The organism is Planctomycetota bacterium, from assembly GCA_018242585.1.
In the GTDB taxonomy this organism is placed as follows: Bacteria; Planctomycetota; Planctomycetia; order Pirellulales; family PNKZ01; genus JAFEBQ01.
The window spans coordinates 57,672-115,342 of the sequence record JAFEBQ010000005.1; the positions used below are offsets into that span (position 1 = coordinate 57,672).

Consider the following 57,671-nt stretch of genomic DNA (forward strand, 5'->3'; position numbering starts at 1 on the left):
AATCCAGTGAATCATTCGTGCTATCGAGGGCGACTGTCGTGCGACCTGCTTCGCGGTGCGCAAGAACAATCCCTCGCCGAAGACGCATCGTACTTGTCAGGGCCACGGAGACCACAAGCCTCGAAGCCGAAACGGCTGGCAAGAACCGTTTCGGCGAGAGAGCCATAGCTGGCAATAGGATCCGTTGCTCGCACAAAACATATCACGGGCCATCAATGTGCGGGAGTCGGAAAGGTTAAAGAGTCGGTACAGGAGCTCGCCACAACGATGGGCCATGCGACGCAACGGTGGCCAATCGCCTAAAAACCGCGACAACGAGGCCGTTGGCAGGCAGGGCGAAGTAAAGGCTTGATAACGGTCGCCCAACGAGCAGCCCTGCCGCGTTGCAAAAGGGCTGCGGCCAGGGACAAGGTGGAGCCCGAGATGCCCGCTGCACGCTCCTAAGGAACACCTCACGCCTGCTGCAACTGCTAGCACCGCGGGTGGCCCAGGTGCTTGCACCTGGGTGGCCGAAGGCCACAAGAAACCTCGAACGCCGTCCCGCACGGGTGGCAAGTTTCCATTCGGTTAACGCGTGCCCATCGAGTTTCTTGTTGCTGCGCAACACCGATGGCAAGCCATCGGTGCCACCCACGATGTTCTCGATTCAAGGTAGCATCGGCGTAGCTGCCAAGCCGGTGGCTTTGCCACCGAGTTCGGCGGCTGAGCCGCCGGCTTGGATGGCCAAGCGATAAGCACGCGACGGAATGCCTAACGTGTGCTGCAACTGCTAGCACCGCCCCCCTCGCCCCGCGCCAATCGCGCTATCGTCAATTCCGCTAGCGTGTTACATTTGTCGCCACTCGCTGGGCCTTTGGTGTCACAAGGAGGTGCACATGGCAGAACGTCCTTTCCGCGCCTTGGTGGCGGGCGATCTGCGTCTGGAACGACCCGTCGCTGGCTTGTCACAAGTGCCCGACGCACTCGCCGGCCGGCTGATCGATGCGCCGTACGATGCGGCGCGGCGCGTCTTCGATGCGGCCCTCGCGTCGCCGCTCGACTGCCTGCTGCTCGTCGGCCAACAAGTCGACGTCAACCTGGCCGGGCCGCGCGGCTGTCTGTTCCTGCTCGATCAATTCGAGCGGCTCGAAGCCAAACAAATCACCGTCTATTGGGTCGTCGCACCGTCGTCGGCGCCGTGGCCCACGAACGTGCCGCTGCCGACGAATGTCGTGCGCCTGGTGGCGACCGATCCGCAGTGGCTCACCATCACACGCGATCAGCGAACCGTGGCGGCGTTGTACCTGGCCGGCGTCGATCGCCACGCGCCGTTCAACGAGCGCGCGGCTGCGGAACTGGCGCCGGCGCTACCCACGCTGGCCGTTGCGGCCGCCGAAATGAACAGCGCCCCCGAGCGCCCCAACGTGCCGTGTTGGATTCTCGCCGGGCGTCATGCCCGCACCACCCAGCCGCGCGGCGCGGGCCTGGTTTACTGGCCCGGCTGCACGCAAAGCGCCGGCCCCGACGAGCCGGGCATGCATGGCTGTGCCCTGGTCGAATGGGAGACCGGCGCGCTGTTGCCGCGGATCATTCCGATCGACGTCGACTCGGTACGCTGGGCCGAAGCAACCGTCAACGTCGATCGCAACGCCACGCTGATGACCCTCGAATCGCTGCTGAACGACCAGACTCGTTCGCTGGTCACCCAGCATGGCGAGCGGACCGTCCTGGCGCGCTGGCGGTTGCAAGGCGCGGGCGAGGTGATGCAGTCGCTGCGCCGCGAAGCCGAGGCGACCGCGCTGGTCGATCGACTGCGCGAACGGGCTGCCAAGCAATTTGAAACTGTCTATCACGTTTCGCTCGATGTCGCCCCGGTGGCCCCTGCGCCGGTGCGCGACGACACGTTGTTGGATCATTATCTGCAACGCTTCACCGGCACGGCCAGCGGCGCGACGCCCGCGCGCGAGTCGCTGCTGCATCTGGCCGACGGAGCGCCGATCGGTTGGACCGAGGCCGACAGCCAACGCTGGACCGAGTCACCTACGGACCGCGAGGCGCAAGCCCGGCTGGTGAACGAGGCCGCCTGGTTGGGGGTCGAGCTGCTCGGCGCTGCCGCGCCGCGCGGTCGCGAGGAGGTTCGCACATGAACATTCGCACGTTACACGTCGACGGGTTTGGCATCTGGAGCAACCTGCGGATCGAGCAGATTCCGCCGGGCATCACGGTCTTCTACGGCCAGAACGAAGCTGGCAAGACGACGCTGATGCAGTTTCTCAGGACGATGTTCTATGGGCTGCCCCCCGAGCGGCGCGCCCGTTACTTGCCGCCGGTCCACGGCGGCGCGCCGGGGGGCTGGCTCGAGGTGCTCGATCGCCGGCAATCGTTGTCGCTGGCCTGGCACGACGACGGCCGACCCGATCAGACCACGCGGCCGCTGTTGCACAACGCGGCGGGGAATGTTCTGCCGGCGGCGCAACTCGACGAGCTGTTGGCCGGCGTCGACCAGGCGATGTATCGCAATGTCTTCGCGTTCGGCCTGCGCGAGATTCAGGAACTTGACTCGTTGGGCGATGCGGCGGCGGCCGACCTGTTGTACAAACTGGCCACCGGCATCGATCGGGTCTCGCTGGTCGACGTGCGGCGCGAACTGACGGCCGCCCGCGAACGGCTGATCGCGCCGGCCGGGCAGGCTTCGCGCGTGGCGCAACTTGTTTCACAGCGCGACCGCTTGCACGAGCAGCAGGCGCAACTGCAACACACCGTGCGCGAAAGCGGCCAGTGGATTGCCGAGCGCCGCCGATTGGCCGACGAGCAATCGCGCGGCGAGCGCGACGCGGCCGAACTCGATCGCCAGACCGAGTGGCTGGAACAGGCCGAATCCCTCCGCTCGGCTTGGGATCATCGCCACGAAATCGATGTCGAGCTGCGCAAGCTCGGCGACCTGCCCAAGGTGCAACCAGCCGACGTCGAACAACTCGACGCCCTGGTCGCCAAGCTCGAACATTACCAGCAGCGGCAGTCGACCCTGCGCAAGCAATGGGGGGGCATGCGCAGCGACGCGGCCCGCTTGTCGATTCGTCGCAAGCTGTGGAAACAAAGCGCGCGGATCACCGCCCTGGCCGAGCAGACCGCCTGGTTGCGCGGGCTAGTCGACGAGATCAACTCGCGCAGTGACGAAGTGAAGGATCTCTCGCAACGCCTGGCCAGTCAGCGCGAGGCGTTGGGCATGGACCCGCGGACCGATCACATCGAACCGATCGAGCAGGCGGCGCTGGCCAAGCTGGCCCCCGTGCGTCGTGGACTCCGTGCGGCGCGGCAACGCCTGCGCGAAGCGCGCGAGAAAGTCGAACACGCCGACCACCATCACAAGCGGTCGACCGAATCGCTGGCCGCAGGCTTGAAAGGTCGCGACACCAAGGACCTGACCGGGGCCATCGAGCGGGCCGGGCAGAATGTCTCGCTGTTGCGTCAACGCACGCAGCTTGACGAGCGAATCGACCAGATGACCCGCAAGCACGACGACATCACCGAAGACATCAAGCACCTGGCCAGCGAACATGTCCTGTCGCCGCAAACCCTCGTCGGCCTGGGCGTGGCCGTGGTGGTGGGTATCACGCTGGTCCTCAGCGGCTTGATCCTGCCCACGTCGTTCCTCGGTTCGGCTTCGTGGGGGTTGATTGCGGTGGGACTCATGGCCGGCGGTGGCGGCGCGGCGGGCAAGGTGTTGCTCGAACGAACCGCGAGTTTTCAGTGGGAAGAAGCGGAACGCCAGGCCGAGTTGCTGGCCACGCAAATCGAACAAGCCCAGCAGCAGCGCACCGCGCTCGACGCCCAGTTGCCCAAGGGGGCCGGGCCGATGCTGCAACGCCTGGCCACGGCCGAGAAGGAACACGCCAGCCTCGAAGAGCTGATGCCGCACGAAGCGCGCCGGCAGTCGTCGCAACAAGACTCGACGGCCGCGCGCGAACAGTTGGAACGAGCCAAGGTCGCGTACGCCGCGGCCCAGAAGCGCTGGCGACATGCGCTCGAAGAAGCCGGCCTGCCCGCCGACTCCGAGCCGCGCCATGCTCCACGCTTGGCCGCCCAGCGCGAGGCGCTGGCCGAGTTGACCGAGCGCCTGACGCGCCGGCGTCGCGACCTGGATGATCGCCGCCGCGACTTGGCCGCGATCACGGCCCGCGTGACGCAAGCCGCAGTCGACGCCGACATTCAAACCCCCAGCAGCGATCCGGTGGCGAACATCGATCTGTTGCGCCGGGCGTTGGTCGAAGTGGAAGGGCGCGTCGCAGAGCGGCGGCAGTTGCGCCGCAAGCTGCTCCATTTGCGCCACCGCTTGCGACACGTCGCCAAGCGTACTGAGCAGGTCCGCGTGGAACGCCGCCGGCTGTGGGACCGTGTGGGAGTGATCGACGATGCCGCGTTGCGTGCCCAGGCCGAGCTGCGCAAGAAGATCTTGGCGCTGCAAACCGACCGAGCCGAAGTCGAGCGGCTGTTGATTGCGGCGCTCCCCGCCGACACGGATTTGACGCGACTAGACCGCTGGTTCGAGCAGAACTCAGCCGACGCGGTTCGCAAGCGCCTGGCCCAGCAGCGTACTCAACGCCAGCAGTTGCGCGAACAGTTGCAACAACTGGCCGAGCAGCGTGGTCGACTGGCCGAGCGGATCGCCGCCGTGCAGACCGATCGCACCGCGGGCCGGTTGGCCCTGGACATTGCCGCCATCGAACAGCAACTCGACGAGACCATCGAGCGTTGGCAGGTGCTGACCGTCGCGGCCCGCGAGTTGGACAATGTGCGCCGGCAATACGAGACCGAGCGGCAGCCCGAGGCTTTGCGCGTGGCGTCGCGTTGGCTGGCCAGCCTGACCGAAGGGCACTATCGCCGCGTGTGGACGATGCTCGATCGGGACGAGCTGCGTGTTGATGACGCCAGCGGACAGTCGTTGTCGGTCGAATCGCTCAGTTCGGGCACGCGCGAACAAGTGTTCCTCAGCTTGCGACTGGCGTTGGTCACGGCGCTGGCCGAGCGGGGGGCGAGCTTGCCGCTGGTGCTCGATGACATCCTGGTGAACTTCGACGCCCCCCGCGCCCGCGCGGCGGCCGCCGCCTTGGTCGAGTTCTCGGCGATGGGGCATCAGGTGCTGATGTTCACCTGTCACGAGCACCTGGCCGAGATGTTCCGACAGCTTGAGGCGCCGGTCGTGGCGCTGCCGGATCGCGAGTCACGCGTCGGCGGCTGTCGAATCGTGATCGGCGAAGTGAAGACCATTGAGCCGGTGCTTCCAGCGCCGGTCATCATGCCCGAGGTACGCATCGAGCCCAAGCCGCGTCAGGCTCCGCCCCGCCGCCGGCGCTTGCCGCGCGCCGAGCCGGAACCGATTCAAACCGTGGCCGAGGTGATTCCGCTCGAGTTGGAACCCGAGCCGGTCTTTGTGCGGGCCGAGCCGATCGAGCCGGAGCCGGTGGTGATTCCTCCGGCGCCGGTCGCGCATGCCGAGCCGTTCCAGATTCGCCGGCCGTTCGATCTGTTCACCGGCACGACTTGGCACGAGCCGGTGCAGGGTGATGTCGAAGAGCCGGCAGAGTTGCAACATCGTCCGGCGGCGCCGGCCTCGCACGGCAGCAACGCGCCGTTCTACAAAGTCTGCAACGGCTGGCCCGACTGGTATTAAGTCGAGGATGACCCAGGGGGTGAAACCCCTGGGCTGGGTGCGGGAGTGTCCGCCTGTTGCGGCGCGCTAGTTCCGGTTGGCGCGTTGCGTGCGACTGGCGGACGGTGTGGACCGCGGGGTTGCGATTCGGCCGCGTCGACCTTGGCCGCGTCGCCGGTGCGCAACTCGCGCCGCGGTGACGGCTCGCGCGGCGCGCCGCTTCCCGAAGTCGTGCCGTGAGGCACCGCGACGAATTCTTCCTCAAAGTCCTCGTAGCTCGACACGTAACCGGCCTGCTTCGAGCGTTCGACCTCGGCGTGAAACGCCTCGATGATCCGGGCCTGAACCGCCTCGCGACAACTCGAATTGATCGGATGGGCGATGTCGGCGTAGAGGCGCACCCGGCCGTCGTCGCTCTTGGGAATCCGATCGGGATTCAGCCGCAGGCCGCACTGGTTGCAATAGCTGGCCCGCAGGTGATTCTTGCAGCGACACTGGGGGCAATGGGCCGCGAGCTTGCGGCTGGGCATGGCGACAAAGGCGCCGTTTGGCCCCTCGATGATTTTCAGATCGCGAATCACGAAACAGTTGTCGAGCGTGATCGAGCAGAAGGCTTGCAATCGCTCGCCCGAGTCTTCCATCAGTTTGATGCGAACTTCCGTCACTTCCACGGCCGGCCTCCTTGTGCTGGGTCCGCGGCGGCGGCGATTGACTCGCGCCGTCGTGGGCCATGCTGCTTGCCCACGGGCAAGCGTCCCACGCGCGCTGGCCGACAAATTGCAGGCCCTGGCCGGCGCGCTGTTGTTGTTAACTCACACGATGCACTCCACCTGGAACACTTGCCACGCAGCGAGCGAGCGCAGCAGCGAAGCTGCGCGGCGGGCTTGCGCGGCGCTACGGAACAGACCAAAGTAACTCGTGCCGCTGCCGCTCATCTGGTGAGCGACGCAGTTCAGTTGCGCGAAGCGCGACTTGAGCTGTGACACCGCGTCGCACAACTGCTCGGCCGGGGCTTGCAGCCGATTGAACAGCGACCGTGCCGTGCCGGCCCAGTTGCCGGCGCGCAGCGTGCTGACCAACTCGGTGGCTCGGCGCGGCTCCTCGGCGGGGCGGCAGCTCTTGTAGACCGCCGCGGTGCTCAGCCCGACCGGCGGCTTGACGATCACGGCGTGCAGGCCGGCCAGGCCGGCGACCGACTCGATCTGTTCGCCGCGACCGCGACAGATGGCCGCCCCGTGGCCAAAGAAAAACGGGATGTCGCTCCCCAACTCAGCGGCCACTTGGACCAGTCGCTCGCGCGACCAGCCCAGTTGCCAACCTTCGTTGGCCAAGAGCAGCGCCGCCGCGGCGTTGGACGAACCGCCGGCCAGCCCAGCTTCCCAGGGAATCGACTTCGACAGGGTAACGTCAGCGCCGGCGGCGTGGCCGGCGCGCTCGCGCAGTCGTTCGAGCGCCCGGAGGACGAGATTGTCGGGTCCGACGGGCAAGGCGGCTTGCCCAGGCTGGGTCAAATACGGCGCCAGCCGACAGGTGAGCGTCAGCCGCACATCCGCGCGCGGCCGGAACGTCAGGTGATCGTAGAGCGAGACCGGGGCCATGAGGGTTTCGATCTCATGGTAGCCGTCGGCGCGGCGAGCCAGGACTTCGAGGAACAAGTTCAGCTTGGCCGGCGCGAAGATCGCCAAGCCATCACCGCAGCGGTGAGTGAACATGGGCACCTCGGAACGAAGAGCGGAGCAACTGCCCAACGCCGCATTGTAGCGCTCGGGTGAAAAAGCGTCAACGCAAGTGGCGCGATAGCAAGGAAATCGACCACGACGGCACAATGCGAAAGGCGGCAGACAGTTTGAACCGCAAAGACGCAAAGATCGCAAAGCAGAAAGGAGTGCGTTTGGAGTTGGAGAAGATCGCAGCGAGGTTTTCCTAGAGCGCTCTCTCCGCGCAGCTCGGCGTCCTCCGCGATTCAACTCTTTTGCATTTCTTTGCGCCCTTCGCGCCTTCGCGGTTCAAATCCGCGGCTTTCCCAGTCCTGTGGCAGTTTCGCAACGTGGACGTCGAGGGAATCTTTGATGTTCAGGAGCGCGCGGGTGCGAAGGGAGCATCTCCCTGCCGCCAACCGAAAGTATCTCGGCAGCGGTTTCGTTGCGCGCGGAGATTCGCCGTTATTGGCGAATCGAGATTTCGCCGACAAACGCCGCGACAGCTAAAAACACCACACCGAGCGTCGTCTGCAACACTTCCAAGGAGAGCAACATCGACAGAGCCTTCAAGCAAGATTGAGGGCGGGTCGAATCGCGTCCGTGATTCATCCGTGAGCACTCCATGCCCAGGGATGTCATCGGCGGTTGACGGCGGAAGTTTGAGAAGGTTGCGGCGAGCGTGCTCTCAGCCGCAGACGTGGTGTGTTCGCTGTAGCCGGTTTTTACGCCCAGCGCGACGGTAGCGAGAATACCGACAGCGCGTGCCTCTGGGCACAGCGGGGCTACGATCGCCGCGGCTTGGCCCGTGGCGCCGTGGTCGTGGCTGACCGCTCGGCCAGTTCAGCGCCGCGTTGCTCGTGAACGGCGGTGTTTACCTGACCCTCGGCCCGATGCAGCCACAGCTCGATCTGCGTGAGCCATTCTTCGAGCTTACCCCGGTGGAGCTTCAAGCTGGTGAGCCGCTTCTCCTGGGCCAGGCGCGAGACGGCCCGCATCTGGGCGGCGGCGTCCAGCAGCCGCAGCGTCAGCTCGTCGAGCTCGCGGGGCTGACAAATGATTAGCGTCATGTGGGACTCTCGACATTCAGGATTTCGACAGGTGAAACGCGCTGGCCGCGCGCGGCCTGCGCCGTTCCCCAGACCCGATCGTAACTTGCGCCGACCGCCTCGTCGACAGAAAACGAACATAATTTAGATCATTTTTAAGAGCGGATTTTAATTTGAAAAGTGGCCAGTCGAGCGATAAGATGCGGGCGTTAAATGTACAAATGTACAGTATCTGAAAAGAGGCGGAAAATGCGAGGGACCACGACGCCTGCCGGCATGCGCGCCGCCGACGCGCGATGCGAATTCGAGCGTGACGAGCCCGGCGATGACGATAACGGCGACGATGTTGACGAGCGTGAACCGTCGGACGAAGAACTGGCCGGCGAAGGGGAAGGCGTCAGCGAGTTCAACCCCGATGACGATCAGCTCGACGACGAGCCCGATCGGGACGACGACTTCGACCTGGAACCCGACGACGACTGGCCTTGTACCGACCGATTAGGCGCCGCTGACGAGGGCTGAACCATGCGCATCACCGCCGAGATCATGCACGACGTCCTCCGGCTGTTGCGGCAGTCCGAGCAATCGCAGCGAAGCGTGGCCCGAGCCACGGGAGTAAGCCGCGCCACGGTCGCCAAGATCGCCAGCGGCCACTTCCGTCCGTTCGTGCCGCGGGAAGGGAACGATCACGATTCATGGCGGCCGACCGGGCCGATTGGCCGGTGTCCCACGTGCGGCGGTCGAGTGTACTTGCCCTGTCGGCTCTGCAAGGTGCGCACGCTCAAGTCCCAGGAAGCCGAGCGCCGCCGGCGGCCCCACGCCCCGCCTGCTAGCCCGCGCCAGCCGAGTCGTCCCTGGGGGGTTAGAAAGGAGAATGTTGAAAGGAGAAAGTAGAAATGCGTTCACGCGTCTCCGCCGCGGCGGTGGATTTGTGTCCACGCATTGCGGATCACCTGCTCGGCGGCGCTTTGAATCAGGCTGGGGCTGATCGTGGCGATCAGGCCTTTCAACTCGGTGACGCGGGCTTCCCAATCGAGCTGTGAACCGGTATCAGTCGGTGTGATCCGAATGTGCGATTCGACGACTACCCGCATGCCGATCCCCTGGCCGTCAATCGATGTGCGAGCTGCGCTGGGAAATGTCTTGTCGAGCACACGGATCGTCAACGTCAGCTTGCCGCGCAGGAACGAGAATCCCGGCCGCACGATCGCCTTGAGCGTCTGCTCGTCAACGCGCTCGGTCGACTCGGCGTCGGGAATTGTAGACGCGACGTTGTCCAAGTTGGTGACAATGTCGAACAACTCGCCTGGCGGCAGCTTGAACGTCTCGGTTCCACCGAACTGGTACTTGGCTGTGCTCATGGATGGTTCTGCTGGCTACCGCTGGTCGAGACGATATGAACTAATCTAAAAGGTTGATGTCGGGTAGCCCGGACAGCTCGACTGTCCGGGTCGCGTCAGCGACAAGAGGGTTCGTGAAAACGTCTGAATGCTAATCGGCTTTGCCTCGTGGTCCTCTTGTTGCTGCGCAACCCCGACAACAAGTTGTCGGGGCCACCCGATTGAACTTGAGAATCACACACGCTTCGCACTGGTGGGCTAGCCACCAGTGGCACCCGAAGTATGACTCGCTGCTTCCAGTATTACGAGTTCATCCCGCGAATGGTTTCAGCGCCGCCAGCGCGGCATCGCACAGTTGCTGGGCGGCGGCGGCGGTTTGCGCCTCGGCAATCGCGCGGACGATCGGTTCGGTGTTGCTGCCGCGGACCAGCAACCAGCGGCCGGGCCAGTCGAACCGCAGGCCGTCGAGCTTATCGACCGTGGCGTCGGCAAAGTGTCTTTCGAGCGCCGCTAGCGCGGCTGGCAACTTACCATCGGCCACGCTGGCTTTGGTCTTGTGGATTTCATAGCGCGGCAATTCGTCGGCCAACTGGGCGATGGTCGCCTCGCGAGCCGCCATCGCGTCGAGCAGCAAGGCCATGCCGACAAAGCTGTCGCGCACCAGCACCACGCGCGGGTCGATAACGCCGCCGTTCCCCTCGCCGCCGAGCACGGCCTCGTGCTCGCACATCAGATCGACGACGTTCGCCTCGCCGACGGCCGACCGGAAGAACGGCACGCCATACTTCGTGGCCAGATCCTCGGCCATCCGGCTGGTCGAGCAATTGGTGACGATTGGCCCCGGTGTTTGGCCCAGCACATGATCGACGCACATCGCCAGCGTCTTTTCCTCGCCCAGGTAACGCCCGGCCGCGTCGATCACCGCCAGCCGGTCGGCGTCGGGGTCTTGGCAAAAGCCGACCTCGGCTTTCGCCGTGCGAACCGATTGCAGCACCCCCGCCAGATTCTCTTCGGTCGGTTCGGCAGGGTGCTCGAACTGGCCATCGGCCGGTTCCCCCAAGACGGTCAACTCGCAATCGAGCGCCTCGAGCAGCGCGCGGCCGAGCAAGCTGCCCGAGCCGCGGTTCGCGTCCAGCAGCACGCGGAACTTCCGGCGCTTGATGCGCTCGACGTCGACCGTGGCCAGAATGGTGTGCAAGTGAGCGTCGGCGGCGGCCACCACGGTGGCGGCGCGGCCGACTTGTTGCCAAGGAACCCAAGCCGGTGAGCCTGAGCGGTAGCGATCGATGACCTGCATTCCCTCGGGTTTTGGGATCACGCGCCCTTCGCCGTTGAACAATTTCAGGCCGTTGTACTCCGCCGGGTTGTGGCTGGCCGAAACTTGAATGCCCCCGGCCGCGCCGACGTGCCGCACCAGCACGCCGACGGTGGGCGTGGCGGCGATGTCGGCGTCGATCACGTGGCGCCCCACGGCGCGAAGCCCGGCGCTGACCGCGTCGAGGAGCATCCGCCCCGTGGTGCGGCCATCGCGTCCCAGGACGACGCCGCCCGGCGGCAGCAAGCTGGCGAACGCGGCACAGTAGCGAGTGGCGTTCTCGGGCGTAAGCGATTCGCCGACGATGCCGCGCAGGCCCGAGACGCTGATGATCGGTTCTTTCATGCGGCCAATATAGGGCGCGCGCGGGTGATCCGACAACACGAGCTTCGTCATCCGCCACTGCTTCAGGAAAACAGATTTAACCACGGAGCGGAAACTGCAAGCTTCAGTGCATGCTGTTTACCTTGCTTTGGCAACATACAAGCCGCTCCGTGGCGATCTTGAGCTGCCGAAATGATGCGTCGTTACGCCTCGATCCGCATCCAGTACCGCGCCGACTCGCCGGCGGCCAGCGTGCGCAGCCCGGCGTTCACCCCTTCGGCCAATAGCTCGTAAGCGTCAGGCGCGCAGGTGTACGGCTCGACGCAAATTGCCTCCCGATGCGCCGGCGTGAACACGACGCAGTGCGAGAAGTTGTCGCTGAACGTGATGTCGACGCGCCGCGACTGGTCGGCCGAGACCAGACTAGTCCGCACCAGGCCGGCGCTGGTCAGCCCCGTGTAGACGTCGTCGAGTTTCAAATCGCCGAACCGCGGCCCGTGCTGCAAATCGAAGCTCCCTTTGGCTGGCAACAACCGACCGGTCGGCAACATGTTCGATTGCTCGTACCGCTGGCTGGCCGGCACCGTCACGCGGGCGTCGTCAGCCGGTGAGTTCGGCGTCGCGGGCAGCCGGAACCAGGGATGCAGCCCCAGGCCGAATGGTAACTGCTTGTCATCGGGATTCTTGACGTCAATGGTGCAACGCAGCGCGCGGCCGTGAACTTCGTACGCCACCGTCAATTCAAAGGCCGCCGGCCAGCGCTTCGACCATTCCGGATCATTCGGCGGGACGGCGAATCGTCCGACCAGGCGCGCGTTCGACTGCTCGATCACCTGCCACGGACGGCCGAGCACATAGCCGTGAATGGCGTTTCCTCGGCCGTCGTCCCCGTCGAGCGCGTAAGTCCGATCGGCGTAGTTGAGCTGCTTGCCGTGCAACCGGCCCGGGTAAGGAAACAAGATCGGCGTGCCCGACCGCGAGGGTCGCTGCTGACCTAGCGTGAACTCGGGCAGCGACCAGAGGACTTCGTCCTGTTCGCGCCCGCCGGGTCGGAAGCTCACGCAGTTGAAGCCGAGCCCGGGCATGATCGTGGCCTGGGAACCGGTTGCGGCGTCGGTGATCTGAACCAGCGGCTGGGTCATGATATTGCTCTTGGGGGTTCTCGCAAGGCGTCACCAATTACCCTTCTCCCCCCGGGAGAAGGTGGCGGCGCTAGCCGACGGATGAGGGTTCCGTGTCAATCTTGTCCGGTACTGTGCGAAGTGAGTCGAACACCACTCGATCATCAAAACAGCGAACAACGGTGACCCTCATCCGCCCTTCGGGCACCTTCTCCCGGAGGGAGAAGGGTTTGCGCAGGCTCTGTGATGATGGATGTATACCATCACTCACTCCACTGCGCGGACCTGCTCGGGGGCGGCTGCTGGTTCGACCGCGGCGGGGACGGGCTCGCCGCGCGCGTCATTGTACTGATGATGCCGCATCAGTTGTTGCACGGCGCACATCATCCAGACCGTGGCGATCAGCGCCGACCAGGCGTTGCGCACGACGTTCGGCTTTTGCCGCCCCAGGGCCAACGTCGCCAGCCGGTGCATCAGCATCAACGCCGCCACCGTCGCCATCAGAAAGATCGCCGTGGCCCGCATGTCGCGCCCCATGATCAGCTTCCGCGCCGGTTCGGCCGTCTCCATCACCAACCACAGCCCGGCGCCAATCTGCAGCACCGTCGGCACCACCGCGATCAGGCCGCCGACGCGGCCGTACCGGCGTTCGGCGTCCCCCGGCGGTTGCTGGCGGCTTTGCAAGGCAAACGTCGTCAACACCAGCCCCGCCACGGCGGCGGCCGCGAACAGAAAGTGAATCGCCAGCGCCATCACTTCGCCGTCGGCCAGGCCGCTCGTGACTTTGATCGGCCCCTGGTCCCACATCTCGGGCCGCGTGCTCATCACGTTCAACAACGCGAACAACGTGGGAAAGTGCCAGGCCGTGTTCAACGCGCCCAACAGGGCCAGCAGCCCGGCACCGATCCGCTTGCCGTTGCCGGCCGTGGCCAACCCAGGACCGACCAGCGCGAAGTAGACACCGTAGCAGAGGATCGAGAAGACCAACTCGCCGGCGCTAGCGTAGTAGCGCGACGGCGCGATCAGCGCCACCGTCGCGTAGAAAACCTGCGGATAGACTTTGGCGACCAGCAGCATCTGCATTAGCCCCGTGGCCGCCGCCAGGATCAACGCCCCCAAGGACCAGCCGGCCATCTGTCGCACCAGCCGACCGGCCACGACGTCGCCGCCACTGGCCCGGCGTTGCAGCCACAGACAAACGAACGGCCCGCCGGTCGCCAGATTGGCCAACAGCAAGTGACCGGCCAACACGGTGATCAGCAACAGCAGCAAAAATGTTCCCAAGATCGGTTCCTTCTGGCGTGGTGCGACGACAATGACGTTCGAGCAAATCCAGCGGAGGCTGGCCGCGTGAGGCTCGATTCTAAACCGCCGCCTGTCGGAAATGAAAGGGAATCGACCGTGGGCGTGAATACCGCGCGCTTTCACGGCGAAGTTTCGGCAAGAATGCTAGCGCGATCGTGCGTGCAAAAGGACATGGACTCGCAATTAACGAAGTCGCAAGCCCGCGATCAAATCTACGTAGCGCGGCGCGCGATTCGCTTCGCGCGCCGCGCGGGTCTACGAGCTGCCGCCTGACGCGTCGAGCAAGCCTGGGCCCGCGAGCAAGTGACGGGCGCGTCCGTGGTCGGTTGTCAGTGGTCCGTGGTGGGAGGAATCGCAGGGAATCACGCGGTTCCGCCAGGCAGTCAGTTTTGAGTTCACTTTTGCCGAGCCACGGTTTAGCATGCCGACTGGCAGCCTGCCGCAGCAGCAACCGCGCTTCGCACAACTGACCACTGACCACGGACAACTGACCCACCATGCTCCTTGCCGAAATGACCTGGCCGGCCGTCAAGGCCCGCGCGCCCGACACGCCCGTCATCATCCCCGTGGCCGCGCTCGAACAGCACGGCCACCACATGCCCCTGTTCACCGATAGCCTGCTATTGGGCGAAGTCGTCCGCCGCGCGCACGAGCCGCTGGCCGAGCGGGCGATCTTCGCCCCACTGCAATGGCTGGGCAATTCGGATCATCACCTCGACTATGCGGGCACATTGTCGGCCCCGCCGCGGTTGTACCTGGACTTGCTCAATGGCCTGCTCGAGAACCTGATCCATCACGGCTTTCGTCGGCTGCTGATCGTCAACGGCCACGGCGGCAACACCATCCCTGGGCAACAAGCGGTCTTTGAAACGCGCCAGCGGCACCGCGGGCGGAGCGACTTGCTGCTGCTGTTCGCCACCTATTGGTCGCTGGGCGGCAAGCCGGCCGAAGTGAACCCCAACCTTCAACAGCAGAGCATGGGTCACGCCTGTGAATGGGAAACGTCGATGATGCTGCGGATTCGTCCCGACCTGGTCGGGCCGCTCGATCGGCTGGAAGCCGTCTCGCGCGACTTCTCGTTCGAGCCGGCCTATCACGGCTGGGTCACGCAAGACCGGAGCGTGCCGGGGCACATGGGTGACCCGCGCCACGCCACGGCTGAGAAAGGTGAGACGCTGTTCCAGGTGTTCGCCGCCGACCTGGTGAAGATGGTCGAACGGATGCTGGCCTGGGACGGCCGGAGCTGGCGCGAATGAGCGAGCGCATCGACGAGCAGACTGACGCAGCGGCGGCGGATGCGCGCGAGGCCAATCCCTACGCGCCTCCGCGCGCGCAAGCATCGTCGGGCGAACCGGTCGCAACGCCCCTGTCCGAGCGTTCGACCGCTTGGCGCTATTACGTCTGCGGCCTGCTACTGTTGGCCACGACGATCAACTATCTCGATCGCCAGGCCTTGGCCAACACCGGCTTTTTAATCAAGGCCGAACTAGGGCTCAGCAACGAACAGTATGGCGATCTCGAGTTCTGCTTCGGCGTCGCCTTCGCCGTGGGTGCGCTGTTTTTCGGGTGGCTGGCCGATCGCACCGGCGTGCGCTGGCTCTATCCGGCCGTGCTGCTCCTCTGGTCGGTGATGGGCTATTGCACCGGGCTGGTCTCGACGTTCGCCGGCCTGCTCTGGTGCCGCACGCTGCTGGGGCTGTTCGAGGCCGGACATTGGCCCTGCGCGCTCAAGACGACGCAACGGTTCCTCACCCGCCGCGAACGGACGCTGGGCAATAGCATCCTGCAAAGCGGCTCGTCGGTCGGCGCGATCATCACACCGATCCTCGCCTGGGCCTTGGTGACCGACGAACCCGGCTCGTGGACCAAACTCTTCAAAGTGGTCGGCCTGACCGGCATGGTCTGGATCTTCTTTTGGCTGACCGCGTTTCGTAAGCGCGATTTCGAAGGTCCGCCGATCGAGCCCATCGCCGAGTCGAATGACACCACGGCCGAACGTCCGCGTCAGTCGTTCTGGTCGGTGATCTTCAGCGCTCGCTTCGTGGCCTTGCTCGTGATGGTCTTCGCCATCAACACCTGCTGGCACGTCTTTCGCGTCTGGATGCCGATCTTCCTCTACGAAGGACGCGGCTACGAGAAAGAGTCGAACTTCATCTTCAATTCGGCGTTCTATTTCGCGACCGACGTGGGCTGCATCGCGGCCGGCATTGCCACCGTCTGGCTGACCAAGCGAAACTGGGGCGTGAATGGCGCGCGGTTGTTGGTCTATACCTGCTGCGCCCTCTGCACCGCGACCAGCGTGGCTATCTACTGGCTGCCGGCGGGCTGGGCGCTGACCGCGGTGTTGCTGACCGTGGCGGCGGGCAGCCTGGGCTTGTTCCCGTGCTATTACTCGTTCAGCCAGGAGCTGTCGATCGAGCATCAAGGCAAGATTTCCGGCGTGCTCGGCAGCTTTGCCTGGGTCACGGTCGCGGTACTGCACAAGTACAACGGCCGCTTCATCGACGCGGCCCTCAAGCTCGACCCAGCCCACGCGTACGATCTGGGGATGATGCTCTCGGGCCTGTGCCCGCTGCTGGGGACCGTGGGGATGCTGCTCCTCTGGAACCGCGGCGGCTCAAAGGAGGATCGCCACGGAGACACCGAGACACGGAGTTAAGCACGGAGGGGGAAGAGGGCGAGGAGGGGAGTGCCGAGAAATGAACCAATTGGGCAGAAGCGTAGGTCAGGCCTTGGCCTGACAACATTGTGGCCACAACAACGTCAGGCCAAGGCCTGACCTACGCCTTAACTGAGGCACGGAGTTAAGCACGGAGAGTTTGCCTTATCTTGTAAGGTTTTTTCATGCGCGGTCAAATAGGGTTATGGATATGAGTGACGAGAAGGCAATTGAGTTCACGCCGGAAGAGCTTGCGAAGATGCAGGCGTCTTACACTCGCAGAATGCGATTCTACCGCCTCTGTTGGGTGCTGTGGATTTTTGGGGCGATTCTGATCGTGCTTAACTGGGGTAATATCGTATCGCCAACAATCGGATGGATTGGGTTTGGCGTAGCGATGACGGGCACAGTGCTCTCTTTCTTGACGCACTTGCCATCGGGCAAGCGCGATCTATTCTCATGACTTCAGACGCGTAGCTAGTTTGCGCTTGAAAGGCATTCAAGCAGTGATCGTTCTTTTGCTGATTCTGCCTTCGTTGACATTTACAGTCGTTGCACTTGTGGCACATGCGCAGGTACGGCAATTTTGGCTCGGCTGTTTTCGAGCCACTTCAATCGCCACCATGATTTCAGTTCCCTGGGCGATTTTTTTAGTTCGCCCTTTTAATCTTCTGTCTTTTTGTTCTGTCATCGCGTTTCTCGCGCTGGAAGCCTTTCTGGTCTCAGTAATTATTGGATTGGCATATGCAGCGAGTCGACGATTAAGGCTCTGAGAAAGAGAACCATGTAGGGTACGCACCCCGTGCGTACCGCGCGCCAGCACACGCTACCTGGTACGCACAGGTGCGTACCCTACCTTTGCCGCAAGACAGCCCAACGCCTAATCCACCAGCACCCCCTGATCCCCTTCGCAATTCCTCCGTGCTTAACTCCGTGCCTCAGTGTCTCCGTGGCGGGGTATTGGCGGCATTTGCGTGCAAAACCGTCCGGCGTGCGTTAGGCTAGAGGCTCCGCATTTGCTCCCTCCCGCCTTGCTCGCCCGGGCCTATGTTCCTGCCACGACTCAACTCGTTTGGCGATCCGCTGCGCTGCCGATTTGTTGTCGGCGTGATGGCCGTCTTGTTCGGCATGGCGACGTCGGCATTGATCGCCGCCGAGCCCGAGCGGGTGCAGTTCAATCGGGACATTCGGTCGATTCTTTCGGACAAGTGCTTTGCCTGTCATGGCCCGGACAGTGCCGCGCGCAAGGCCGATCTACGGCTCGATCAGCGCGAAGCCGCCCTGGCCGACCGGGATGGCGACCGGCCGATTGTGCCGGGCCAAAAGGCCGCCAGCGAGGTCTTCCGCCGGCTGACCGCGACGGACGACGACGAGCGCATGCCGCCGGCCAAGTCAGGCTTGCGCTTGACGCCGCGCGAGATCGAACTGCTCGGCCGCTGGATCGACGAGGGGGCCGAGTATCAGGCCCACTGGTCGTTCATCGCGCCAAAGCGCCCTAGCGTGCCTGCGCCCAAGCAAGCCGAAGGACTCGTTAACCCAATCGACGCCTTCATTCGCGAGCGGCTCGCAGCCGAAAAGCTTGCCCCCGCCCCCGAGGCTGACCGGACGACGCTGATTCGCCGCGTGACTTTCGACCTGACCGGACTGCCGCCGACGCCGGCCGAGGTCGACAACTTTCTGGCCGACGCCGAGTCGGGCGCGTACGAACGGCTGGTCGATCGCCTGCTCGCCTCGCCCCACTATGGCGAGCGAATGGCCACCCAATGGCTCGACGCGGCCCGCTTTGCCGACACCAACGGCTACCAGAGCGACGAGCAGCGGTTCATGTGGCGGTGGCGCGATTGGGTGATCGACGCCTTCAACCGAAACCAGCCCTTCGACCAGTTCACCATCGAGCAACTGGCCGGCGACTTGCTGCCCAAGGCGACGCTCGAACAGCAGATCGCCACTGGCTTTAACCGGAACCATCGCGCGAACTCCGAAGGGGGGATCATCCCCGAAGAGTTCCTGGTCGAGTACGCGGTCGATCGGCTCGACACGACGGCCACGGTCTGGCTGGGGCTGACCGTGGGCTGTGCCCGCTGCCACGATCACAAGTACGACCCGGTGACTCAGAAAGAGTTCTATCGGTTGATGGCGTTCTTTAATAACGTGCCCGAGGAGGGCAAAGTCTCGCGCACCGGCAACGCGGTGCCCATGATCAAAGCCCCCACGCCCGAGCTGTCGGCCGAAGCCACGAAGCTCGACGCCGCGGTGGCCGAGGCGCAAACGACTTGGAACAAACTCGCGCCCGAGCTGGCCAAGGCCCAAGCCGCGTGGGAACAATCCGACGCGGCCGATGGCGACGCCGACAGCATCGACGGCCTGGCCGGACACTACGAGCTCGACGGCTCGATCGTCGACGCGACCGACGGCAAGCTCGTCGGCAAAGCGATCGGCGGCGAGCCAAACTATTCTAAGGGCCAATTCGGCCAGGCGCTGCAACTCAAAGGCGACCGCTACGTCGAAGTGCCGGGCATCCACTGGTTCACGACCGAAAAGTTCTCGTATGGCGCTTGGGTGTACGCCGAGTCGAACGACCCGATGGGCGTGATGGCAGTGATGAACGAGGACGAATCGTACCGGGGCTACGATCTTTACCTGGACGGGGGCAAAGTCCAGGCCGACATGTGCAGCCGGCTATTGGACGACTCGATCCGCGTCGAAACAATCCAGCCGATCACCCTCAAGGCCTGGCATCATTTGCTGGTCACGTACGACGGCTCGCGGCAAGCCAAAGGGGTGAAGATTTACGTCGACGGCGTGCTGCAACCCTTGAAGGTGTTGAGCAACACGCTGAGCAACGTCATCAAGCTCGAAGACGAGCCGCTGACCATCGGCGCTCGCGGCACGGGGAGCAAGTTCCGCGGCCTGATCGACGACGTGCGGTACTTCGACCACGAGTTGACGACCGACGAGATCGCCACGTTGTCGAGCGCCGAGCCGATCGGCCAACTGGTCGAAATCGCTCCCGACAAGCGAACCGCGCCGCAGGCGCAAAAGATTCAGACCTATTTCGTCAAGCACGACGCGCCGGCCCCGCTGCGCGCGGCGCACGCTCGGCTGCTGAAAGCCCAGGCCGATCGCACGGCTCTCGAACAGCGCATCCCCACGACGATGGTGATGCAAGAAAAGCCCATGCGCGATGACACGTTCGTCCTGATCCGCGGCGAGTACGACAAGCCCGGCGAAAAGGTCGCCCCGGGCGGGCCGGCCAGCTTGCCGCCGATCGTCGGCCAACCGCTCGATCGCTTGGCGCTCGCGCGCTGGCTGGTCGATCGGCAAAATCCGTTGACGGCCCGCGTGACGGTCAATCGCTTCTGGCAGCTTTACTTTGGCAACGGGCTGGTGAAAACGACCGAAGACTTCGGCTCGCAAGGCGAGTTGCCCAAGCATCCCGAGTTGCTCGACTGGCTGGCCGTCGAGTTCATCGACACCGGCTGGGATGTAAAGCGCTTGCAAAAGTTGATCGTCACCAGCGCGACGTATCGTCAATCGTCGCGCGTAACACCGGCGCTCGTGGCGCGCGACCCTGAAAATCGCCTGCTGGCTCGCGGCCCGCGCTATCGATTGTCGGCCGAGATGATCCGCGACGCGGCTTTGTTCAACGCCGGACTGCTGGTCGATCGAGTCGGCGGCCCATCGGTCAAGCCGTATCAGCCACCGGGACTGTGGGAAGAACTGGGCGCGACGGCCGGCAAGTATCCGCAAGATCACGGCGAGGCGTTGTACCGGCGGAGCATGTACACGTTCTGGAAGCGGACGATCCCGCCGCCGAACATGATGATCTTCGACGCCCCCGGCCGCGAGATGTGCTCGGTTCGCCCTGTGCGAACCAACACGCCGCTGCAAGCGCTCGCGCTGTTGAACGAGACGGCCTTTGTCGAGGCGGCCGGCGCGCTGGCCGAACGGGCCATAAAATCGGCGGGCAGCGACCCGAACGAGCGAATCGCGCTGATGTTCCACCTTTGCACGGCGCGAGCGCCGCGACCGCGCGAGTTGGAAATCTTGCGCGCTGGCTATGAGCGTCACCTGGCCGATTACCGCGCCCGGGCTGGCGAGGCCGAGAAGCTGCTCGGCGTCGGTGAGTCAAAGCGCGACCCCAAGCTCGACCGCCCGGAGCTCGCCGCCACGACCGTGATCGCAAGCTTGATTCTGAACCTGGACGAGACGATTACCAAGGAATAGTCCCGTGATTCCTCTCAGCACGAACGATCCTCGCGCCGCGGCTGCGCTGCAAGAAACTCGCCGCTACTTTCTCGGTCAAGGCGCCTGCGGGCTGGGCGCGGCGGCGTTGGCGATGCTGCTGGGACGCGATCAACTGCTGGCCGCCAACAACACGGCCAGTGCGCACGGTGGCTTGCCCGAGCTGCCTCATTTTGCGCCGAAAGCCAAACGAGTGATCTACCTGGTCCAGTCGGGCGCGCCGTCGCAGATGGACCTGTTCGACTATAAGCCCGAGTTGAAAAAGTTCCGCGGCCAGGAGCTTCCCGATTCGATTCGCCAGGGACAGCGACTGACCGGCATGACCTCGGGGCAAAAGAACTTCCCCATCGCGCCGTCGATGTTCAAGTTCGCCCAACACGGCCAGAGCGGCGCCTGGGTCAGCGAGCTGATGCCGCACATTGCGAAGGCAGCCGACGAGCTGTGTTTCATCAAGTCGATGCACACCGAGGCGATCAACCATGACCCGGCCATCACGTTTTTGAACACGGGCGCGCAGTTGGCCGGACGACCCAGCATCGGCGCGTGGGTGTCGTATGGTCTGGGGAGCGAAAACGACGACCTGCCCGCGTTCGTCAGCATGATCTCGCGCGGCACTGGCCGCGTGAATGATCAGCCGTTGTATGACCGCCTGTGGGGGAGTGGCTTCCTGCCGTCGCGTCATCAGGGGGTCAAGTTCCGCAGCGTCGGCGATCCGGTGTTGTACATCTCGAACCCGCCGGGGCTCAGCGACGCCACGCGACGCCGCATGCTCGACGATCTGGGCGAACTGAACCAGTTGAAGCTTGCCGAGCAAGGCGACCCGGAAATCGCCACGCGGATTGCGCAGTACGAGCTGGCCTACCGGATGCAAACCTCGGTCCCCGAGTTGACCGACGTGTCCAAGGAACCCGACGCGGTGTTCGAGAGCTACGGGCCCAACTCGCGCAAGCCGGGCACGTTCGCGGCGAACTGTTTGCTGGCCCGGCGGTTGGTCGAGCGCGGCGTGCGGTTCGTCCAGTTGTTTCACATGGGCTGGGACCAACACACCAACCTGCCGCTGCAAATCCGCGGCCAGTGCAGCGACACCGACCAGGCCTCGGCCGCGCTGGTCAACGACCTGAAGCAGCGCGGACTGCTGGACGACACGCTGGTTGTGTGGGGTGGCGAGTTCGGCCGCACGGTTTATTGCCAGGGGAACTTCACGGCCACGAACTATGGCCGCGATCATCACCCGCGCTGCTTCACGGTCTGGCTGACCGGAGCCGGCATCAAGCGGGGCATGTCGTACGGCGCGACCGACGATCACAGCTACAACATCGTCAAGGATCCGGTCCACGTACACGACCTGAACGCGACGATCCTGCACACGCTGGGCATCGACCACAAGCGGCTGACCTACAAGTTCCAAGGCCGCAACCACCGCCTGACCGACGTCCACGGCGAAGTGGTCAAAGCGGTACTGGCCTGAGGCCGGCGACGACGATCGCCATCCGGCGCAACAGCCCTTCTCCCCGAGGGAGAGAAGAGCAATCGCACACCCGGTGACAGTTGCAACGTCATGAGCCTCTACACGCGCCTGGTGCGGCCTCTGTTGTTTCGCTGCGATCCCGAGTGGGCGCATCACGCCACGGTCGAAGCGTGTCGCTGGGCCGCGCGCGTGCCAGGCGTGCCTGCCATGGCGCGACGCTGCTTTGAGTTTCGCGACCCGATGCTCGAAACGACGGTCGCCGGCCTGCGTTTCCACAACCCGATGGGGCTGGCCGCCGGCTGGGATAAGAGCGGCCGCGCGCTGGGCATGCTCGGCCACCTGGGCTTTGGCTTCGCGGAAATTGGCTCCATCTCGGCGGACCCTTCGCCGGGGAACGCGCGGCCGCGGTTGTTCCGCCTGCCCGCTGATCGCGCGATCGTCGTCAACTATGGCCTGCCGAACGACGGCGCGGCCACGGTGGCGCGCCGCTTGCACGTGCGACAACTCTCCACTGATGTGCCGCTGGGCGTCAACCTGGTCAAAACCAATCGCGGCCCACGCGACGTCGACGACACGCCCGAGTCGATCATCGCCGACTACGTGACGAGCGCGCGAACTATGCACGCCGCGGCTGATTATCTGATGCTCAACCTCAGTTGCCCAAACGCGGCCGGCGGCATCGATTTCTTTGCCACTCCGGCGAACATCGGCCGCTTGCTCGACGCGCTCGCGCCGCTGGGCATTCGATGTCCGGTCTGGCTCAAGCTGGCCCCAAGCGCGGACGAGGCGTTCCTCGATGGCGCGCTCGCTGCCGCCGATCCTCATCGCTTCATCACCGGCTTCAGCTTCAACCTGCCGCCGGGCAAACCCGCCGGGCTGACGTTACAGACGCCGCGGCGCGTCTGGGCCGATTGGCCCGGCGCGGTCGCGGGGCGTCCGGTGGCCGAAACGATTAATCGCTGCGTGGCGGCGCTCTATCGGCGAATGCCGCGGGAGCGCTACGCGATCATCGCCGCCGGCGGCGTCTTCACGGCCGACGACGCCTATGAAAAGATTCGTCTCGGCGCGTCGCTGGTACAACTCTATACGGCCCTCGTCCACGAAGGCCCGTCCATCGTTCGTCGCATTAACCAGGGGCTGTGCCAGCTTGCCGCTCGCGACGGTTTTCACAAAGTCAGCGACGCCATCGGCACGGCTCACTAATTGGTTTTCCTGACTCGTGGCGAACCTTCCGCGCGTGCGAGCGCTCCTACTCAACCAGCCGCCGAGGGTACGGCTTGTTTCGAACTGCGCGCGACCGCTCGTTCGGTCGCCTAGCTTGAAAAACGATGATGTCCTTTGAAAAACAACAAGCAGAATTCGATTATCTGGTGCGCCGAGCCGCTGAGTTGCTCGACGGTCCCGGTCGCGGTCTGGCGCTCGATTGGGCGCTGGTCAACGTGATCGAACAGTGCGGCAAGCTGGAACTGCGCACCGGCGTCGATCGGCAACCGCCAATCCACCAGGTTCAATCGGGGCGAGTCGGGCACGAGCTGATCATCGGCTGCGAATGTTACCGGCTGGAACATGGCGGCGAAGTGGTTCGCGTCGTGCGGGTCCACAACGGCTTCATGAGCCCGCTGCCCGGCAATCTGGAAACCCCCTGGGTCGTGGCCGCCGCGGACTATCGCCGCTTCTACCGCGTGGTCCAGCGGCTGTCGCGTGAGATGTTCCGCGACAAGAACGTCGCGCCGATCATGTCGGCCACGGATCAGCAACGACTGTTTCAGAACACCATCGGCTTCCTCGAACAGGGGCACGAAGTCCTGGCGCACTTCGGCGTGCCGCAAAAGCGTGGCGTCCTGCTGTACGGCTCGCCAGGCAACGGCAAGACGATGGCTTGCCGCTGGCTGATGTCCGAATGTCACCGCCGGGGCTATCTGTGGAAGCACGTGGCGATGGACCATCTGGCCGTAGCCCAGGAGCGGCACACGGTGCAGAACCTGTTTCGATTGTCCGAGCCGGGCATCATCCTGTTCGACGACTTTGACCTGGGCATGCGCGACCGCAACACGGTCGGCCCCTCGTCGTTGCACAGCATTCTGCTGGCGGCGCTTGACGGCGTCGAGCAGAAGCAAGGAATCATTTACCTGTTCACGACCAACATGCAGCTCAAGGAGCTGGACAGCGCTTTCTTGCGCCGCGGTCGGATGGACCAGGTAATCCACTTCCAGCCCCCCACGGCCGAGCAGCGCCGCCGGCTGGTGCTCGAGTTCTGGCATGCCGACATCCTGGGCGCGCTCGATGTCGAAACCGTCGTGACCCAGACCGAGGGGCGCAGCTTTGCCGAACTCGACGAGCTGAAGAAGCTGCTGGTGCTGCAGTTTCTCGAAACCGACCGTTGGGACTGGCCGCGCGCTTGGGAAACCTTTAACGCCAGCGAACAAAGCCCTGGCCCGCGCCGGCCGATCGGCTTTGGCAACTATCGCCGGCAATCGCTGGCGCCCGAGTGGGCGCTCGACGGCGGCGTGGACGACATCGAATGAACGGCCCTGTTCCGCGCTGCTGGCGCGGTTGTTACGAGCTGTTTACACCTGGGGCTCGCTGGCGGCCGTAGAATCGCGCTCGACGAGCCCTTCGCTCACACTCGCTCGATCGGCCCCCGAGGGCCGGTCGCTCTTCGCCGCCAACGAATCTTCATAGAAAGGTACGTACCTGTGCGTACCAAAATGGTGAGCTGCACACGCTGTCGGTACGCACGGGGTGCGTACCCTACAAGTCTGACCTACTAGCTCGCACAATATCGTCAAGCTAAAGCCTGACCTACGGGCTGCTGGTGCCATGCTCAAATCAGCAGGCTTGAGCATGCGAAGCGTGTACCGACATGATCAAGGCCTTGAGCATGGCACCCCCGCATTCGAGTATCGAGCGTCATTCCCGCGCAGGCGGGAATCTAGACGTCAACCGCCACCACTAGATTCCCGCCTGCGCGGGAATGACGGCAAGCGCGAGGGGTCAGGATAAACCCAGTGCTGTAGCTGTAGGTCAGGCCTTGGCCTGACAAGATAGTGCGCACCACTTCGTCAGGCCAAGGCCTGACCTACACCCTGGGGCAGTAGCGTCGCGACGCACTTCTTTAGCCCCCGGTCAATGACCGGGGGTCTTGTGGTCGCGCTTGGGCAAACTCTTTGCCGGTGGCGAGTGGACCCTCATCCGTCGGCTACCGCCGCCACCTTCTCCCGATGGGAGAAGGGTTCCATTTGAACTCGCGCGAGTCTGACGCGAACCACCCTCAGCCCGCAAGAGGCGAGGGTTGTAAAAGCGCTACTTCGTTTCCGCCGCCGCGGCGGCGCTGGGCGCGGCGGCCCCCTCGGGCAGCGGCACTTGCGTGCGCGTCATCAGGTATGCCACCAGGTTCGCGACTTGCTCGTCACTCAATGGTTGCAACTGCCCCTCGGGCATCAGCGACAGTTGCGACTGCTCCATCGTGTCGATGTCCTCGCGATCAACCGTCACGCGCTCCTTGGCCGTCTGCAAGGTGATCGTGCGCTCGTTCTGGGCGCGGATGATTCCGTTCAACACGCGGCCGTCGTTCATCAGGACGACCGACATCCGGAAATCGGCGGTCACCACGGCGCTGGGGTCGACGATGTTCGTGATCACGTATTCCAGGTTCTGCCGCCCCGCGCCGGTCAGGTCGGGACCAATCTCGCCCCCGTGACCATACAACCGGTGACAGTTCGCGCAGAGCGCGTTGAACACGACGCGTCCCTGGCCAGCGTCAGCCTTCGCCAGCCGCTCGTCGGTCAGCGTCTCGCGCAGCTTGCTCATCAGGGCCTGCTTGTCGGCCGAGCTGTCGCGAATCTCCCCCCAGACCTCGACCAGCCGCTTACCGAGCTTCGCGTCGTTGAAGCTGCGAATCTGCCGAGCCTGGAACGCCGAGAGATCGGCCGGGGCGATCTTGCCGGCGGCCATCTCGTCGAGCATGGCGGCCGCGAACGTGGGCCGCGAGACGAGCGTTTCCATCACCGCGCCGCGCTCCGACTGGTGGAACGAGCGATAGCTCTTGGCCAGCTTGACGCCGATCTTCGGGTCGTTGAACAGGGCGAGCCCGCGCGCCGCCACGCTGTTCAAGAACCGGACGCCGAGCAGTTGCTCGCAAATCTCGCGCAACTCGGGCGGCTTGCTTTGGATCAGAGTTTCGAGGGCCACACGGCGTTGATTCAAGTCGGCCTTGCCGTCCAGAGCGATCTTGCGGACTTCGTCGAGCGCGCGGCCGTCGCCGAACAGCACGCTTAAGTCGCGCAGCAACTCGCGCTGGTGTTCGTCACCGGTTTTCTCGACGGCGGCTTGTACCTTTTCCCACGACGCGGGCTTCGGCGCTTTGTGCAGGCCCGCCAGCCCGTCGGTCATGCCGGCCAGCGCGTCGGCCAGAAAGTCGGGATGGATGTCGACGGCAGCACTCAGCAATAGATTCAGCGGCTCTGGACGTTTTGACTGATCCTCCGACAGGCGGCGAGCGATCCACTGTCGCAACTTGGGCCACTTGGCGAAGGCAGCGACCGTTACGACTTGCTCGGGGTGAGCGTCGGCTACCGGGATCAGACCGAACCAGACCATGGCTGGCAGGTTGTGATCTTCGGCAAAAGCAGAGTCCTTCGCCAAGGTGAGCGCTAGTTGCCAACGATAGTTCACCGGCAGCCGTTGCAGGGCGCTGGCCAGCGCCAACTTGACCAACCCTGAATCGTCAGCGCTGGCGAGTTCGACTAATGGGACGAGTGGCTTCAATTCGATGTTCTTGGCCACGTTTGGCCCGGGGCCGAAGATCGTATCGATGGGCATGGTGTCGAGCGCCAGCCGCACGCCCCAGGTTCGCACGTGTTCATCCTTGTCACGGAGCAGCGTTTCGAGTGGCAGGCCCCGATCGAGCGCGTGCAACGTGCAGACCGCGCGCACCCGGTTCGCCGAGTCCGTGTCTTCGCGGGCGATCTTTTCGAGCGCAGCCATCGCCCCGCCCAGGTCCAATTCATCGCCAGACGCGGCGCGAGCCCGCAGCTCCAAGCGCGCCTGCCGCGCGAACCACTCGTTCTTGTGCTTGTGCAGCGCGACCAGCTCTGCGGCGTCGCGCTTCGACACGTCCATCGGCGGCTTGGCTGCGGGCGTGCCATAGGTCACGCGGAAGATGCGTCCCGACGTGCGATGCACGCCGTCGGCGTCGTGGCATTCGCCGGCGTCGCTCCAGTCGAGGATGAACACGCTGCCGTCGGGGCCATAGGTCAAGTCGATCCCTCGGAAAAACGGATCGGCCGAGAAGATCATGTCGGGGTTATGGTGGGCGACGTAGCCGCTCCCCTTGCGTTCGAGTTGCTCGTCGTTCACCCGCCGGCCGTGCTGGTTCAACGTGAACAACCGCCCGCGATATTCAGCGGGCCACTGGTCCCCCAGGTAAACCATCGCGCCGATGTGCGAGTGGCCGCCCCCCAGCCGGTCGTGCTCGCCCGTGGCGCTGCGCGAGTCGGCCCAGGTCTTGCCCGTGTCCCAGTGCCAATGGTCGGCGTGCATGTCGATGGCTTCGTAGACCCGCGGGTTCGGGTCGATGGTATGGGGTCGAACGAAGTGCGCCCCGGGGATTAGGTGCCACAAGTGGCCGTTCACCGTATTGATGAAGAACCCTTCGCCGTGCGCGTTCCAGTCGTGCCCCCAAGGATTGGTCGTGCCGTGGCACAGGGGCTCGAATGCCTTGCGCGTGGGATGATAGCGCCAGACGCCGCCGTTCAACGGCACGCGCTGTTCGACCGGCGTGCCGGGCGCGCCGATCTTGCCCGGCGCCGACGCGCCGCAGCGACCGTACAGCCAGCCATCGGGTCCCCACCGCAGGCCGTTGGCAAAGTTGTGAAAGCTTTCGGCCGGAATCGTGAAGCCGTCCAGGATCACCTGGGCCGGCCCGTCGGGCCGATCGTCCCGGTTGCGATCGGGAATGAACATCAACTGGGGCGGGCACATGGCCCAGACCCCTTCGGCGCTCCACTCGATGCTGGTCAGCGCCTGAATATCGTCGGCAAAGACGATCGGCTGCTCGGCGCGGCCGTCGCCATCGGCGTCGGGCAGAATGACAATTCGATCGCGCAGGGCCAACTCGAACTTCTTGGGCCGCTCGGCATAGGTGAAGTTCTCGGCAATCCACAGTCGGCCGCGCGGATCCCAACTGAGCGCGATCGGGTTGCGCACGTTCGGCTCGGCCGCAAAGACGTTGACCTGGAAGCCGGCGGGAACGCGCATCGTCGCGGCGGCCTTTTCCGGCGGCAGCGGCTCGCCGAACTTGGCCGGCTCGCTGTTGTAAGGCTGGGGGAACTCATCAGCCCAGGCCGTGACGGCCACGAACAGTGCAGAGAACACGATCGACAGAGAACTCAATCGGAACATAGCAACCAACTCGTGACGAGGTAGAACAACTGGCTGGATACAATAGGCAGGGAGACGTGCCATTGTCGCAGCCAAAACCGCGATTTGCTAGATTCCGGAAGGTCGCATTTGCGGCGTGAATTGAATACACTTCCAGCGAAAACTGGCCATCCCATGCCGCCAGGAGCAAACTGTTAACATGACGCCAAAGATCACTTCTGAACAACGCGAAGCCTTGGGGCGCAGTCCGGGCCCGGTTCTCGTCGAGGACGATCAGACGCAACGCGTCTATTTCCTGGTTGACCCTGCCACAATGGAAATCTTGCAAGCGCGTGAAGACTTGGCCGCCTTGCGCGAAGGAATTGCTGACATGGAGGCAGGCCGCGTCAGCCCCGTTGATGAAGTCATGGCGCGGATTCGCGCGCAAATCGCCCAGTCGCGTGCAGTGGTTCAAAGTGTCGATTGAACGCGGGCTGCGCGCGGGCCTTTGGCCCTGCGGCTAAACGGTCGGATTCCCCGCTCGTCTCCCTCTCCGCCGGCTCCGTGTCTTCCTCCGCGCCCTCTGTGTCTCCGTGGCAAATCCCCCCGCGGATTTTTTCCTTGACTAGAACATAATTCTAGAATAATGTTCTAGCCATGAGCACCGACCTGAAACGACGGAAACAGACCAGCAAGCGGCGGCGGTCGATCCTCGACGCCTCATTGCGCTGCTTTTTGCGGCACGGCGTCGAGGCCGCCACCATCGAGCAGATTCGCGATGCCTCGGGGGCCAGCTCGGGGAGCATCTATCACCACTTCGGCAGCAAGCAGGCCATCGCCGTCGCCTTGTACGTCGAGGGGATGGAGGAGCTCGCCGAGTTGTACCGGGCCGCGATGCAGGGCCAGACGTCCCTCGAAGCCGGCCTGCGCGCGATCGTGCGGAGCTACTTCCAGTGGGTCGTCAAGAATCGCGATTGGGCGATGTACCTGTTGCGGGTGGCCACGGCCGATCTGTCGGCCGACGACGCGGCCCACGTCGACGAGTTGAACCGCCGCACGCGGCAAGCCCTGAGCGCGTGGCTCTGCCCGTTCGCCGAGCGGGGCGAGCTGATCGACGTGCCCGACGATTTGTACACGTCGCTGGTCTTTGGCCCGCTGACGCACTTTGCCCGGCACTGGCTGGCGGGGCGTTTGAAGATCGACCCCGCGGTGGCCGCGCGGCACTTTGCCACCACCGTCTGGCTGTCGCTGACCGGTGGCACGTCAGAACGGACGTCGACGCGAGCCAAGGCCGCGACTCTGCCGCGCGGCTTACGAACCAAGAAAGATTCACGCCGGAGTAAAGATCATGCAAACGCCGGCTAAGCAAACCCTCTCGCGCCGCGCTATGATCAAAGCCGCCACGGCCGGCGCGGTGGCCGCCGCCTTGCCGGCTCGTTCGTGGGCCGCGTCCGACGGTGCGACCGCCGACGATACACGGCGGGCGATCAAAACGCTGTACGATTCGTTCACGCCCGAGCAGCGGCGCGAAGTCTGCTTCGACTGGGACTTTCGCGTCAACATCCAGTACAAGCGCAAGCCGCTGTGGCAGGCGGACCCGAACGGCATCTTGCTGCGGACCCATTTGGCCAACGCCTGGCTGATCACGCCGCACCGACTGGGAAGCGAGTTTTACACGGACGAGCAACGCGAGTTGGTGCTCAATGTCATGGGCACGACGTTTCGCCCCGCCTGGGTCAGGGCGTTGCAACGGCAGGCCCGCGACGACAGCGGCTTGCCGTGGGGAGGGGATCAGGCGCTGGCAATCTTTGGTGACCCGGCCAGTGGCACGTGCCAATGCGCGATCACCGGCTTTCACCTGACGTCGCGCGCGACGGTCCAGGATGAATCGTTGGCGGCGTTTGGCGGCGGCATTTCCCACGGGCATCAGCCGACGGGCTTCTATGAACAGTTCGGTCACCCGGGCAACATTTTTTGGCCCCAGGGCGAGACGGCCAACCAGGTTTACCAGTTTCTCGACAAGCGGCAACAGCGCGAGGCGCTGGTCGACGAGAACTTGCCGCTGTTCCAGTACGTGGGGGAAATTGATCGCACGACGGTCGCCGACGACACGCCTTGGGACGAGCCGCGCCGCGAGTCCGACATTCGCTTTCGCCGCCCTGGCGAGAAGTCGCCAGGCTTGTCGTTGGCGAAGCTGGGGCGCGAGCAGGTGTTCACGCTCGAAGGGTTGGTCGAGGCCTTGATCGCGCCGTACCAGCCACGCTATGCCAACCAGGTGCGCGATTGCTTGCGCGAGCAAGGGGGCCTGCCGGCTTGTTCGCTGGCGTTTTATCGCGAACGCGATCTGGGGCGTGACGGCGTGTGGGACAACTGGCGGCTCGAAGGGCCGGCGCTGACCTGGTTCTTCCGCGGCGCGCCGCATGTGCATATTTGGATTCACGTGGCCCGCGACCGCCGCGCGCCGATTTCGACGTACTTTGGTTGAGGACTTTAGCCATTGAACCCTTCTCCCACCGGGAGAAGGTGGCGGCGCTAACCGACGGATGAGGGTCCCGCGTCAGGCTGGTCTGGTACTCGATGCTGAGTTGACCCTCATCCGGCCTTCGGCCACCTTCTCCCGGAGGGAGAAGGGTTGCTGCGCGCCGCGTGATGGTTGAGACGTTCAAGGATCCTTGAGGGCGATGAGATGAAGAAACAATCGTCGATCAGTCGGCGCGCGTTCGTCGGGCGCACGGCGGTTAGCGCCGCACTGTTCGTTCGACCGGCACTGCTGGCCGCGCCGACGATCATTGCCTCGAGCAGCCTGAGCCGCGCGGCCGCGCCGGCGCCGAGCGATCGCACCGTCGTCGGGCTGGTCGGCTGTGGCGACTTTGGCCGCCGACAGCACTTGCGCAAGTTGCTGCTCACCAATCCCCGGGTGCGCGTGGGGGCGGTCTGCGACGTTGACGAGACCCATCGGGCCCTGGCCGCGCAAGATGTCGTCGCCTCGGGCGCAAAGGCCCCGGCGATGTATCACGATTTTCGCGATCTGGTGGCGCGTCCCGATCTGGACGCGGTGGTCGTGACGACGCCGGACCATTGGCACGCGCTGGTGGCTATCGCGGCCATGGAAGCCGGCAAGGACGTCTATTGTGAAAAGCCGTTGTCGCTGACCGTGGCCGAGGGACGCGCCATGGTGGCGGCCGCACGCCGCTACGGCGCAATCTTTCAGACCGGCAGCCAGCAGCGTTCCGACAAGTATTATTTCCAGCAGGCCTACGACCTGGTCCGCCGTGGCGCGATCGGCAAGCTGGAGCGAATTGCGCTGCACATCGGCTCGTCACCGACCGGCACCTGGCAAAAGCCCGCCACGCCGCCGGAGGGGCTCGACTGGGACTTTTGGCTGGGGCCGGCCCCGTACACCGACTACACGCCGAACGGTTGTCATTACTTGTTCCGCTGGCGCTCCGACTACTCGGGGGGCATGATGACCGACCACGGGGCGCACCAATGCGACATCGCCCAGTGGCTGATCGGCGCCGACGACTCGGGCCCCACGCACGTCGCGGGGAGGGGCGTCTTTCGCCCCGACCTGCCCAACGACGTGGCCATCAACTTCAACGTCGAGTTCACCTACGGGCAGCACCAGAACCTGAAAGTGTTGATGACCTCCGAGAAGTCACCGCGGTCGAACATTGTGGAAATCTATGGCAGCAGCGGCTGGTTGTCGGTCTCGCGGCGGCGGTTGCAAGCCGAGCATCCTGAAATCCTGAACGCCGACGCCGAGGCGGTCGACTATCAGAACCGACTGACCCAGAGCTATCAGCGGCATTACGAGAACTGGCTCGATTGCCTGCGCTCGCGCGAGCGACCGCGCTGCGACGTCGAGATCGGCCATCGCGCGGTTACGCTGTGCCATCTGGCCAACATTGCCGTGCGGCTCGACCGACCGTTGCATTGGAACCCTCAGCGCGAGCAGTTTGTCGGCGACGACGCGGCCAGTCGATTGCTGTCGCGGCCGATGCGCGGAACCTGGCATCTGTGAGCGGGAACAAATGATGAGCGCAGTCATGATCGAAAACGTGGCCGAACTGGTAACGCAGCTCGACAGCGACGATCCAGTGGTCGTGTCGCAGGCCCGGCGCGCGCTGCGGCAGGCGGCCGACGCGCTGATCGACCCCAAGAAAGCCGCCGAGCGCGGCGCGCTGGCTGATGCGCTGGTCGCTGAGCTGAATGCCAAGGTCGACCCGCCGGCGGGACCGCGAATGACCAATGTGCCCGATGGCGCGCCGCCGCCACAGATTCCCCAGCACGCGGCTGCGACGCGGCGCTACCTGTGCCAGATTCTGGCCACGATCGCCGACGACGCCCAAGTGCCCGAGCTGGCCCGTGCGTTGCAAGACCTTGATGTGCGCGACGCGGTGCGCGGCGTGCTGGGCTCGATCCCCACAATTGTCTCGGTGTTCGCGTTGACTCGCGAGTTGAATCGGGCCGTCGGCCCCGAGTTCCGCGCCGGCGTGCTCGGCGCGCTGGGACAAGGCCGCTGGCGCGACGCGATGGCAGCCACGGCCAACGCGCTCAAGGACTCGGACCCGACGGTACGATTGGCGGCGCTCGAAGCGTTGGCCAGCTTTCCCGAAGCGGGCAATGACAAGCTGTTCGCCGCGGCGACCCAGTCGGGGACGCCGCGCGAGCAAGCCCGGGCCTGGGCCGCGCGGGTGCGGCTGGCCGAGACGTTGTACTGGGCCGGCGAAACACGCGACGCCATGACGATCTACCAGCGAATCGCCGACGACCCAGCCGAAGGCCCCTGGCGCAAGGCAGCCCGCGTGGCGCTCGAGCGCGAGAAGGCCTAGCGCGCGAGTCAGTCTCAACCCTTCTCCCCCCGTGAGAAGGTGGCGGCGCTAGCCGACGGATGAGGGTTCCGCGTCAGGCTGGATTTGCACTGAACTCAGAGTTGACCCTCATCCGGCCTTCGGCCACCTTCTCCCCGGGGGAGAAGGGTTTGCGCGGGCCGCGTGATGATGGGTGCGTCGGCTTCTACGCCAACTTCGCCAGCGACGTGCGGACGTACTGGAGCGATTGCTTCATGCCCGGCAACGGGCTGTCGGCGTCGATCTCGTATTCCAGGCCCAGGTGCCCGGCGAACTTGGCGTCGAGCAGCGCCTTGAGCACGGCCGGAATGTTGATGACGCCGGTGCCGATGACGACGGGCTTCCCCTCGGCCGCGGCGGCGGTGACGTCCTTCAGATGGAAATCGTACAGCCGCTTGGCGCAGCGCTGGATGGCCGCCACGGGATCTTCGTTGATGCGAACCGTGTGGCCAACGTCGATGCAGATGCCCAGCCGCTCGTCACGATCCTCGACGGCTCGCAGCGCGTCGAGCGGCGACGGCCAACGCTTGTCGCCGGGGCCGTGATTGTGGATCGCGATGCGAATGTCGTATTCCTTGGCCAGCTTCTCGATCGTGTTCATCCCCTCGGGGTCGGGGCTGCAAACGATCGTCGGCATGCCGGCTTCCTTGGCGTATTCAAAGACACTGCGAATCTCTTCGTCTTCCTTCTTCATGTTCACCACGCCACAGCCCATCATCACCAGACCCGCCGCGGCGACTTTGTCATAGGCTTCGCGCCGCTCGGCCGCGGTCGACTTCATCGGCAGATGCATATCCTTCAGACAGATATAGCGCAGGCCCAGTTCCTTGGTCATGGCAATGGCCTGGTCCAGCGTGAACTTGCGCAGCGAGTAGGACGCCACGCCCACCTTCAGCCCCAGGTAAGGATCGGCCGCCGAGTCGGCCGCGCGGGCGGCGAGTTGTGGCAGCGCCAGCGCTGTCGCGCCGGCCAGAGTGGTTTGCAGGAATTGTCGACGTTGCATGATGGGTGACCTTGGTTGAGGTGGTTCCACAGAGCTTACTTAGCCGCGGCGCTCGACTCAATCGTGGTCGCGCGTTGATTCTCGCGCCAGACGCGCAGCACGTTCTCGCCCAGCACTTTGCGGATGGTGTCGTCGCCGTGGCCGCGCATCACCAGCCCGACGGTAAACAGGGGCCAATTGGTCCAAGCCAGGCTTTCAACCGCATGTTCCGCGGGTTTGAAGTGATCGGCCGGCCAGAGGTGCTCCCAGCGCGGGCCTTGCACTGACAGGGCTGACCGCCCATCGCCGCGCTTGCCCACCTTGTCGCGCTCGGCTTTGTCGAACCGCGAAACGTACGAAATGTCGGTGCCGATCGCCACGTGCTCGGCGCCGAATGTTTTGATGGCATAGTCCAGATGATCGAGCAGCGCGACCAAGTCACCCTTGGCCCCCAGGAACTTCGGAATGCAGCAGATGCCGATCAGCCCGCCGGTGTCGCAAATGGCGCGGATGGTGTCGTCGGGCTTGCCGCGATAATGCTTATGCAGCGCGGCACAGGTGGTGTGGCTGGCGACCATCGGCCGGCGCGACGCCAGGGCGGCTTCGCGGCTGGTGCGCCAGCCGCTGTGGGCGACGTCGACAATTACCCCCAGTCGATTCAACTCGGCGACCGCTTCGTGGCCAAAGTCGCTCAGCCCGCCATCGTTGGCCTCGCCGCAGCCGTCGCCGAGTGGATTGCGGCGGTTGTAGGTCAGGTGCATCATCTGCACGCCCAGCTCGTGGAACAACCGCACGTGGCGCAGCTCGTCGCGCGTGCTCTCCCAATGCAGTCGCAGCGGCACGCCATTGGTCGTGAAGGCCAGGCAGTGCCGACCGGCCTGTTTGGCCGCCGCGACCTGGGCGGGGCTGATCGCCTTGGCACAGTCCGGCGCCAGGTGATCGGTCGCGAACGTGAATCGCGACAGCCGCCTGATGAGCCGGAGCGGGTCGTTTCCTTCCTCGCCGGCGTTCTGAAAGATGCACGTCACGCCGGCCGCGCGCAGGGCGTCGAAGAACTCGCGCCGCTCGAGTTCGTTGGTCGCGGCCCGAGTCATCGACATCTCTTCGCGCAGATCGTTCAACTCGTCGTTCGTCGCGCCGCTGTCGACCGCCTGTTGATAGGCGGCGCCGTCGATGGCCGCGCGGGGGGCGAAACCATAGCTGTCAAAGACCAGCGACGCGGCATGCAGCTCGAGACCGTGCTGCAACTGGGCATCGCTCGGCGACAACAGGGACAGGCCGACCTGGCGCGCCCGCTGAATCGTCGGGTTGTCGCTGGCCAGCGGGCCGGCCTGCAAGCGCGCCGCGCCAAACAGGTGGCCGGCCGCCGCGGTGGCAGCCACGGTTTTGAGAAACTGTCGCCGAGGAAAGGGCATGGTGCGGACTTTCAAGGGGAGGAGCGGATGTGAGGGGACACTGAAACGCAGGCGGGGTGAAAGCCAGCATAGCCGGGGGGGAGGCGCGCCGCCACGAGCCGGCCGCCGAAATGGGTGTGACGGAACGGCGCAGGCGGCAACCCGGCGCGATAGAATGAGCGAATCGGCGAAACCAGCGAGCCACCGACGGGGTATCCATCGACGACTGCTCGCCGATCTTTGCCGCCCGACGTTTCTCCTTTGCCTATTCTCAGGTTCATCATGCCGCGTTGCTCGACGTTTGCTTTCGTAGCCGCTTCGTTCGCGTTCGCCGCTTGGTCCACGGCACAAGCCGCCGACGGCGCCAAGCAAGAGCCGCCGGCCCAGACGGCCGCGGCGCTGGCCGGGGCGCTCGACAAGCTGAACGCGCTGGTGCCGATGTTCGACAAGAACAAGGACCAGGTGCTGACCACGGCCGAGCAACTGGACATGGGCAAATACGTGGTGATGAATTACGGGCAAGACTGGGGGGACCGGCTCGACTATTTCCTCCGCAACGCCGACACGAACAAGGACGAAAAAGTCGACAAGGCCGAGTGGACCACGGCGATCGAAGGGCTGCGCAAATCGAAGCAGCTCGAACCGGTTCGCCAGACGGTGATGGTGCCGATGCGCGACGGCGTGCGGTTGGCGACCGACGTGTTTCTGCCCGGCGGCGCCGGGCCGTTCCCTGTCATCCTGATGCGCACTCCTTACAACCGCGCCAAGGGGGAAGGGTTTGCCAAGAGTCAGACCGCGCGCGGCTTGGCCGTCGTGTCGCAGGACATGCGGGGCCGCTTCGGTTCCGAGGGTGAGAACCTGCCGTTCATTGGTTGTGGCTGGGGCGAGCACCAGGACGGGGCCGACACCGTGGCCTGGATCCACCAGCAGCCTTGGTCCAACGGCCGGCTAGTGACGATCGGCGGTTCGGCCGGAGGTATTACGCAGAATTTCCTGGCGGCGAACGGCGCGCCGGGCGTCACGGCGCAACACATCTCGGTGGCCGCCGCCAGCATGTACCACCACGCCACCTATGTCGGCGGAGCGCTTCGGCTGGAACAGACCGACAACTGGACGCGGACCAATCGCTTTGACCCACGGGCTGGGCTGATCATCCGCGCGCATCCCAACTATGACGACTATTGGCGGACCCAGGACACGACACTGCGATTTGCCGAGATGAACACGCCGGCCGTCCACGTTGGCGGCTGGTTCGACACGTTTGCTCAAGGGACGATCGATTCGTTCGTCGGCCGGCAACACCACGGCGGGCCAAACGCCCAAGGCAAGCAGAAGCTGGTGATGGGCCCTTGGACGCACGCCGTCGGCAAGAACGAAGACGGCGCCGACCTGAGCTTTCCGAAGGTCGAGTTTCCCCAGGCCTACGACGTGGGGCGGTGGCTCGATTATCACCTGCTCAACGTCGACAACGGCGCCATGCGCGAGCCGGCCGTGGCCTATTACGTGATGGGGGACGTGCGCAACCCGGACGCGCCGGGGAACGAGTGGCGCTACGCCGACGATTGGCCCGTCGCGAGCCAGGCGACGCCGTTCTACTTCCGCAAAGGGGGGAGCCTGACCACCGACAAGTCGAGCGACGCGGATGACTCGCTGGCCTATCGCTTCGAGCCGGACAATCCTTGCCCGACGCTCGGCGGCTGCAACCTGACGATCCAGCGCGGGCCGCGGTTGCAGAACCCGATTGAACAGCGAACCGATGTGTTGACGTTCACCACCAACCCGCTGACGTATCCGATGGAAGTCACCGGCCGCGTGCGGTCCAAGGTGTTCATCAGCTCGTCGGCGGTCGACACCGACTTGTCGATTCGGCTCTGCGACGTGTATCCCGACGGCAAGAGCTACAACATGGCCGAGGGGATGCTTCGGCTCAGGCATCGCAACTCGTTCGAGAAGCCGGAACTGCTGACGCCCGATCAGCCCGTCGAAGTCGAGGTCGACTGCTGGTCGACCAGCGTGGTGTTCAACCGCGGGCACAGCATTCGCGTGACGGTCACGTCGAGCAATTCGCCGCGGTTCGACGTGAACCCCGGCACCGGCCGGCCGATGGCGCCGGGCGAGGCGGCAGTGGTCCAGGTGAATCGAATCTACTGTGGCGCCGATCGTCCGTCGCACATTGTCTTGCCCGTGGTCGAGCCACCCGCGGCAGGGAAGTAAGCGACGGTGTTGTTTAACTGCGGAGAAGAGTGAGCGCAGAGAGTTGTTTCGTCTTTAACCCTTCTCCCCCGGGGAGAAGGTGGTGAGCGCAGCGAACCGGATGAGGGTCCACGTGGCCTAATGTCACGCCTTCCACTCAGTCGACGCTGACCCTCATCCGGCCTTCGGCCACCTTCTCCCGGGGGGAGAAGGGTTTTGTTCACCCGTATGCTGATGGGTCACATGGTACGTTTCGCCACACTTTCGCTTCTCCTGCTGGTCGGCAGCGCATCGTTCGCCGCCGAGCCGACGCCAAAACAAGTCCCTTGGCTGGCCGAGGTGCAGCCGCGCGGTGTCGCGAGCAGCGAGCCGGCGCTTAGCCCGCTCTGGCCGGCCGGGCAGACGCTGACGCGTGAAAGCTGGCAGCCGCAGCGCGAGAAGCTGCGCAAGGCCTGGCTCGCTTTCCTGGGCCCCATGCCGGCCGCGCCGACCGCGACGTCGTTCAAAGTCCTGCGAACCGAATCACTCGACAAGGTCGATCGGCAGTTGATCGAGTACGAGAACGAACCGGGGCAGCACATCACAGCCTATCTGCTGCGGCCGCGCGGCGCCTTCTTTCGCCATTCACAGCCGGCACTGGTCGCGCTGCATCCCACGACCAAGGAAACGATCGACCCGATCGCCGGCGTCACGGGTGAGCCGAACAAGCACCTCGGGCTGTTCCTGGCCGAGCGAGGTTTTGTGGTCCTCTGCCCGCGCTGCTTCCTCTGGCAGGACGGGGCAACCTTGAACGACGCCGTGGCCGTGTTGAAGGCCCGGCATCCCGCGGCGCTTGGCATGCGGAAGATGTTGTACGACGCCCAGCGCGCCGTCGACATCGTCAGCAACGTCCCCGAGGTCGATCCGCTGCGCGTCGGCGCGGTCGGTCACTCGCTGGGGGCGAAAGAGACGCTGTACCTGGCGGCTTTCGACGACCGGATTCGCGCCGCCGTGGCCAGCGAAGGGGGGCTTGGCTTGCGTTCGACCAACTGGGACGCGCCGTGGTACTTGGGCACGGCCATCCACGAGCCCGGCTTCCCGCGCAACCATCACGAGCTGGCGGCGCTGATCGCGCCGCGGCCGTTCCTGGTGATTGGGGGCGAGCAAGGACGCGGCGCGGCCGACGGCCAGCGGAGTTGGCCCTATCTGCACGCGGCGTTGCCGATCTACCGCCTTTACGATGACGTCGCGCCGGCCGGGCTGTTGAACCACGGTCAGGGGCATCCGCTGCCGATCGCGCTGTTCGATCGGGTGGCCGAGTGGCTGACCGTTTACTTGCGATCGCCCGGCGACGGAAACTGACCCGGCGTCGGGCCGCCGGCCTGCGACAGCTTGAGCCCGATCAATTGGCCGATGAAAACCGCCACGTAGAACTGGCCGAACAACGACTCGAACCAGGCCAGCGTCTGGACGAAAGGAACCGCCGGCTCGATGTCGCCGGTGCCGATGGTGGTCAGGGTCGAGAAGCTCAGATGGTTGAACAGAAAGTGGCGCATCTGTTCGTCTTGCAACCGCCAGGCCACTTCATCGCGGACGTGAAAGCAGCCAGGGGCGACCATCTCGATGAGCAGATACAAGTTTCCCCACGCCACGCCGGCCAGGACCAGCCCCGAGAACGCGCCGATCACATGATCGCGGCGAATCCGCTTCAGGTTGAAGATCGTCCCCAAGATGGTGGTGACGCCGAACACCATGAACACGATTACCAGCGCCAGATTCCCCGCCCGGGCCCACGACCGGTAGGGCTCGTCGGCAAGATAGCTGATCGCCTCGCACACCACGGCGGGCACACCGGCCAACAAGGCGACAACGCGCTGCCAGCGCCGCTCGAGGATCACCATGAACACGGCCAGAAAGACCATGTAGCTGTACAGCTCGCTGCGAAAGTGCAACAGCGGCTGGACCAGCAACCCCACGCACAGCAGCGTGAGCAGCAGCGAGTGTTTGTGCTGGTCGATCCAATGGAACAGCGGTCCCAAGCTCACCGGTGGTGTGCCCCGTGGTTGGCGATGGACGGCGGAACGATTGTTACTGGCCGATACAGTACAAATGTTCCAGGCCGCGAATCAGAATCTGGTGATCGACCAGCACCGGCGTGGCCACGACCATCTCTTCGTTCAGCTCGTTGGCCGCCAGGATTTTGAACTCGTCACCCGCGGCCAGCACGAACGTCTTGCCGTCTTCGCGCGTGACGTACAGCTTGCTGTCGGCCAGGACTGGCGACGCGCTGTACGCGCGGCGGTGCTTCTCGGTCAGACCGGTCCAAATGGTCTTGCCCGTCGCCACGTCCAGACAGGAGACTTCCCCCTTGTCGTTGCAGTTGTAGAACCGCTTGCCCTCCGCGACCGGCGTCGGCACATCGGCGCCGACTCCTTTTTCTTCGCGCGTCCAAGCCACGTGGGTCTTGGTCACGTCGCCGCTGCCACCCAGGCGAACCCCGGTGATCGAGTCGGCCCGAGCGTACGGCGCGACGACCATCCCCTCGGCAATGACCGGCGAAGCGATCGAGCGGAAGAACTTGTGCTGAGTCGGGTTCAACCCGCCGACACGCCATAATTCGACGCCGGTCTCGGCGGCATGGCAGGTGACATAGTCGGCGCCCAACACAATCAGGGCTTCCTGGCCGTGCTCCTGGGTAACGATCGGCGTCGAGTAGCTTTGCGCCGCTTCGCTCGGCGCGTCGACGTTGCGATCTTGCTTCCAAGCCAACGCGCCCGACTGCTTATCGAACGCCACCAGGTACGACGGCCCGGTTTGCATGACCGCCACCACGACATAGTTCTTGGTCAGCACCGGCGACGTTCCTAGATCCCACCAGAGGGTGTCCTCGCCGTACTCCGCTTGCAGGTTGTGCTGCCACTTGACCTGCCCCTTCATATCGAGACATGCCAGGTTGCCCGATTTGAAATAGGCGTAGATTAGCTCGCCGTCGGTCACGGCCGAGGGGTTGCAGCCGGTCGCCTTCTTGTGCTTGCCCGAGCGCTCGTCGTCGAGCTTCGCCAGCCAGCGCTGCTTGCCCGCGCGATCAAGCCCCAGCACCGCGTTCTTGCCATCGACAGCGCAGGTCAGGACGATCTGATCGCCCCAGACCACGGGCGTCGACGCGCCGGCGCCGGGGAGCTTGACCTTCCAGGCGACATTCTTGGTGTCGCTCCACTCGGTCGGAAAGTTGTGACCGGCCACGACGCCGTTCTGGGTCGGCCCGCGCCAGTTGGACCAGTTCTCCGCGCGCAAGGCGCTCGCCACCAGGCAGCAGATCAAACCCGACAGAATCCAGCGCGTCATCGCTCGTGTCTCCCGAGTGATTCACGCCGCGCGGGCGTGAGAAAATGGTGTGGCTATTGCTCGATCGCCAAATTGTAACCTTGAACGCCCCGGGCTCGCCATCCCCGCAGCTTGATACGCGACAAACATGGTTCGCGACGCTGGGATTGATGGCGCTGGTGGCCTACGATGGTCCGCATGACCGACGCATTGGCCGCCAAACATCGCGCCCTGGCCGAACTCTATCGGCAAAGTCGCCGTGCCGCCGTCGGCGGCGCGGTCGTGACGCTCGCCTTGGGCGTGGCCAAGGCCATCGGCGGCTGGGCTGGGCATTCGCTGGCGTTACTCTCGGATTCGGTTCATTCGTTCGGCGACTCGCTGGCTTCGCTCAGCATCCTGGGCGCGCTCGTCTGGGCCCAGCGCCCCGCCGATCGCGAGCACCCGTATGGCCACATGCGGATCGAAGCCATCTCCGCGCTGGTCGTGGCATTGCTCTTGCTGTGTTCGGGCGTCTGGCTGCTGGTCGAGGCCTGTCATCACTGGAACGTCGATCGACCCGAGCCGCATGGTTACGGCGTGGTGATCGCGGCGGCCAGCGTGCTATTGAACGAAGGGTTGTTTCGCTACTCGCGGCGTGTGGCCCGAGCGACCGGGTCGCAGGCGGTCCTGGCGGCGGCTTGGGACCAGCGACTCGACGCCTTTGGGTCGTTGATCGTGTTGTGGGGTTTGTGCCTGACCAAGTGGGGCGGGCCGGGGCTCGCGCACGCCGACGGGCTGGCCGTGTTCGTCGTGGTGGCGATCATCTTCTGGGCGGCGGGGCACCTGGGCTGGGAAAGCCTGCAAGAACTGATGGACCGGCAGGCCGACGAAACGCTGCTCGCGCAGATTCGCCACGCGGCCAGCGCCGTGCCCGGCGTACGCGCGATCGAAAAGCTGCACGTCCGCAAGTCCGGGCTCGAACACCTGGTTGACATCCACGTGCAGGTTGACCCGCAGATCAGTGTCAAGGAAGGACACTCGATCGGCCACCGGGTCAAGGAAACGCTGGTGACCGACATCGTCACCATCCGCGACGTGCTGGTCCATATCGAACCGAGTGGAGGATAGTACGAACGCGCCGAGCGTAACTTCTCAGCCGCGTGCGACAAACACCCCTCCCTCTCAGGGAGGGGCAGGGGGAGGGTCGAGACGTCGCAGGCCAATAACCACTTGAGTCTCGAACGCCCCCGGTCATTGACCGAGGGCTAAAGAATGCGTGCGAACTTCGTTACTCATCGTGTCGCCTTATTCCCCCTGCGTGCCGAGGCTCATCAGCAGCTCGGACATCTCGCTGGCGGCGTGGGTGTTTCCCTGTTGCCGGGCGGCGTTGATCCCGTCGCGCAGAAACGTCCGCGCCTCGGCCACGCGCGCCAGCCGCGCCAATTGCTGGGCCGCCATGAAGAACGCCGGCACGTGGGGCGGTGTGTCGCGCGTCAGCCCGCCCAGCAACTCCAAGCTCCGGTCGTGCGCCCCCTCTTTGTCGAACTCCATCGCCAGCGCGTAGCGCAAGAACGAATCGTTCGGCTGCTCGGCCAGCATGGCTTCCACTTTTTCGCGTCGGGTCGGCACGGCACTTCTCACCGAGGGTTCACGGGAGGTCATCACACGTCCCACGACGTGGAAGCGGCACTATAACACACCGCTGGCGTTGGCGCGACGCCACCACCCGGCGGATAACGAGCAATAGCGTGACTCGCACTGCCGGGGGAGCTATCCTGAGGGGTGCCTGCCCGATGCTCGCCGGCCCTTGCGCCCCCCTGCCCCGCCCCCAGCAGATCACTCCGTCGACCTTTTGGAGTTGTATATGCGCGTCTGCCTTTCGCTCGCTTTATTGTTCGTCGCATCGCTGACATTTGCCGCCGAAGAAGCGGCCCCCTGGCGCGCCGGCGTGGCCCGGACCATCGTGACGCCGACCGAACCGATGTACCTGGCCGGCTTTGGCAGCCGGGTGGTGCCCTCCGAAGGAACGGCGATGGAACTAGGGGCCAAGGCGCTGGCGCTGCAAGACACCGGCGGCCGGCGGTTCGTCCTGGTCACGATGGACTTGCTGGACGTGCCGCGTCAACTGCGCGACGCCCTGGAACAATACGTGGCCGAGAAGCACAAGCTGCCACGCGAGGCGCTGCTGATCAATTGCTCGCACACGCACTGCGGCCCCGAGATGTGTTACACCGAGGTCGAGTTCGCCGAGCGCGATCCCGAGCGCGTCGCGCGCTGCCGGCGCTTCAACCAGACCCTGCACGACAAACTGGCGGCCATCATCGACGAGTCGCTGGCCAATCTCGCGCCGGCGCGGTTGGCCTATGGTCACGCGCGGTGTGGCTTTGCCATGAACCGGCGGCTGAAGAGCGACTCGCCGCAGGGTGATCCTTACCTGAACCGGCCGAATCCCGATGGACCGGTCGACCATGATGTGCCGGTGCTGAAGCTTGAGCGGCCCGATGGCTCGCTGCTGGCCGTCGCGTTGGGCTATGCCTGTCACAACACCACGCTCAACCTCAAGCAGTACCACGGCGATTACGCCGGCCATGCCCAGGCCATGATCGAAGCGGCCCACCCGGGCACGACGGCGCTGTTTGTCACCGGTTGCGGCGCCGACCAGAACGGCTATCCGCGCAGCAAGCCCGAGTTCAGCGAGTATCACGGTCGAGCGTTGGCCACGGCGCTCGAGGCCAAGTCGCGACCCATCAACGGGCCACTGCGAATGGCGTACGACACAGCGCCGATTGCCTATCAAGCGCCGCCGACGGTCGAGCGTCTGCGAGCGCGGCTGGAAACCGGCTCGGAATACGCGGCTAGCTACAAGCAATACGATCGCTCCTGGGACGAACGCCGGTTGCGGTTGCTCGAAGCGGGCAACGTGCCGACGTCTTATCTCGCGCCGGTGCAAGTGGTGCGGTTCGGTGATGACTTGACACTGATCGGCATCTCGGGCGAAACGGTGGTCGACTATTCGCTGCGTCTGAAGCGCGAGCTGGCTGGCCCGGCCGCGGTGTGGGTGGCCGGCTATTGCAACGATGTGTTCACCTACCTGCCCAGCAAGCGCGTGTTGCTGGAAGGAGGTTACGAGGCCGAGCGAGCGCTGACCCTGTCAACCAACCCGGTGCATCCCGCGCCGTTCGACGCGTCGGTCGAGGCCACGGTGATCGGCACGACCCATCGGTTGTTGGCAGAAACGCGCAGTCAAACCACGGCTTCGTCACCCCCACGTTCGCCGGGCGCCGCGACACCATCGACAACCGCGTCGGCAGGCCGGCCGCAAGGCGTCGCGCTCAGCGACGCCGAAGCGCTCGACGGGTGGCTGGCGCTGTTCGACGGGCGCAGCACGTTCGGCTGGGTCGGTGCCCAACTTGCCGGCAACGAGTCACAACGATCGCTGCGCGGCGGCCGCACGACCACGCGGTTCACATGCTATCGGCTGGCCGCGCTGGTCGAGCAGCCCGGCACGATTCACTGTGGCGTCGAGGTTCGCAGGGTCAAACCAGGCTGGACCGTGTTTACAGTCGAGTCGCTGCTGCCCGGCGCGATCGAGTTGGCCGACGGCGCTGCTGTGAGCGCGCTGCACTTGCTGCCGACGCAGATGAAGCCGCTGTTCAATGGCAAAGATCTGCGCGGCTGGGACCGGCGCGAGTATGCCAGCGCTCCGCCCGAGCGTCGCGCGAACTGGTCGGTCGAGAACGGCGCGATCCGCGCCCGCGGCGGCCCCGGCGCGCTGGAGTTCGCGCCGACCAACGAGAACAACCTGTTCGGCGACTTTCTGATCCAGGTCACCGCGTGTGCTAACAAGGACAACACCAACGGCGGGTTGTTTCTGCGCAACGAGCCGGGCCGGACGATGATGGGTTACGAGGCGCAGCTCCATAACGCCTGGTACGATCACGCCCACAACGAGCGGGGCTACACGACCGGCGGCATCGACGATCGGCAGCAGGCCCGCCAACCCGTCGCTCGCGACCATGTGCCCTATCGCATGACGGTGGTGGCCGATGGCCCGCACCTGGCCACCTGGGTCAACGGCCAGCAACAGACCGATTGGACCGACACTCGCCCGCCCCACGCCAACCCGCGGCAAGGGTTGCGCGTGGAGCCAGGGACGATCCAACTACAGGCGCACGACCCGGAGACCGACCTGGAATTCCGGGCCATTTTGCTGCAGGCGTGGTGAGCCGCGCGGTTCTCGTGCCACGGGCCTGTGGGGAAAGGGAACTGTGCTGGAATGATCGTTTTGTCGTGCGCCCTGGCGTAAGATGTGAGCCATTGCTCGCCAAATCGATGAAGAGATCTTCGTTGCACTGAGAGGATTGCACTCATGTCGCGAATGTGGATGGCTGCCGTGGCGGCCTGCTGGTCGTTGTCATCTTGGGGCGCGCCGGCGCGCGCCGCCGAGCCCAAGCTCGAACAGCTCGATCTGTTCACGGCCCACACCGAGGGCTACGCGTTGTATCGGATCCCGGGCCTCGTGGTCACCGCCAAGGGAACGGTGCTCGCCTATTGCGAAGCGCGGCGGACCGGCAAGAGCGACTGGGACACCATCGACATCATGCTGCGCCGCAGCACCGACGGGGGCCGCAGTTTCAGTCCGCGGGTGATGATCTCGAACGTGCCGGGCCCCAAAACCAAGAATCCGGTCGCGCTGGCCCAGAAGTTGGCCAACACCGACGACGTGACCTACAACAACCCGGTGCTGTTCGCCGATCGGGATGGCACGGTTCACATGTTGTACTGCTTGGAATACTGCCGCTGCTTTTATATTCGCAGCCAGGACGACGGCGTCACCTGGACCGATCCGGTCGAGATCACCGGCACGTTCGAGAAGTTCCGCCCGAGCTATGATTGGAAGGTGCTGGCCACCGGCCCGGCCCACGGTGTTCAACTGCGCACGGGGCGATTGGTCGCGCCGGTCTGGCTGTCGACGGGAACCGGCGGGCACGCGCACCGGCCCAGCGTCACCTCGACCATTTACAGCGACGACCAAGGGCGCACCTGGCAGGCGGGCGAGATTGCCGTGCCGAACACCGAGGAATGGATCTGCCCGAACGAAACCGTCGTCGTCGAGCTGGCCGACGGGCGCGTAATGCTGAACGTGCGGAGCGAGTCGAAACAAAATCGTCGACTGATCACCATCAGCGCGGACGGCGCTACTGGTTGGAGCGAGCCTGAGTTCGACCCGGCCCTGATCGAACCGATTTGCATGGCCAGCATCATTCGCGTCTCGACCAGCGCCCAGGGGGGCAAGGACCGGATCGCGTTCGCCAATCCCGACAACATGCAGCGGGCCGACGGCAAGGAAGCCGAGGGTAAGTCGCGAGACCGGCGGAACCTCTCGATCAAGCTCAGCTACGACGAAGGAAAAACCTGGCCGGTGAATCGCGTGCTCGAAGCCGGCTACAGCGCGTACAGCGACATGGCCGTGTTGCCCGATGGAACGATTCTGTGCCTGTACGAGCGTGGCAACGACCGCGACAGCGAAAAGAAGAAACCAACCAGCTATGCGTACCTGACCTTGGCCCGATTCAACCTGGCCTGGCTCACCGACGGAAAGGACCAATAACCATGCGGAATGACACTGGCTTGAACTACTGGCGGCGCGCTGGAATGGCGGCGCTGGCCGTGATGACCCTGACGACGATGTCACTGACGGCTTCGGCGCTGCGCGCCGACGTGAAGCTGCCGGCGATCTTTTCGGACCACATGGTCTTGCAGGCCGACACCGGCGCGCCGATCTGGGGCTGGGCCGATCCCGGCGAGCAAGTTGTCGTGACCATCGGCACGAAGACCATTACCTCGACGGCCGGGGCCGACGGGCGCTGGCAGGCGCGAATGAGCAAGCTGCCGGTCTCGGCCGAGCCGATGACGCTGACGGTCAAAGGCAAGAACACGTTCACGGTGAACGACGTGCTGGTCGGTGAAGTCTGGCTGGCCTCGGGTCAGTCGAACATGGGCATGCTGGTCAGCGGCTCGCTCGATTATGAAAAGGAACAAGCGGCGGCCCGGCATCCTCAGTTGCGGATGTTCACCGTGGCCCGCAATCCACAGCCCAAGGCCCAGTCCGATTGCCAGGGCACGTGGGTCGTCTGCGCGCCCGAGACGGTCGGCCGCTTCTCGGCCACGGCCTACTTCTTTGGCCGCGACCTGCAAGCCGAGTTGAAGCAACCCCTCGGCCTGATCAATTCCTCGTACGGCGGGACGACGATCGAAGCTTGGACCAGCATTGCGGCCCAGTCCAAGCTGCCGGCCTATGCCCAGATTGCCGAGCCTTGGGCCAAGCGCGACTCCGAATCGTGGGACCAGGCGGCCGAGGACGCCAAGTATCAACAGCAACTCGCCGCGTGGAAAGAAAAAGCCAAGCAGCTTCGCGCCGATGGCAAGGAGGTGCCGCGCCAGCCCCGCGCGCCGGTTCAATCGCAATTCGATCAAAACCATCCCGGCAATTTGTTCAACGGGATGATCGAGCCGATCATTCCCTACGGCTGCCGCGGCGCCATCTGGTACCAGGGGGAAGGAAACTCAGGCAAGCCCTACGCGGCGGCCTATGGCGACCAGTTGCGAATGATGATCGCCGAATGGCGCGGACGGTTTGACCATGATTTCCCGTTCGCTTGGGTGCAACTCCCCGACTTTCGCCAGCCTCAAACCGAAGCCGACGCGCCCGGCACGTGGCCGATTGTGCGCGAGCAAATGCTCAAGACGTTGAGCGTGCCGAACACCGGCATGGCCGTGGCCTTGGGTCTGGGCGAGCCGAACGACATTCACCCGCGCAACAAGCAAGGGGTCGGCAAACGGCTGGCGGCTTGGGCGCTGGTCGATGTGTACCACCGCTCGGGCGAGTCGTCGGGGCCGCTCTACGCCGGCTCGAAGATTGTCGGCGAGACGGTTGAGATTACCCTGACCCATGCTGACGGTCTACGGGCGCGCGACGGCACGGTAAAGGGGTTTGTCATCGCCGGCGCGGACAAGAAGTTCGTCTGGGCCGACGCGCGGATCGAAGGGAACAAGGTTCTGGCCTCGTCGCCCCAGGTGAAATCGCCCGTGGCGGTGCGCTATGCCTGGGCCGATAACCCGGTCTGGAGCCTGGAGAACACCGCCGGCATCCCAGCCTCGCCCTTCCGCACCGACGAGTGGTGAGTCGCCGATTAGAGGTGCCATGATGTGGTCGTATGTAATCTCGCTAGGGATCACGATCGGCATTTTTGTCGCGGCGTATTTGCTGTTGAGTAAGCGCGTACGCGGACCCAGAAATCCGTATAACCCTTACGATAACGCGGAACCGCCAGGCGATGTACCCTAGGATTGCAGAACATTGTCGGGTGGCCCCGCGTCGCCGTTCCGCACTGATGAGTGGTAATTCGAGATTAAGCACCAAAGGTGCGACCCATACCAGCGTGGGGCAACGCCCCACGAATCGTCGCCAGAGTTTGTGATCAGGGCTGAAAGCCCGAACCATCGGCGCAGCGAGAAGCGGCGCGCTGATGGGGCGGGCTTTCAGCCCTTGGTCGTTAATGCGGGTTCGTCACCTGGGGCGTTGCCCCAGGCTGGTATGGGACGGGCCGTTGGCCCTTCGGAAGCCTATAGGGTACGCAACCCTTGCGTACCAAAGGCGTTGGTCTGCGCCTCGCGCGCGCAATGAATCCTTGGGTGGCCCAGCCGCTTGCCGGCTGGGTCGCGCTAGCGACAGGAAGAAGCTTCGGCGACGAAGTCCATGTGCCTCGTCACACGTACTTCTTGTTGCTGACGCAACCCGGCCGACGAGCGGCCGGGCCACCCCAATGAACGCCAGGGTGCGAACGGGGCCTGACTCACGACCGAAACAAGCCGCACTCACTTGCACGCGCGGCAGTGACCTTTTAATAACACTTCGTCGATCGTGCCGCCGGTGGCGCGGCGGATGGCCGGCGCTAGCGCCGACTCGACCGAGGTGCCGTCCAGGCATTCGATCTTGCCACACGCGACGCACAAGAAGTGCAAGTGCGCCGGCTGGTCGGACGTCGTTGCCGATCGGACTTCGTAGCGCCAGACTCGATCGCCAAGTTCCATGCGTGTAAGCAGCCCCGCCTCGGCCATCTCGACCAGGCTGCGATAGATTGTGGCCTGGTCAAAGCCGCGCGATTCGAGATCGGCGGCCGCCTGGGCATGGGTCACCGGTCGCGACGTCGTCTGCAAGTATTCGAGGATTGCCACGCGCGCCGGCGTGCTGCGCAACCCAGCGCGGCGAATGCGGTCGCGCCAGGTATTGGCCTCGGTGGTCTTTGTGCGGGATTTCACGATTGCTAGCGCTCAAGGATGCCTGGTCGCCAGTGATTCAAGCGGCCTATCAATTCAACATAGTCGACGCAGCCTGCCAGGAAAACCGGGCAACTGCGTAACGCAAACGACACCTGGGCCGCGGCGCACGCTTTGCACCTCTTTGCTTTCAGCGGCCCGGACGATTTACAATAGAGAAGTCGTCCCGGGGTGTTGCCGACCCACGCGAACGCGAAAGGACGAATCATGTTACTCAAACTGCTGCTGGCGGGTTTGGTGAGTCTGGCCCTGTTGTTCCCCGCGGTCATCGCGGCCGCCAGCACCGCCGAAGGGCGCGTGGCGATCCTGGTCGAGCGGAAGCTGACGATCACTGCGAAGGACGGCGACACACGACAGTTCGACGTGGCCGCCAACGCCAAGATCGTCTTGAACGGCAAGCCAGCCCAATTGCGCGACATCGAAATCGGCGACGTCGTCCTCGTCACCTTCACCAGCAGCGGCGCGAGCAAGACCGCCACGGCCATTGCCGCCCGCGACGCGGAGTAACGTCGAACGAGCACCGACACCACCACGACTTGCACTGATATATCGGCGAAGGGAACTACACATCTCTGTTGCGGAAGGCCGACGATGACTATTGCTCACGAAGCTGCCAGTCGTTTGCTCAACGTGCAGGCGTTCGGCGAAGCCCGGCCGCGAACCCGTTCGACGGTGCTGCTCCGCTGTGGCACGTTGGAGTTGATCCGGCACGCGATCACCGCCAATGAAGACCTGGCCACGTGCCATGCCGCGGGTTCCACGACGGTCCACTGCCTAGATGGCCGCGTCTGTATTAACATCGACCATCACACGCACGATATCTCGGCCGGCCAAGTGCTGTACATCGGGCCGGGCCAGACGTTCGAGGTCCGCGCGGTGACGAACGCCTCGCTGTTGGTGACGCGGGTGCTCGATGAGGCTCATGCCGGCCACTGTGAGGAATACACGTTCGACGCGGTCGACGAAGCATCGGCCGAATCGTTCCCGGCCAGCGACCCGCCCGCGCGGACGCCGATTTCGCGGCCGTAGCGTCAACGGGGTCGACGCATCGTTATCGCGCGCATAGCTTGTCACCCCGAGCCAAGTGCGAAGGCTCGCCGGTTGAATTACAATCGGCGAGCTTTCTTTGTTTCGGGGCGGTGCCGCTTATCGCCCGATTCACCTGGCGCGGCACCTTGTGTTGCGAGTCCTAGCATGCTCGAAGACCTGACGTTGCCCGAGATTTGCGAGCTGATCGCCGAGCACAAGCTGGCCGAGGTCAGCGAGATTCTCGACACCTGGCTGCCGGCCGATCTGGCCAGCATTATCCACGCGCTGGAGCCCGACAACCGCGTGACCATGCTCACGACCCTTGGCGCGCCGGTGGCGGCCAGCACGTTTTCGTATTTGAACCTGGCCGACCAGGAAGCGCTGGTCAGCACGCTGCCCAAGCCGGCTGTGGCGATGCTGCTCAACGGCATGCCGGCTGACGATCGCACCGCGCTGTTGAGTTACGCCTCGCCCGAACAGCGGCACTTGCTGATGTCGCTGTTGACGCCCGAGCATTTCGCCGTGGCCCAGCGATTGTTGAGCTATGGCGACAACACGGTCGGCCGGCTGATGAGCCCCGACATGATCGCCATTCGCCGCGAGTGGACCGTCCAGCACGTGCTCGATTACATCCGCGCGCACGGCCGCGACCGCGAGACGTTGAACGTGATCTACGTGGTCGACGAGCACAATCACCTGATCGACGATATTCGCATCCGCGAGCTGCTGGTCGCGCCGCTCGATCAACCGGTGGCCGAGTTAACCGACGAGCAGTTCGTCACTCTCTCGGCCAGCGATTTGAAGCAAACCGCCGTCGAAGTCTTCCGCAAGTACGATCGCACCGCGCTGCCGGTCGTGGACTACGAAGGCAAGCTGCTGGGGGTGGTGACGATCGACGACGTGCTCGATATCGCCGAGCAGCGCGCCACGCAAGCGTTGCAACGGTTTGGCGGCCTCGAGGCGCTGGAAGAGCCGTACGTCGCCACGCCGTTGCTGGCCATGGTCCGCAAGCGGGCCTCCTGGCTGGTGATCTTGTTCGTCGGTGAAATGCTGACCGCCACCGCGATGAGCTTCTTCGAGGACGAAATCGCCCAGGCCGTCGTGCTGGCCCTGTTCGTCCCGTTGATCATCTCGAGCGGCGGCAACTCGGGTTCGCAAGCCGCCACGCTGATCGTCCGCGCGCTGGCCTTGGGCGAGGTACGACTGCGCGACTGGTGGATGGTGATGCGGCGCGAGTTCATCTCGGGTCTGTTACTCGGCGCCATCCTGGGCGCGATCGGCATGGCGCGGATCGGGCTGTGGAGCGCCTTCTCCGACGCCTATGGCCCGCACTGGCCGTTGATCGCCTTGACGGTGGGGTTGTCGCTGGTCGGCATTGTGCTGTGGGGCAGTTTGTCCGGGTCGATGTTGCCGTTCTTGCTGAAGCGGCTTGGGCTCGACCCGGCAACTTCGTCGGCGCCGTTCGTGGCCACGCTGGTCGACGTGACCGGACTGGTGATCTACTTTTCGGTCGCGTTCGTGATCCTGCGCGGCACGTTGCTTTGAGGCGTCGCCGTGCCGGGCGCGCAACAGAGCCGCTCTCGCCGCGCGGCGTTGCGGCAACGCCGGCGTGGCCTTTCGGCATCACGCATCCTGATGACGCGCAATCCGCGACGCCGTTGTCGACAACGCTCACGGCAAACGACCCGTCCCGCCTACTCCATTTGACTGATTCTGGAAATGAACTAGCGTTGTGATGCAACCTTTTCTTGTGCGATTCCGCTCGCTCCGTCACTGCTTTTCTAATTGGGGGGCCGATCATGTTGTTTGCCGAGGGCTTGTCCGCCGGTCTGGCCATGCCGTTGCTGCTGGCCGTGTTGGCCGTCGTGGGATTGCTGGGCCTGGTGGCCGCCGCCTGGCCGCAAATGTTTTCCAAGCTGGCCCTGCGCGGAGGCCACTGGGTCGATACCAATGCCGCGCTCCAAAAGCTCGATCAGCGCTTCGAAGTTGACGCCTATGTCTTGCCGTACGCGCGACCGCTGGGCTTCGCGGTGTTGGCCTCGGTGGCGTTCCTGGCCTGGTTCTTGATGCGAGTTTGATTCGCGTCGCGCTCCGTTTGCACTGTCACGGCGCATCAAACTGTTCATCACTCGGCGCGCGGCGAGTAACCGCGCCGCGCGCTTTCATCTGCGCGCTCGTCGCGCTGGGCCACTCGATTGCTGGTCGATTGGCGACACATTTGCTGGCTGTTTTTTTAGTAATTGCCGCCCGCTTCTGGGGGGGTTCCCCCCCTCGGCGCGGAGCAGTTGATGCCGTAGGCTCGCAGCGTGGGCACAGGCACGGTCTGTGCCAAGGATTCACGTTTGCTAAGCAGAAAACGGAGTGCGAAACATGAAGCGCTGGATGATTTGGGGTCTGTTGGTGGTTCTGACCGCGTCGACTTTTGCCAGCCAGGCCGATGCCGCTTGGCGCCGTCGCGCCGCACGGCGTGGCTGTGGCAGTTGCTCGACCGCCAGCACTTGCAGCAACGGCCGTTGCTCGTAGCGCGAATCGACCAGCCCCCAAGGCCGGTCGACCGCCTCAAGCCAACGCTCTTTGATAAGCCCAGGGGGTTCATCCCCTGGGTTTTTCTTTGCGCCCGGCGCAATCACCTCGGGCTATATCAACCGCTCCGCGGCGCTGTCATGATAGCCGGCATGGTTCGTCTTCTCCCACTGACGAAGTGCGCCATGAATTTCAAACAGCTCTTCTCCTCACTGCTAGTCCTGCTCTGCGCTTCCCTTTCTGCATTTGCGGCCGAAGCGCGGCGGCCGAATGTCTTGCTGATTGTCAGCGACGACCAGGCTTACTCGGAACTCGTCTGCTTCGGCAACACCGAGGTCCGCACGCCGCGGCTCGACCGGCTGGCCAGCGAAGGGGTCCGCGTCACCGACTTCTATGTCACCTGGCCAGCCTGTACGCCGTCGCGTGGCAGCATCCTGACGGGGCGCTACCCCCAGCGCAACGGCCTGTACGATATGATTCGCAACGACCTGGTCAACTACAAGCACCAGTACACGCCGTCCGAGTACGCGATCAGCCCCGAGATGACCCTGGGCATGGACCTGCGCGAAGTGACCATCGCCCAGCCGTTACACGCGGCGGGCTACGCATGCGGCGCGGTCGGCAAATGGGACGGCGGCCGCGCCAAGCGATTCCTCCCCCAACAGCGCGGGTTCGATTTCTTCTACGGCTTTGCCAACACGGGCATCGACTATTGGACCCACGAACGGTATGGCGTCCCGTCGCTGTTCCGCGGCAACGAGTTGATCAAGGAAGAAGGCTACGCCACCGATCTGTTCTGCCGCGAAGCGTTGAACTTCATCCGCGCGAATCGCGAGCGACCGTTCTTTTTGTACGTGCCATTCAACGCGCCGCACGGGGCGTCAAGCTTCACCGACAAGACGGCGCAAGCGCCGGCCGATGAGATCGCCCAGTATGCGTCGATCAAAGCTGAGGGGCGACGCTCGAAGTACGCTTGCATCACGCATATGGACGCATCGATCGGGCAATTGCTCGATGAACTCAAAGCGCTCGAACTGGAGAAGGACACATTAGTGATCTTCTTTTCGGACAATGGCGGCGGCGGCCAGGGAGCGACCGCCAAGCTGCGCGGCACCAAGAACAGCTTGTTCCAAGGGGGTCTGCGTGTGCCGTTCATTGCTCGCTGGCCCGGCAAGATTCCAGCCGGCGCGGTGCGGCACGAGTTCCTGACCGCGCTCGAAGTCTTTCCCACGCTGTTGGCCGCGACCGGAGTGAGCGCGCCGGCGGGCGTGAAACTCGACGGATTCGACATGCTGCCGACCCTAGCGGGTCAGCAGCCGTCGCCGCGCCACCAGATGTACTGGCAACACCAGGACGACGCGGCCGCGCGCTTCGACAACTTGAAGTGGGTGGCCCCCGCCGCCGGCGCCGGCGGGTTGTTCGACCTGTCGTGTGACGAGGGAGAGCAGCACGATCTGTCGAGCGAACGCCCCGAGGTGGCCGCGCAATTGAAAGCACGCTTCCAAGACTGGCGCGCCGAGATGGACGCCAGCGAACCCCGCGGGCCATTCCGCGATTATTGAAGGCTGATCATGAAGCATCTATCGCCGTTTGTTATGTGGTTCGCTCTGTTGCACGCAGCGCCGTCGTCGGCGGTCGAGATCATTGCACATCGAGGCGCCTCGTACGACGCGCCCGAGAATACGATGGCCGCGTTCACCCAGGCCTGGGTCCAGTCGGCCGACGCCGTTGAGTTGGACATTTACCTGACCAAGGACGGCCAGATCGTCGCCTTGCACGACAAAACTACCCAACGAACCGCGGGGGTCGAGTTGGTGGTCGCGGAGTCAACCCTGGCACAGTTGCAAGAATTGGACGTTGGCCGCTGGAAAGATCTTCGCTGGGCTGGCCAGCGGATTCCCTCGCTCCGAGCAGCACTCTCTACTGTCCCGAGGGGACTCCGCTTGTTCATTGAAATCAAATGCGGCCCCGAGGTGTTGCCCGAACTCGAACGCATCGTGACCACCTCAGGTGAGCCTGATGGCTCATCCGCGATCATTGGCTTCAACTACGACACGATGCGGCTGGCCAAGCAGCGACTGCCAAAACTACCCGTCTATTGGATCGTCTCGCCGGTCAAAGGGAGCGAGGGTCGCGAACCGACGATCGATGCGTTGATCGAAAAGGCCAAGGCCGCGCGGCTTGATGGCCTCGACCTGAACTTCAATTTCGCACTCGACGAGGCGGCGGTGGCCCGCGTGCATGACGCGGGGCTCAAGCTCTATACGTGGACCGTCAACGATCCCGAGGTGGCTCGACGGCTGAAGGGCATCGGAGTCGATGGCATCACGACCGACCGGCCAGCTTACCTGATCCAAGCACTAAAAGCTGCGCCAGCCCAAGCCCTTCAGCCGACGGCTCCACCGTCACCGCAACTCGGCGGCGAGCCGATTCGATGAATCGGAACAACGAGGTGGGCCAAACTTCTCACAGCTGCAGGCGCGCTTCCAGGCCTGGCGCGCCGAGATGGACGCCAGCGGACCCCGCGGATCGTTTCGCGATAATTGACGATTGCCACCAGCCCAGTTCTCCTCTTACCTGACGATTTGCAACAATGTGTTTGCCATCACCACCGAGTTCTATTGGTTTTTTCGTGATGACTGGCAGGATTTGTCGTTTGCCCCGCTAGGGGAATCCGATAGAATACTGGTAGCGACCAGTATGGGCCGGCGTCAGTCGACCCTGGATTTATCCCTGGCCGCTATTTTTTTGCGCCGTGGAGCCTTTTTGCTGCTCTGCCAGCCATGCCAGTACGTCGACCATTTTTTCGTTGCCGCGCGCGATCAATGGATCGAGCAATTCGATGCCGACATCGTCCACCGTTTTGCTCGGTCGGCCGATCAATCGCTCTTCTTTCTTGCGAGCCCAAAGCGCGGCTACGTCACAAAGTTGTAACGGACGACTTTTTCTCGAATCGATGAAAAAGCCTTTTTCAACGATTCGGTTCAATCGCAGATTCCCCACGCTCCCGCGCAGGAATCGGATCGACTTCTCAACGTCGCTCACGATTTCTTTGTTCTCGTCAGAAATGAACATTCCGAGTGGTCGTTCCGGAAGCGAGTTGAGGTAGTCATCCACAACGCCTGCAACGAGCGGAAATGCGGCGACGTGTGGGTTAATGATGATGCCTGTTCCAAATTCTCGATGGAGCCAAGCCTGATAGCGACGTTTCTCGATGGCTCGATAAACGACTCGCAGGCCATGTTGTTGAGCAATCCACAGCCACGTGTCACGAATCGCTAATCGCGTGGCAACTGGAATACCCTTGAAAATGCCTCGACCTGCTCGCAAATCCATCGCATGGATTTCGTGCTCGCCTGCTAGCGCTGGAACGTAGGAAGTCACAGCTTGTTCCAAATCACGCTCGAGCCCCTGCCAGACTTGCTCGGGCACGATGAGGGCAGCAAGTACAAACACCGGCTGCTCACCGTCTAGCAGATTGTTTCCCGTATTCCCCGACTCATCCAAGTAAACGAGATACATCGCTTCGAATACCCATATTTCAGAGGCCTGTTCACCGTTCTTCTGAAGAATTGACGGCCGTGACGAAGTCTGAAGCTACCAAATCCATCGCCGAGTCCGAAGCATGAAGACGACAAATATGTCTGGCCACGTTAGTCATGTAGACCAAGCCACTGTCGATGCCAGCCTGGTCCAACAACTGGTCAAGCCATCACGCATTCACGCTTTACTCCGATAAGCGGTTCGCCTCTGGCTGCTAGATTTGCCTTGCTCCGCCGCCGCTCCCTATACTCAAGGCTGCTCACGAGCGGGCCGGGAAACACCAGGGTGCGTGCAATGCCGATGACGCGGGCGCGGATGGTCGAGATCGTCGCCAAGGCCGACTTGCTGTCGGCCAGCGATTTGGCCGCGCTTTCCGCCGCCGCGGCCGCTGACCCGCAAGCCGACGCCGACGAGTTGGTGCGTCAACTGAGCCAGCAAGGAAAGCTCACTCGCTACCAGGCCGCCGCCGTCTACCAAGACAAGATCGCGTCGCTGCTGTTCGGCAATTATGTCGTGCTCGATCGACTCGGCGCCGGCGGTATGGGCCAGGTCTTTCGCGCCCGGCATCGGCGCATGGAGCGGATTGTCGCCCTGAAAGTGCTGCCGAAAAAGGCGCTCAGCTCGCCCGACGCCGTCGCGCGGTTTCTGCGCGAAGTCAAAGCCGCCGCCAAGCTGACGCATCCGAACATCGTCACCGCCTACGACGCCGACGAGGCCGCCGGCGTTCACTTCCTGGTCATGGAGTACGTCGACGGGGTCGACCTGGGCCGACTGGTGAAAGACAAGGGGCCATTGCCGGTGGCCGAAACGCTCGGCTACATGGCCGGCGCGGCTCGCGGCCTGCAACATGCCCACGCTCAGGGGGTCGTCCACCGGGATATCAAGCCGTCGAACTTGCTGGTCGACAAGCAAGGTCACGTCAAGTTGTTGGACATGGGGCTCGCGCGCTTGGAAGAGCCGGGCGGCCCGGGGAGCGACGGCAACACGCCCGGCGGGTCCGACCTGACCTCGGCGGGCAAT

At 64.2% G+C, this 57,671-nt stretch carries 46 protein-coding genes (1 of these 46 only partly in view); 30 read left to right on the forward strand and 16 right to left on the reverse strand.

From position 1 onward, the window contains the following. The first annotated feature begins 875 nt into the window (after positions 1-875). Together JSS27_02685 and JSS27_02690 are read left to right on the forward strand one after the other, a co-directional pair. The gene (locus JSS27_02685; protein ID MBS0207837.1) at positions 876-2,126 is read left to right on the forward strand and encodes a hypothetical protein; all 1,251 of its coding nucleotides are present in this window, start codon (positions 876-878) and stop codon (positions 2,124-2,126) included. Continuing rightward, positions 2,123-5,650, forward strand: coding sequence for an AAA family ATPase (locus tag JSS27_02690; GenBank protein MBS0207838.1), 3,528 nt, complete (start codon positions 2,123-2,125; stop codon positions 5,648-5,650). The genes JSS27_02685 and JSS27_02690 overlap by 4 nt, the downstream gene beginning before the upstream one ends. On the opposite strand, the gene JSS27_02695 is transcribed toward JSS27_02690, so the two are convergent. The 3 genes from JSS27_02695 to JSS27_02705 form a co-directional block, all read right to left on the reverse strand. Further along, a complete protein-coding gene (locus JSS27_02695; GenBank protein ID MBS0207839.1) occupies positions 5,647-6,300 on the reverse strand; it encodes a SpoVG family protein in 654 nt (217 codons plus the stop codon). The genes JSS27_02690 and JSS27_02695 overlap by 4 nt on opposite strands. Positions 6,301-6,441: 141 nt before the next feature. Further along, positions 6,442-7,341 (reverse strand): 4-(cytidine 5'-diphospho)-2-C-methyl-D-erythritol kinase, encoded by a 900-nt coding sequence (locus JSS27_02700; GenBank protein ID MBS0207840.1) that lies wholly within the window; start codon positions 7,339-7,341, stop codon positions 6,442-6,444. A 770-nt stretch (positions 7,342-8,111) separates the two neighbouring features. Beyond that, positions 8,112-8,396: a hypothetical protein gene (locus JSS27_02705; protein MBS0207841.1), complete on the reverse strand. Its 285-nt coding sequence runs from the start codon at positions 8,394-8,396 to the stop codon at positions 8,112-8,114. Positions 8,397-8,624: 228 nt separating this feature from the next. Here JSS27_02705 and JSS27_02710 point away from each other — a divergent pair, with 228 nt between their 5' ends. Beyond that, positions 8,625-8,897 (forward strand): hypothetical protein, encoded by a 273-nt coding sequence (locus JSS27_02710; protein ID MBS0207842.1) that lies wholly within the window; start codon positions 8,625-8,627, stop codon positions 8,895-8,897. 3 nt (positions 8,898-8,900) lie between these two features. Then, positions 8,901-9,269, forward strand: coding sequence for a hypothetical protein (locus JSS27_02715; protein ID MBS0207843.1), 369 nt, complete (start codon positions 8,901-8,903; stop codon positions 9,267-9,269). Between the two features lie 8 nt (positions 9,270-9,277). Here JSS27_02715 and JSS27_02720 read toward each other — a convergent pair whose 3' ends face one another. From JSS27_02720 to JSS27_02735, 4 genes are all read right to left on the reverse strand, one after another. Further along, the gene (locus tag JSS27_02720; protein ID MBS0207844.1) at positions 9,278-9,736 is read right to left on the reverse strand and encodes a hypothetical protein; all 459 of its coding nucleotides are present in this window, start codon (positions 9,734-9,736) and stop codon (positions 9,278-9,280) included. 289 nt (positions 9,737-10,025) lie between these two features. After that, on the reverse strand, positions 10,026-11,375 hold the full coding sequence (gene glmM, locus JSS27_02725; GenBank protein MBS0207845.1) for a phosphoglucosamine mutase: 1,350 nt from the start codon (positions 11,373-11,375) through the stop codon (positions 10,026-10,028). 182 nt (positions 11,376-11,557) lie between these two features. Then, complete coding sequence (locus JSS27_02730) at positions 11,558-12,496, reverse strand: aldose 1-epimerase (protein ID MBS0207846.1); 939 nt, start codon at positions 12,494-12,496, stop codon at positions 11,558-11,560. Positions 12,497-12,742: 246 nt separating this feature from the next. Further along, a complete protein-coding gene (locus JSS27_02735) occupies positions 12,743-13,759 on the reverse strand; it encodes a hypothetical protein (GenBank protein ID MBS0207847.1) in 1,017 nt (338 codons plus the stop codon). Positions 13,760-14,277: 518 nt separating this feature from the next. Between JSS27_02735 and JSS27_02740 the strand changes: the two genes are divergently transcribed. The 3 genes from JSS27_02740 to JSS27_02750 all read left to right on the forward strand — a co-directional run bounded on the left by JSS27_02740 (position 14,278) and on the right by JSS27_02750 (position 16,902). Further along, positions 14,278-15,036, forward strand: a complete 759-nt coding sequence (locus JSS27_02740; GenBank protein MBS0207848.1) for a creatininase family protein — start codon at positions 14,278-14,280, stop codon at positions 15,034-15,036. Further along, positions 15,033-16,439: an MFS transporter gene (locus tag JSS27_02745; protein ID MBS0207849.1), complete on the forward strand. Its 1,407-nt coding sequence runs from the start codon at positions 15,033-15,035 to the stop codon at positions 16,437-16,439. Before JSS27_02740 ends, JSS27_02745 begins: the two co-directional genes overlap by 4 nt. Before the next feature lie 211 nt (positions 16,440-16,650). Continuing rightward, positions 16,651-16,902: a hypothetical protein gene (locus JSS27_02750; protein ID MBS0207850.1), complete on the forward strand. Its 252-nt coding sequence runs from the start codon at positions 16,651-16,653 to the stop codon at positions 16,900-16,902. A 36-nt stretch (positions 16,903-16,938) separates the two neighbouring features. Here JSS27_02750 and JSS27_02755 read toward each other — a convergent pair whose 3' ends face one another. Next, complete coding sequence (locus JSS27_02755; GenBank protein ID MBS0207851.1) at positions 16,939-17,130, reverse strand: hypothetical protein; 192 nt, start codon at positions 17,128-17,130, stop codon at positions 16,939-16,941. 419 nt (positions 17,131-17,549) lie between these two features. On the opposite strand from JSS27_02755, the gene JSS27_02760 reads away from it, so the two are divergent. From JSS27_02760 to JSS27_02775, 4 genes are all read left to right on the forward strand, one after another. Then, positions 17,550-20,666 (forward strand): DUF1553 domain-containing protein, encoded by a 3,117-nt coding sequence (locus JSS27_02760; protein ID MBS0207852.1) that lies wholly within the window; start codon positions 17,550-17,552, stop codon positions 20,664-20,666. A gap of 112 nt (positions 20,667-20,778) precedes the next feature. After that, positions 20,779-22,152: a DUF1501 domain-containing protein gene (locus tag JSS27_02765; protein MBS0207853.1), complete on the forward strand. Its 1,374-nt coding sequence runs from the start codon at positions 20,779-20,781 to the stop codon at positions 22,150-22,152. A 90-nt stretch (positions 22,153-22,242) separates the two neighbouring features. After that, the gene (locus tag JSS27_02770; GenBank protein MBS0207854.1) at positions 22,243-23,355 is read left to right on the forward strand and encodes a quinone-dependent dihydroorotate dehydrogenase; all 1,113 of its coding nucleotides are present in this window, start codon (positions 22,243-22,245) and stop codon (positions 23,353-23,355) included. A 128-nt stretch (positions 23,356-23,483) separates the two neighbouring features. Then, positions 23,484-24,677 carry an ATP-binding protein gene (locus tag JSS27_02775; protein ID MBS0207855.1) on the forward strand — a complete coding sequence of 398 codons (1,194 nt, stop codon included), beginning with the start codon at positions 23,484-23,486 and terminating at the stop codon, positions 24,675-24,677. A 778-nt stretch (positions 24,678-25,455) separates the two neighbouring features. Here the strand turns inward: JSS27_02775 and JSS27_02780 are convergent. Continuing rightward, positions 25,456-28,554, reverse strand: a complete 3,099-nt coding sequence (locus JSS27_02780) for a c-type cytochrome (protein ID MBS0207856.1) — start codon at positions 28,552-28,554, stop codon at positions 25,456-25,458. Positions 28,555-28,732: 178 nt separating this feature from the next. Between JSS27_02780 and JSS27_02785 the strand changes: the two genes are divergently transcribed. The 5 genes from JSS27_02785 to JSS27_02805 all read left to right on the forward strand — a co-directional run bounded on the left by JSS27_02785 (position 28,733) and on the right by JSS27_02805 (position 33,347). Then, the gene (locus JSS27_02785; protein MBS0207857.1) at positions 28,733-28,999 is read left to right on the forward strand and encodes a hypothetical protein; all 267 of its coding nucleotides are present in this window, start codon (positions 28,733-28,735) and stop codon (positions 28,997-28,999) included. Positions 29,000-29,169: 170 nt separating this feature from the next. Then, entirely contained in the window at positions 29,170-29,877 is a 708-nt protein-coding gene (locus JSS27_02790; protein ID MBS0207858.1) for a TetR/AcrR family transcriptional regulator, read from the forward strand. Beyond that, positions 29,861-30,997 (forward strand): DUF3500 domain-containing protein, encoded by a 1,137-nt coding sequence (locus tag JSS27_02795; GenBank protein MBS0207859.1) that lies wholly within the window; start codon positions 29,861-29,863, stop codon positions 30,995-30,997. The genes JSS27_02790 and JSS27_02795 overlap by 17 nt, the downstream gene beginning before the upstream one ends. Before the next feature lie 201 nt (positions 30,998-31,198). Beyond that, positions 31,199-32,536 carry a Gfo/Idh/MocA family oxidoreductase gene (locus JSS27_02800; protein ID MBS0207860.1) on the forward strand — a complete coding sequence of 446 codons (1,338 nt, stop codon included), beginning with the start codon at positions 31,199-31,201 and terminating at the stop codon, positions 32,534-32,536. Between the two features lie 13 nt (positions 32,537-32,549). Next, positions 32,550-33,347 (forward strand): HEAT repeat domain-containing protein, encoded by a 798-nt coding sequence (locus JSS27_02805; GenBank protein ID MBS0207861.1) that lies wholly within the window; start codon positions 32,550-32,552, stop codon positions 33,345-33,347. A gap of 184 nt (positions 33,348-33,531) precedes the next feature. Here the strand turns inward: JSS27_02805 and JSS27_02810 are convergent, their stop codons facing one another. Together JSS27_02810 and JSS27_02815 are read right to left on the reverse strand one after the other, a co-directional pair. Then, positions 33,532-34,368, reverse strand: a complete 837-nt coding sequence (locus tag JSS27_02810; GenBank protein ID MBS0207862.1) for a sugar phosphate isomerase/epimerase — start codon at positions 34,366-34,368, stop codon at positions 33,532-33,534. A 35-nt stretch (positions 34,369-34,403) separates the two neighbouring features. Then, a complete protein-coding gene (locus tag JSS27_02815) occupies positions 34,404-35,762 on the reverse strand; it encodes a membrane dipeptidase (GenBank protein MBS0207863.1) in 1,359 nt (452 codons plus the stop codon). A 261-nt stretch (positions 35,763-36,023) separates the two neighbouring features. Here JSS27_02815 and JSS27_02820 point away from each other — a divergent pair, with 261 nt between their 5' ends. Beyond that, the gene (locus JSS27_02820; protein ID MBS0207864.1) at positions 36,024-37,955 is read left to right on the forward strand and encodes a CocE/NonD family hydrolase; all 1,932 of its coding nucleotides are present in this window, start codon (positions 36,024-36,026) and stop codon (positions 37,953-37,955) included. A gap of 222 nt (positions 37,956-38,177) precedes the next feature. Continuing rightward, positions 38,178-39,275 (forward strand): acetylxylan esterase, encoded by a 1,098-nt coding sequence (locus JSS27_02825; protein MBS0207865.1) that lies wholly within the window; start codon positions 38,178-38,180, stop codon positions 39,273-39,275. Here JSS27_02825 and JSS27_02830 read toward each other — a convergent pair. Then, entirely contained in the window at positions 39,245-39,958 is a 714-nt protein-coding gene (locus JSS27_02830) for a hypothetical protein (GenBank protein MBS0207866.1), read from the reverse strand. The two genes, JSS27_02825 and JSS27_02830, sit on opposite strands and share 31 nt — an antisense overlap. A gap of 43 nt (positions 39,959-40,001) precedes the next feature. Then, positions 40,002-41,258, reverse strand: coding sequence for a PQQ-like beta-propeller repeat protein (locus tag JSS27_02835; protein ID MBS0207867.1), 1,257 nt, complete (start codon positions 41,256-41,258; stop codon positions 40,002-40,004). A gap of 177 nt (positions 41,259-41,435) precedes the next feature. Here JSS27_02835 and JSS27_02840 point away from each other — a divergent pair, with 177 nt between their 5' ends. Continuing rightward, the gene (locus tag JSS27_02840) at positions 41,436-42,344 is read left to right on the forward strand and encodes a cation transporter (protein ID MBS0207868.1); all 909 of its coding nucleotides are present in this window, start codon (positions 41,436-41,438) and stop codon (positions 42,342-42,344) included. Between the two features lie 177 nt (positions 42,345-42,521). On the opposite strand, the gene JSS27_02845 is transcribed toward JSS27_02840, so the two are convergent. Then, positions 42,522-42,878 carry a hypothetical protein gene (locus tag JSS27_02845; protein MBS0207869.1) on the reverse strand — a complete coding sequence of 119 codons (357 nt, stop codon included), beginning with the start codon at positions 42,876-42,878 and terminating at the stop codon, positions 42,522-42,524. Between the two features lie 202 nt (positions 42,879-43,080). Between JSS27_02845 and JSS27_02850 the strand changes: the two genes are divergently transcribed. The 3 genes from JSS27_02850 (at position 43,081) to JSS27_02860 (ending at position 48,401) form a co-directional block, all read left to right on the forward strand. Further along, positions 43,081-45,441, forward strand: coding sequence for a neutral/alkaline non-lysosomal ceramidase N-terminal domain-containing protein (locus tag JSS27_02850; protein MBS0207870.1), 2,361 nt, complete (start codon positions 43,081-43,083; stop codon positions 45,439-45,441). Positions 45,442-45,600: 159 nt separating this feature from the next. After that, positions 45,601-46,827, forward strand: coding sequence for an exo-alpha-sialidase (locus JSS27_02855; protein MBS0207871.1), 1,227 nt, complete (start codon positions 45,601-45,603; stop codon positions 46,825-46,827). Between the two features lie 2 nt (positions 46,828-46,829). Further along, positions 46,830-48,401, forward strand: coding sequence for a sialate O-acetylesterase (locus JSS27_02860; protein ID MBS0207872.1), 1,572 nt, complete (start codon positions 46,830-46,832; stop codon positions 48,399-48,401). Between the two features lie 693 nt (positions 48,402-49,094). Here JSS27_02860 and JSS27_02865 read toward each other — a convergent pair. After that, a complete protein-coding gene (locus JSS27_02865) occupies positions 49,095-49,538 on the reverse strand; it encodes a transcriptional repressor (protein MBS0207873.1) in 444 nt (147 codons plus the stop codon). Between the two features lie 225 nt (positions 49,539-49,763). Here JSS27_02865 and JSS27_02870 point away from each other — a divergent pair, with 225 nt between their 5' ends. The 7 genes from JSS27_02870 (at position 49,764) to JSS27_02900 (ending at position 55,546) form a co-directional block, all read left to right on the forward strand. After that, complete coding sequence (locus JSS27_02870; GenBank protein MBS0207874.1) at positions 49,764-50,063, forward strand: hypothetical protein; 300 nt, start codon at positions 49,764-49,766, stop codon at positions 50,061-50,063. An 84-nt stretch (positions 50,064-50,147) separates the two neighbouring features. Further along, on the forward strand, positions 50,148-50,585 hold the full coding sequence (locus tag JSS27_02875; GenBank protein ID MBS0207875.1) for a hypothetical protein: 438 nt from the start codon (positions 50,148-50,150) through the stop codon (positions 50,583-50,585). A gap of 165 nt (positions 50,586-50,750) precedes the next feature. Further along, positions 50,751-52,130, forward strand: coding sequence for a magnesium transporter (gene mgtE, locus JSS27_02880; GenBank protein ID MBS0207876.1), 1,380 nt, complete (start codon positions 50,751-50,753; stop codon positions 52,128-52,130). 254 nt (positions 52,131-52,384) lie between these two features. Next, positions 52,385-52,663 (forward strand): hypothetical protein, encoded by a 279-nt coding sequence (locus JSS27_02885; protein ID MBS0207877.1) that lies wholly within the window; start codon positions 52,385-52,387, stop codon positions 52,661-52,663. Between the two features lie 292 nt (positions 52,664-52,955). Continuing rightward, positions 52,956-53,108 (forward strand): hypothetical protein, encoded by a 153-nt coding sequence (locus tag JSS27_02890; GenBank protein ID MBS0207878.1) that lies wholly within the window; start codon positions 52,956-52,958, stop codon positions 53,106-53,108. Between the two features lie 185 nt (positions 53,109-53,293). Continuing rightward, the gene (locus JSS27_02895) at positions 53,294-54,670 is read left to right on the forward strand and encodes a sulfatase-like hydrolase/transferase (GenBank protein ID MBS0207879.1); all 1,377 of its coding nucleotides are present in this window, start codon (positions 53,294-53,296) and stop codon (positions 54,668-54,670) included. A 9-nt stretch (positions 54,671-54,679) separates the two neighbouring features. Continuing rightward, entirely contained in the window at positions 54,680-55,546 is an 867-nt protein-coding gene (locus JSS27_02900; protein MBS0207880.1) for a glycerophosphodiester phosphodiesterase, read from the forward strand. 289 nt (positions 55,547-55,835) lie between these two features. Here JSS27_02900 and JSS27_02905 read toward each other — a convergent pair whose 3' ends face one another. Beyond that, complete coding sequence (locus tag JSS27_02905) at positions 55,836-56,630, reverse strand: DUF3800 domain-containing protein (protein MBS0207881.1); 795 nt, start codon at positions 56,628-56,630, stop codon at positions 55,836-55,838. A gap of 315 nt (positions 56,631-56,945) precedes the next feature. On the opposite strand from JSS27_02905, the gene JSS27_02910 reads away from it, so the two are divergent. Next, a protein-coding gene (locus JSS27_02910) for a protein kinase (protein ID MBS0207882.1) crosses the window boundary here: on the forward strand, positions 56,946-57,671 show its start. The gene runs 2,874 nt beyond the window's last position; the window shows 726 of its 3,600 coding nt (coding positions 1-726); its start codon is at positions 56,946-56,948; the stop codon falls past the right edge of the window.

What these genes read in the sequence shown, in the direction of transcription:
- JSS27_02685 (MBS0207837.1), top strand. Translation starts at nt 876, where the DNA reads ATGGCAGAACGTCCTTTCCGCGCCTTGGTGGCGGGCGATCTGCGTCTG.
- JSS27_02690 (MBS0207838.1), top strand. Translation starts at nt 2,123, where the DNA reads ATGAACATTCGCACGTTACACGTCGACGGGTTTGGCATCTGGAGCAAC.
- JSS27_02700 (MBS0207840.1), bottom strand. Translation starts at nt 7,341, where the DNA reads ATGTTCACTCACCGCTGCGGTGATGGCTTGGCGATCTTCGCGCCGGCC.
- JSS27_02705 (MBS0207841.1), bottom strand. Translation starts at nt 8,396, where the DNA reads ATGACGCTAATCATTTGTCAGCCCCGCGAGCTCGACGAGCTGACGCTG.
- JSS27_02710 (MBS0207842.1), top strand. Translation starts at nt 8,625, where the DNA reads ATGCGAGGGACCACGACGCCTGCCGGCATGCGCGCCGCCGACGCGCGA.
- JSS27_02715 (MBS0207843.1), top strand. Translation starts at nt 8,901, where the DNA reads ATGCGCATCACCGCCGAGATCATGCACGACGTCCTCCGGCTGTTGCGG.
- JSS27_02720 (MBS0207844.1), bottom strand. Translation starts at nt 9,736, where the DNA reads ATGAGCACAGCCAAGTACCAGTTCGGTGGAACCGAGACGTTCAAGCTG.
- glmM (MBS0207845.1), bottom strand. Translation starts at nt 11,375, where the DNA reads ATGAAAGAACCGATCATCAGCGTCTCGGGCCTGCGCGGCATCGTCGGC.
- JSS27_02730 (MBS0207846.1), bottom strand. Translation starts at nt 12,496, where the DNA reads ATGACCCAGCCGCTGGTTCAGATCACCGACGCCGCAACCGGTTCCCAG.
- JSS27_02740 (MBS0207848.1), top strand. Translation starts at nt 14,278, where the DNA reads ATGCTCCTTGCCGAAATGACCTGGCCGGCCGTCAAGGCCCGCGCGCCC.
- JSS27_02745 (MBS0207849.1), top strand. Translation starts at nt 15,033, where the DNA reads ATGAGCGAGCGCATCGACGAGCAGACTGACGCAGCGGCGGCGGATGCG.
- JSS27_02750 (MBS0207850.1), top strand. Translation starts at nt 16,651, where the DNA reads ATGAGTGACGAGAAGGCAATTGAGTTCACGCCGGAAGAGCTTGCGAAG.
- JSS27_02755 (MBS0207851.1), bottom strand. Translation starts at nt 17,130, where the DNA reads ATGACAGAACAAAAAGACAGAAGATTAAAAGGGCGAACTAAAAAAATC.
- JSS27_02760 (MBS0207852.1), top strand. Translation starts at nt 17,550, where the DNA reads ATGGCCGTCTTGTTCGGCATGGCGACGTCGGCATTGATCGCCGCCGAG.
- JSS27_02765 (MBS0207853.1), top strand. Translation starts at nt 20,779, where the DNA reads ATGCTGCTGGGACGCGATCAACTGCTGGCCGCCAACAACACGGCCAGT.
- JSS27_02770 (MBS0207854.1), top strand. Translation starts at nt 22,243, where the DNA reads ATGAGCCTCTACACGCGCCTGGTGCGGCCTCTGTTGTTTCGCTGCGAT.
- JSS27_02775 (MBS0207855.1), top strand. Translation starts at nt 23,484, where the DNA reads ATGTCCTTTGAAAAACAACAAGCAGAATTCGATTATCTGGTGCGCCGA.
- JSS27_02780 (MBS0207856.1), bottom strand. Translation starts at nt 28,554, where the DNA reads ATGTTCCGATTGAGTTCTCTGTCGATCGTGTTCTCTGCACTGTTCGTG.
- JSS27_02785 (MBS0207857.1), top strand. Translation starts at nt 28,733, where the DNA reads ATGACGCCAAAGATCACTTCTGAACAACGCGAAGCCTTGGGGCGCAGT.
- JSS27_02790 (MBS0207858.1), top strand. Translation starts at nt 29,170, where the DNA reads ATGAGCACCGACCTGAAACGACGGAAACAGACCAGCAAGCGGCGGCGG.
- JSS27_02795 (MBS0207859.1), top strand. Translation starts at nt 29,861, where the DNA reads ATGCAAACGCCGGCTAAGCAAACCCTCTCGCGCCGCGCTATGATCAAA.
- JSS27_02800 (MBS0207860.1), top strand. Translation starts at nt 31,199, where the DNA reads ATGAAGAAACAATCGTCGATCAGTCGGCGCGCGTTCGTCGGGCGCACG.
- JSS27_02805 (MBS0207861.1), top strand. Translation starts at nt 32,550, where the DNA reads ATGAGCGCAGTCATGATCGAAAACGTGGCCGAACTGGTAACGCAGCTC.
- JSS27_02810 (MBS0207862.1), bottom strand. Translation starts at nt 34,368, where the DNA reads ATGCAACGTCGACAATTCCTGCAAACCACTCTGGCCGGCGCGACAGCG.
- JSS27_02815 (MBS0207863.1), bottom strand. Translation starts at nt 35,762, where the DNA reads ATGCCCTTTCCTCGGCGACAGTTTCTCAAAACCGTGGCTGCCACCGCG.
- JSS27_02820 (MBS0207864.1), top strand. Translation starts at nt 36,024, where the DNA reads ATGCCGCGTTGCTCGACGTTTGCTTTCGTAGCCGCTTCGTTCGCGTTC.
- JSS27_02825 (MBS0207865.1), top strand. Translation starts at nt 38,178, where the DNA reads ATGGTACGTTTCGCCACACTTTCGCTTCTCCTGCTGGTCGGCAGCGCA.
- JSS27_02835 (MBS0207867.1), bottom strand. Translation starts at nt 41,258, where the DNA reads ATGACGCGCTGGATTCTGTCGGGTTTGATCTGCTGCCTGGTGGCGAGC.
- JSS27_02840 (MBS0207868.1), top strand. Translation starts at nt 41,436, where the DNA reads ATGACCGACGCATTGGCCGCCAAACATCGCGCCCTGGCCGAACTCTAT.
- JSS27_02845 (MBS0207869.1), bottom strand. Translation starts at nt 42,878, where the DNA reads ATGACCTCCCGTGAACCCTCGGTGAGAAGTGCCGTGCCGACCCGACGC.
- JSS27_02850 (MBS0207870.1), top strand. Translation starts at nt 43,081, where the DNA reads ATGCGCGTCTGCCTTTCGCTCGCTTTATTGTTCGTCGCATCGCTGACA.
- JSS27_02855 (MBS0207871.1), top strand. Translation starts at nt 45,601, where the DNA reads ATGGCTGCCGTGGCGGCCTGCTGGTCGTTGTCATCTTGGGGCGCGCCG.
- JSS27_02860 (MBS0207872.1), top strand. Translation starts at nt 46,830, where the DNA reads ATGCGGAATGACACTGGCTTGAACTACTGGCGGCGCGCTGGAATGGCG.
- JSS27_02870 (MBS0207874.1), top strand. Translation starts at nt 49,764, where the DNA reads ATGTTACTCAAACTGCTGCTGGCGGGTTTGGTGAGTCTGGCCCTGTTG.
- JSS27_02875 (MBS0207875.1), top strand. Translation starts at nt 50,148, where the DNA reads ATGACTATTGCTCACGAAGCTGCCAGTCGTTTGCTCAACGTGCAGGCG.
- mgtE (MBS0207876.1), top strand. Translation starts at nt 50,751, where the DNA reads ATGCTCGAAGACCTGACGTTGCCCGAGATTTGCGAGCTGATCGCCGAG.
- JSS27_02885 (MBS0207877.1), top strand. Translation starts at nt 52,385, where the DNA reads ATGTTGTTTGCCGAGGGCTTGTCCGCCGGTCTGGCCATGCCGTTGCTG.
- JSS27_02890 (MBS0207878.1), top strand. Translation starts at nt 52,956, where the DNA reads ATGAAGCGCTGGATGATTTGGGGTCTGTTGGTGGTTCTGACCGCGTCG.
- JSS27_02895 (MBS0207879.1), top strand. Translation starts at nt 53,294, where the DNA reads ATGAATTTCAAACAGCTCTTCTCCTCACTGCTAGTCCTGCTCTGCGCT.
- JSS27_02900 (MBS0207880.1), top strand. Translation starts at nt 54,680, where the DNA reads ATGAAGCATCTATCGCCGTTTGTTATGTGGTTCGCTCTGTTGCACGCA.
- JSS27_02905 (MBS0207881.1), bottom strand. Translation starts at nt 56,630, where the DNA reads ATGTATCTCGTTTACTTGGATGAGTCGGGGAATACGGGAAACAATCTG.